At 69.5% G+C, this 56,514-nt stretch carries 54 protein-coding genes and 1 tRNA gene (2 of these 55 only partly in view); 40 read left to right on the top strand and 15 right to left on the bottom strand.

Translation table 11 applies throughout. The annotated features are described in order from the left end of the window. Together AB0D53_RS19840 and hutH are read left to right on the top strand one after the other, a co-directional pair. A protein-coding gene (locus tag AB0D53_RS19840) for a GGDEF domain-containing protein (protein ID WP_362448088.1) crosses the window boundary here: on the top strand, positions 1–709 show its 3' portion. Its footprint begins 461 nt before the window's first position; the window shows 709 of its 1,170 coding nt (coding positions 462–1,170); its start codon lies beyond the left edge, outside the window; it ends in the stop codon at positions 707–709. A gap of 77 nt (positions 710–786) precedes the next feature. After that, positions 787–2,337, top strand: coding sequence for a histidine ammonia-lyase (hutH, locus tag AB0D53_RS19835; RefSeq protein WP_362448085.1), 1,551 nt, complete (start codon positions 787–789; stop codon positions 2,335–2,337). A 40-nt stretch (positions 2,338–2,377) separates the two neighbouring features. Here the strand turns inward: hutH and AB0D53_RS19830 are convergent, their stop codons facing one another. Next, positions 2,378–2,677 (bottom strand): hypothetical protein, encoded by a 300-nt coding sequence (locus AB0D53_RS19830; protein ID WP_362448082.1) that lies wholly within the window; start codon positions 2,675–2,677, stop codon positions 2,378–2,380. A gap of 107 nt (positions 2,678–2,784) precedes the next feature. On the opposite strand from AB0D53_RS19830, the gene AB0D53_RS19825 reads away from it, so the two are divergent. The 5 genes from AB0D53_RS19825 to AB0D53_RS19805 all read left to right on the top strand — a co-directional run bounded on the left by AB0D53_RS19825 (position 2,785) and on the right by AB0D53_RS19805 (position 7,801). Beyond that, positions 2,785–3,198: a hypothetical protein gene (locus tag AB0D53_RS19825; RefSeq protein WP_362448079.1), complete on the top strand. Its 414-nt coding sequence runs from the start codon at positions 2,785–2,787 to the stop codon at positions 3,196–3,198. 277 nt (positions 3,199–3,475) lie between these two features. Further along, complete coding sequence (locus AB0D53_RS19820; protein WP_362448076.1) at positions 3,476–4,738, top strand: Ig-like domain-containing protein; 1,263 nt, start codon at positions 3,476–3,478, stop codon at positions 4,736–4,738. Positions 4,739–4,940: 202 nt separating this feature from the next. After that, positions 4,941–6,407 (top strand): ABC transporter permease, encoded by a 1,467-nt coding sequence (locus tag AB0D53_RS19815; protein WP_362448073.1) that lies wholly within the window; start codon positions 4,941–4,943, stop codon positions 6,405–6,407. A 45-nt stretch (positions 6,408–6,452) separates the two neighbouring features. Next, positions 6,453–7,136 (top strand): ABC transporter ATP-binding protein, encoded by a 684-nt coding sequence (locus AB0D53_RS19810; RefSeq protein WP_362448070.1) that lies wholly within the window; start codon positions 6,453–6,455, stop codon positions 7,134–7,136. Between the two features lie 152 nt (positions 7,137–7,288). Beyond that, entirely contained in the window at positions 7,289–7,801 is a 513-nt protein-coding gene (locus AB0D53_RS19805; protein ID WP_362448067.1) for a hypothetical protein, read from the top strand. A gap of 445 nt (positions 7,802–8,246) precedes the next feature. On the opposite strand, the gene AB0D53_RS19800 is transcribed toward AB0D53_RS19805, so the two are convergent. Beyond that, the gene (locus tag AB0D53_RS19800) at positions 8,247–9,845 is read right to left on the bottom strand and encodes a hypothetical protein (protein WP_362448254.1); all 1,599 of its coding nucleotides are present in this window, start codon (positions 9,843–9,845) and stop codon (positions 8,247–8,249) included. A 231-nt stretch (positions 9,846–10,076) separates the two neighbouring features. Between AB0D53_RS19800 and AB0D53_RS19795 the strand changes: the two genes are divergently transcribed. Together AB0D53_RS19795 and gdhA are read left to right on the top strand one after the other, a co-directional pair. Next, positions 10,077–10,247, top strand: coding sequence for a hypothetical protein (locus AB0D53_RS19795; protein WP_362448064.1), 171 nt, complete (start codon positions 10,077–10,079; stop codon positions 10,245–10,247). Between the two features lie 207 nt (positions 10,248–10,454). Beyond that, entirely contained in the window at positions 10,455–11,834 is a 1,380-nt protein-coding gene (gene gdhA / locus AB0D53_RS19790; RefSeq protein ID WP_329818838.1) for an NADP-specific glutamate dehydrogenase, read from the top strand. 89 nt (positions 11,835–11,923) lie between these two features. On the opposite strand, the gene AB0D53_RS19785 is transcribed toward gdhA, so the two are convergent. Together AB0D53_RS19785 and AB0D53_RS19780 are read right to left on the bottom strand one after the other, a co-directional pair. Continuing rightward, on the bottom strand, positions 11,924–12,628 hold the full coding sequence (locus tag AB0D53_RS19785) for a tectonin domain-containing protein (protein ID WP_362448059.1): 705 nt from the start codon (positions 12,626–12,628) through the stop codon (positions 11,924–11,926). 369 nt (positions 12,629–12,997) lie between these two features. Beyond that, positions 12,998–13,438 carry a peptidase inhibitor family I36 protein gene (locus AB0D53_RS19780; RefSeq protein ID WP_362448056.1) on the bottom strand — a complete coding sequence of 147 codons (441 nt, stop codon included), beginning with the start codon at positions 13,436–13,438 and terminating at the stop codon, positions 12,998–13,000. A 299-nt stretch (positions 13,439–13,737) separates the two neighbouring features. Here AB0D53_RS19780 and AB0D53_RS19775 point away from each other — a divergent pair, with 299 nt between their 5' ends. Continuing rightward, complete coding sequence (locus AB0D53_RS19775; protein WP_362448053.1) at positions 13,738–14,745, top strand: hypothetical protein; 1,008 nt, start codon at positions 13,738–13,740, stop codon at positions 14,743–14,745. Here the strand turns inward: AB0D53_RS19775 and AB0D53_RS19770 are convergent. Both AB0D53_RS19770 and AB0D53_RS19765 read right to left on the bottom strand, forming a co-directional pair. Continuing rightward, positions 14,728–14,967 carry a hypothetical protein gene (locus AB0D53_RS19770; RefSeq protein WP_362448050.1) on the bottom strand — a complete coding sequence of 80 codons (240 nt, stop codon included), beginning with the start codon at positions 14,965–14,967 and terminating at the stop codon, positions 14,728–14,730. The genes AB0D53_RS19775 and AB0D53_RS19770 overlap by 18 nt on opposite strands. A 74-nt stretch (positions 14,968–15,041) precedes the next feature. Beyond that, positions 15,042–15,272 carry a hypothetical protein gene (locus tag AB0D53_RS19765; RefSeq protein WP_362448047.1) on the bottom strand — a complete coding sequence of 77 codons (231 nt, stop codon included), beginning with the start codon at positions 15,270–15,272 and terminating at the stop codon, positions 15,042–15,044. 336 nt (positions 15,273–15,608) lie between these two features. Between AB0D53_RS19765 and AB0D53_RS19760 the strand changes: the two genes are divergently transcribed. Together AB0D53_RS19760 and AB0D53_RS19755 are read left to right on the top strand one after the other, a co-directional pair. Next, a complete protein-coding gene (locus tag AB0D53_RS19760; protein ID WP_362448044.1) occupies positions 15,609–16,361 on the top strand; it encodes a DUF6879 family protein in 753 nt (250 codons plus the stop codon). 16 nt (positions 16,362–16,377) lie between these two features. Continuing rightward, entirely contained in the window at positions 16,378–17,229 is an 852-nt protein-coding gene (locus tag AB0D53_RS19755) for a helix-turn-helix transcriptional regulator (protein ID WP_362448041.1), read from the top strand. Between the two features lie 99 nt (positions 17,230–17,328). Here the strand turns inward: AB0D53_RS19755 and AB0D53_RS19750 are convergent, their stop codons facing one another. Both AB0D53_RS19750 and AB0D53_RS19745 read right to left on the bottom strand, forming a co-directional pair. Then, on the bottom strand, positions 17,329–17,541 hold the full coding sequence (locus AB0D53_RS19750; protein ID WP_362448038.1) for a DUF397 domain-containing protein: 213 nt from the start codon (positions 17,539–17,541) through the stop codon (positions 17,329–17,331). Continuing rightward, positions 17,541–18,386, bottom strand: coding sequence for a helix-turn-helix transcriptional regulator (locus AB0D53_RS19745; protein ID WP_362448035.1), 846 nt, complete (start codon positions 18,384–18,386; stop codon positions 17,541–17,543). The genes AB0D53_RS19750 and AB0D53_RS19745 overlap by 1 nt, the downstream gene beginning before the upstream one ends. A 214-nt stretch (positions 18,387–18,600) precedes the next feature. On the opposite strand from AB0D53_RS19745, the gene AB0D53_RS19740 reads away from it, so the two are divergent. After that, the gene (locus AB0D53_RS19740) at positions 18,601–19,230 is read left to right on the top strand and encodes an ATP-binding protein (protein ID WP_362448032.1); all 630 of its coding nucleotides are present in this window, start codon (positions 18,601–18,603) and stop codon (positions 19,228–19,230) included. A 21-nt stretch (positions 19,231–19,251) separates the two neighbouring features. Here the strand turns inward: AB0D53_RS19740 and AB0D53_RS19735 are convergent, their stop codons facing one another. Further along, positions 19,252–20,052, bottom strand: coding sequence for a hypothetical protein (locus tag AB0D53_RS19735; protein WP_362448029.1), 801 nt, complete (start codon positions 20,050–20,052; stop codon positions 19,252–19,254). A 223-nt stretch (positions 20,053–20,275) separates the two neighbouring features. On the opposite strand from AB0D53_RS19735, the gene AB0D53_RS19730 reads away from it, so the two are divergent. The 5 genes from AB0D53_RS19730 (at position 20,276) to dcm (ending at position 26,827) form a co-directional block, all read left to right on the top strand. Further along, complete coding sequence (locus AB0D53_RS19730) at positions 20,276–20,959, top strand: hypothetical protein (RefSeq protein WP_362448026.1); 684 nt, start codon at positions 20,276–20,278, stop codon at positions 20,957–20,959. Between the two features lie 91 nt (positions 20,960–21,050). After that, positions 21,051–22,469, top strand: a complete 1,419-nt coding sequence (locus AB0D53_RS19725; RefSeq protein ID WP_362448251.1) for a transcriptional regulator — start codon at positions 21,051–21,053, stop codon at positions 22,467–22,469. Next, on the top strand, positions 22,466–24,298 hold the full coding sequence (locus tag AB0D53_RS19720; protein ID WP_362448023.1) for a DEAD/DEAH box helicase: 1,833 nt from the start codon (positions 22,466–22,468) through the stop codon (positions 24,296–24,298). Before AB0D53_RS19725 ends, AB0D53_RS19720 begins: the two co-directional genes overlap by 4 nt. Then, positions 24,273–25,049, top strand: a complete 777-nt coding sequence (locus AB0D53_RS19715; protein ID WP_362448020.1) for a DUF3883 domain-containing protein — start codon at positions 24,273–24,275, stop codon at positions 25,047–25,049. The genes AB0D53_RS19720 and AB0D53_RS19715 overlap by 26 nt, the downstream gene beginning before the upstream one ends. A gap of 476 nt (positions 25,050–25,525) precedes the next feature. Further along, positions 25,526–26,827 carry a DNA (cytosine-5-)-methyltransferase gene (gene dcm / locus AB0D53_RS19710; protein ID WP_362448017.1) on the top strand — a complete coding sequence of 434 codons (1,302 nt, stop codon included), beginning with the start codon at positions 25,526–25,528 and terminating at the stop codon, positions 26,825–26,827. On the opposite strand, the gene AB0D53_RS19705 is transcribed toward dcm, so the two are convergent. Both AB0D53_RS19705 and AB0D53_RS19700 read right to left on the bottom strand, forming a co-directional pair. Further along, complete coding sequence (locus AB0D53_RS19705; RefSeq protein WP_362448014.1) at positions 26,762–27,214, bottom strand: very short patch repair endonuclease; 453 nt, start codon at positions 27,212–27,214, stop codon at positions 26,762–26,764. The genes dcm and AB0D53_RS19705 overlap by 66 nt on opposite strands. A 562-nt stretch (positions 27,215–27,776) precedes the next feature. Beyond that, positions 27,777–28,271: a GNAT family N-acetyltransferase gene (locus AB0D53_RS19700; RefSeq protein WP_362448011.1), complete on the bottom strand. Its 495-nt coding sequence runs from the start codon at positions 28,269–28,271 to the stop codon at positions 27,777–27,779. Between the two features lie 263 nt (positions 28,272–28,534). Between AB0D53_RS19700 and AB0D53_RS19695 the strand changes: the two genes are divergently transcribed. Both AB0D53_RS19695 and AB0D53_RS19690 read left to right on the top strand, forming a co-directional pair. Next, the gene (locus AB0D53_RS19695) at positions 28,535–32,113 is read left to right on the top strand and encodes a hypothetical protein (RefSeq protein ID WP_362448248.1); all 3,579 of its coding nucleotides are present in this window, start codon (positions 28,535–28,537) and stop codon (positions 32,111–32,113) included. An 11-nt stretch (positions 32,114–32,124) separates the two neighbouring features. Beyond that, positions 32,125–32,502: a hypothetical protein gene (locus AB0D53_RS19690; RefSeq protein WP_362448008.1), complete on the top strand. Its 378-nt coding sequence runs from the start codon at positions 32,125–32,127 to the stop codon at positions 32,500–32,502. An 86-nt stretch (positions 32,503–32,588) separates the two neighbouring features. On the opposite strand, the gene AB0D53_RS19685 is transcribed toward AB0D53_RS19690, so the two are convergent. After that, a complete protein-coding gene (locus tag AB0D53_RS19685; RefSeq protein ID WP_362448005.1) occupies positions 32,589–33,590 on the bottom strand; it encodes an SEC-C domain-containing protein in 1,002 nt (333 codons plus the stop codon). 86 nt (positions 33,591–33,676) lie between these two features. On the opposite strand from AB0D53_RS19685, the gene AB0D53_RS19680 reads away from it, so the two are divergent. From AB0D53_RS19680 to AB0D53_RS19655, 6 genes are all read left to right on the top strand, one after another. Further along, the gene (locus AB0D53_RS19680) at positions 33,677–34,474 is read left to right on the top strand and encodes a class E sortase (RefSeq protein ID WP_362448002.1); all 798 of its coding nucleotides are present in this window, start codon (positions 33,677–33,679) and stop codon (positions 34,472–34,474) included. A 55-nt stretch (positions 34,475–34,529) separates the two neighbouring features. Next, positions 34,530–34,688 carry a DUF3311 domain-containing protein gene (locus AB0D53_RS19675; RefSeq protein ID WP_124723383.1) on the top strand — a complete coding sequence of 53 codons (159 nt, stop codon included), beginning with the start codon at positions 34,530–34,532 and terminating at the stop codon, positions 34,686–34,688. Next, entirely contained in the window at positions 34,685–36,220 is a 1,536-nt protein-coding gene (locus AB0D53_RS19670) for a sodium:solute symporter family protein (RefSeq protein WP_362447999.1), read from the top strand. The genes AB0D53_RS19675 and AB0D53_RS19670 overlap by 4 nt, the downstream gene beginning before the upstream one ends. Before the next feature lie 163 nt (positions 36,221–36,383). Continuing rightward, positions 36,384–36,716, top strand: a complete 333-nt coding sequence (locus AB0D53_RS19665; RefSeq protein WP_329820913.1) for a DUF6412 domain-containing protein — start codon at positions 36,384–36,386, stop codon at positions 36,714–36,716. Positions 36,717–36,830: 114 nt separating this feature from the next. Continuing rightward, the gene (locus tag AB0D53_RS19660; RefSeq protein ID WP_362447996.1) at positions 36,831–37,601 is read left to right on the top strand and encodes a YidC/Oxa1 family membrane protein insertase; all 771 of its coding nucleotides are present in this window, start codon (positions 36,831–36,833) and stop codon (positions 37,599–37,601) included. Positions 37,602–37,737: 136 nt separating this feature from the next. After that, positions 37,738–38,598: a fumarylacetoacetate hydrolase family protein gene (locus tag AB0D53_RS19655; protein ID WP_362447993.1), complete on the top strand. Its 861-nt coding sequence runs from the start codon at positions 37,738–37,740 to the stop codon at positions 38,596–38,598. A 67-nt stretch (positions 38,599–38,665) separates the two neighbouring features. Here the strand turns inward: AB0D53_RS19655 and AB0D53_RS19650 are convergent, their stop codons facing one another. Continuing rightward, the gene (locus AB0D53_RS19650) at positions 38,666–39,145 is read right to left on the bottom strand and encodes a heme-degrading domain-containing protein (protein WP_329820910.1); all 480 of its coding nucleotides are present in this window, start codon (positions 39,143–39,145) and stop codon (positions 38,666–38,668) included. Beyond that, positions 39,142–40,371, bottom strand: coding sequence for a Gfo/Idh/MocA family oxidoreductase (locus AB0D53_RS19645; RefSeq protein WP_362447989.1), 1,230 nt, complete (start codon positions 40,369–40,371; stop codon positions 39,142–39,144). The genes AB0D53_RS19650 and AB0D53_RS19645 overlap by 4 nt, the downstream gene beginning before the upstream one ends. A 56-nt stretch (positions 40,372–40,427) precedes the next feature. Between AB0D53_RS19645 and AB0D53_RS19640 the strand changes: the two genes are divergently transcribed. The 13 genes from AB0D53_RS19640 to AB0D53_RS19580 all read left to right on the top strand — a co-directional run bounded on the left by AB0D53_RS19640 (position 40,428) and on the right by AB0D53_RS19580 (position 53,869). Then, positions 40,428–41,543, top strand: a complete 1,116-nt coding sequence (locus tag AB0D53_RS19640; protein ID WP_362447986.1) for an ROK family transcriptional regulator — start codon at positions 40,428–40,430, stop codon at positions 41,541–41,543. Between the two features lie 409 nt (positions 41,544–41,952). Then, positions 41,953–43,167 (top strand): hypothetical protein, encoded by a 1,215-nt coding sequence (locus AB0D53_RS19635; RefSeq protein ID WP_362447983.1) that lies wholly within the window; start codon positions 41,953–41,955, stop codon positions 43,165–43,167. Positions 43,168–43,249: 82 nt separating this feature from the next. Further along, positions 43,250–44,020: a GntR family transcriptional regulator gene (locus AB0D53_RS19630; protein WP_362447980.1), complete on the top strand. Its 771-nt coding sequence runs from the start codon at positions 43,250–43,252 to the stop codon at positions 44,018–44,020. Between the two features lie 172 nt (positions 44,021–44,192). Next, positions 44,193–45,317 (top strand): TIGR03364 family FAD-dependent oxidoreductase, encoded by a 1,125-nt coding sequence (locus AB0D53_RS19625; protein WP_362447977.1) that lies wholly within the window; start codon positions 44,193–44,195, stop codon positions 45,315–45,317. Beyond that, on the top strand, positions 45,314–46,021 hold the full coding sequence (locus AB0D53_RS19620; RefSeq protein WP_362447974.1) for a phosphonatase-like hydrolase: 708 nt from the start codon (positions 45,314–45,316) through the stop codon (positions 46,019–46,021). The genes AB0D53_RS19625 and AB0D53_RS19620 overlap by 4 nt, the downstream gene beginning before the upstream one ends. Beyond that, positions 46,018–47,118 (top strand): ABC transporter ATP-binding protein, encoded by a 1,101-nt coding sequence (locus AB0D53_RS19615; protein WP_362447971.1) that lies wholly within the window; start codon positions 46,018–46,020, stop codon positions 47,116–47,118. Before AB0D53_RS19620 ends, AB0D53_RS19615 begins: the two co-directional genes overlap by 4 nt. Then, a complete protein-coding gene (locus AB0D53_RS19610) occupies positions 47,111–48,052 on the top strand; it encodes a 2-aminoethylphosphonate ABC transporter permease subunit (RefSeq protein WP_362447968.1) in 942 nt (313 codons plus the stop codon). The genes AB0D53_RS19615 and AB0D53_RS19610 overlap by 8 nt, the downstream gene beginning before the upstream one ends. After that, entirely contained in the window at positions 48,039–48,836 is a 798-nt protein-coding gene (locus tag AB0D53_RS19605; RefSeq protein WP_362447965.1) for an ABC transporter permease, read from the top strand. The genes AB0D53_RS19610 and AB0D53_RS19605 overlap by 14 nt, the downstream gene beginning before the upstream one ends. Positions 48,837–48,900: 64 nt before the next feature. Beyond that, positions 48,901–49,962 (top strand): 2-aminoethylphosphonate ABC transporter substrate-binding protein, encoded by a 1,062-nt coding sequence (locus tag AB0D53_RS19600; RefSeq protein WP_362447961.1) that lies wholly within the window; start codon positions 48,901–48,903, stop codon positions 49,960–49,962. A gap of 151 nt (positions 49,963–50,113) precedes the next feature. Beyond that, positions 50,114–51,601: an alkaline phosphatase family protein gene (locus tag AB0D53_RS19595; RefSeq protein WP_362448245.1), complete on the top strand. Its 1,488-nt coding sequence runs from the start codon at positions 50,114–50,116 to the stop codon at positions 51,599–51,601. A gap of 110 nt (positions 51,602–51,711) precedes the next feature. Next, a complete protein-coding gene (locus tag AB0D53_RS19590; protein ID WP_362447958.1) occupies positions 51,712–52,500 on the top strand; it encodes an HAD-IIA family hydrolase in 789 nt (262 codons plus the stop codon). A gap of 126 nt (positions 52,501–52,626) precedes the next feature. After that, positions 52,627–53,187, top strand: a complete 561-nt coding sequence (locus tag AB0D53_RS19585; protein WP_362447955.1) for a hypothetical protein — start codon at positions 52,627–52,629, stop codon at positions 53,185–53,187. 1 nt (position 53,188) lies between these two features. Beyond that, entirely contained in the window at positions 53,189–53,869 is a 681-nt protein-coding gene (locus AB0D53_RS19580; RefSeq protein ID WP_362447952.1) for a class F sortase, read from the top strand. 1,114 nt (positions 53,870–54,983) lie between these two features. Here AB0D53_RS19580 and AB0D53_RS19575 read toward each other — a convergent pair. Continuing rightward, positions 54,984–55,057 (bottom strand) — tRNA-Lys (locus AB0D53_RS19575). A gap of 183 nt (positions 55,058–55,240) precedes the next feature. On the opposite strand from AB0D53_RS19575, the gene AB0D53_RS19570 reads away from it, so the two are divergent. After that, positions 55,241–56,514: the 5' portion of a peptidoglycan-binding protein gene (locus AB0D53_RS19570; protein ID WP_362447949.1), read on the top strand. Its footprint extends 49 nt past the window's final position; only the first 1,274 of its 1,323 coding nucleotides appear in the window; the start codon lies at positions 55,241–55,243; the stop codon falls past the right edge of the window.

The raw sequence follows: 56,514 nt of genomic DNA, 5'->3' as shown, positions 1-56,514 counted from the left end.
GGCCTGGGGCGAGTTGTATGTGGCCCGCCCGGTGGGGGCGCCGGTGTTCGGGCGGTCGGACGCGGACTTCGCGACCGTGCTGGCCGCGGTTGTCGCCGCCGGGATCTCCCAGAGCGAGCGGCTCGAAGAGGTCCGCAAGCTCGCCTTCACCGATCCGCTCACCGGCCTGGCCAACCGTCGCGCCGTCGATGTGCGGCTGGACGAGGCGGTGGAGCGGCACCGGGCGGACGGGGCGGTGGTCAGCCTGGTCGTCTGCGATCTCAACGGCCTGAAGCAGGTCAACGACACCCAGGGCCACGCGGTGGGCGACCGGCTGCTGGAACGTTTCGGCTCGGTGTTGTCCCGCTGCGGCGCCATGCTGCCCGGCGCGCTCGCGGCCCGGCTCGGCGGTGATGAGTTCTGCCTGCTCGCGGTGGGGCCCGAGGTGGACGACGTGGTCCGGGTGGCCACCGAACTCTGCGAACGGGCGGCCGAGTTGGAGCAGGGCGACGGGGTGGCGTGCGGGATCGCTTCGACCGGTGATCCGATCGGTCCGGTGGTGTCGGCGCGGCGGCTGTTCCGGCTGGCGGACGCGGCCCAGTACCGGGCGAAGGCGGCCCGCTCGGTCAAGCCGGTGGTGGCGGGACGCGACGACGAGGTGCTCCGGCTGGCCGACGCGCCGCCCAAGCACGCGCACGACCGCCGTCACCTGCGCGGCAGTCGTCCCTGAGCGTCGCACCGGCCGGTAAGGGGTCAACCACGCGACCACTAGTGACATGAAGGGATTCAATCCGTACGCTTCTGAATATGGATATGCATACAGTCGTGGTGGGGACGTCCGGCACCACCGCTCAGGACGTCATCGCCGTGGCCCGCGGCAACGCCCGCGTCGAGCTCTCCGCAGCCGCCGTCGACGCGCTTGCCGCCGCCCGCGAGATCGTGGACGCACTCGCCGCCAAGCCCGAGCCGGTCTACGGCGTCTCCACCGGGTTCGGGGCGCTGGCCAGCCGGCACATCAGCCAGGATCTCCGCGCACAGCTCCAGCGCAACATCGTCCGCTCGCACGCCGCCGGCATGGGGCCGCGGGTCGAGCGCGAGGTCGTCCGCGCGCTGATGTTCCTGCGGCTGAAGACGGTGGCATCCGGACACACCGGCGTACGCCCCGAGGTCGCGCAGACCATGGCCGACGTCCTCAACGCGGGCATCACGCCCGTCGTCCACGAGTACGGCTCGCTCGGCTGCTCCGGCGACCTGGCCCCGCTCTCCCACTGCGCCCTGACGCTGATGGGCGAGGGCGACGCGGAGGGCCCCGACGGCACCGTGCGCCCGGCCGGTGAACTGCTCGCCGCCCACGGCATCACCCCGGTCGAGCTGCGCGAGAAGGAGGGTCTCGCCCTTCTCAACGGCACCGACGGCATGCTCGGCATGCTCGTGATGGCCCTGGCCGACCTCAAGAGCCTCTACACCTCCGCCGACATCACCGCCGCCCTCTCCCTGGAGGCGCTGCTCGGCACGGACAAGGTGCTCGCCCCGGAGCTGCACGCCATCCGCCCGCACCCGGGCCAGGGCGTCAGCGCCGACAACATGCTGCGGGTCCTCGCCGGGTCCGGCCTCACCGGCCACCACCAGGACGACGCGCCCCGCGTGCAGGACGCCTACTCGGTGCGCTGCGCCCCCCAGGTCAACGGCGCGGGCCGCGACACCCTCGACTACGCCGGGATCGTCGCGGACCGCGAGCTGGCCTCCGCCGTCGACAACCCCGTCGTCCTTCCCGACGGCCGGGTCGAGTCCAACGGCAACTTCCACGGCGCCCCCGTCGCGTACGTACTCGACTTCCTGGCGATCGTCGCGGCGGACCTCGGCTCCATCACCGAGCGCCGCACCGACCGGCTGCTGGACAAGAACCGCTCGCACGGGCTGCCGCCGTTCCTCGCCGACGACGCCGGGGTGGACTCGGGCCTGATGATCGCCCAGTACACCCAGGCCGCCCTGGTCAGCGAGATGAAGCGGCTCGCGGTGCCCGCCTCGGCCGACTCGATCCCGTCCTCCGCGATGCAGGAGGACCACGTCTCCATGGGCTGGTCGGCGGCGCGCAAGCTCCGTACCGCCGTCGACAACCTCGCCCGGATCGTCGCCGTCGAGCTCTACGCGGCGACCCGCGCCATCGAGCTGCGCGCCGCCGGGGGCCTCACCCCCGCACCCGCCTCGCAGGCCGCCATCGCGGCACTGCGCGCGGCGGGGGTCCAGGGCCCGGGGCCGGACCGCTTCCTGTCGCCGGACCTGGCCGCGGCGGACGCGTTCGTACGCGCCGGCAAGCTGGTCGCGGCGGTCGAGCCGGTGACCGGCCCGCTGGCCTAGGCCTCTTCCGGAGGCGTTCCGGACGTGCTCCGGGTGTGATCTAGACGGACAGGGCGTCGGTGCGGCGGGCCGAGTGGGAGACCAGCGCCGCACCGATGCCCAGGAACGCCACTCCGCCGATCAGATACGGAGTGGTGTCGATCCCGGTCCCGGTGTCGGCCAGCCTCGGACCGGCCGAGGTGTCACCGGCGGTGGTGGCGGTGGTGGTGGTCGGTCCGCTCCGGTTGCCCGACGGACCGGCCGGTTCGTCCGTCGCGTTGGCGGACGGGACGAACCAGAGGGCGGCCAGCAATGTGCCCGCGGCGGTGGCGGTCAGGAGCGGGCGGCGAGCGATGACCACGGAATCGATCCCCTTGTCACGGCCGTGAGTTAGTCATGTGCGCCGATGCTAGTGAAAGCAGCGGGTCGCGGGAAAGCCGGGAGTGCGGGGAGCTTACGCTCCGGCGCATGAGCACTTCTGAGACATCACGCTTTGTTCGGCTTCGAGTTGAAATGGTGCTGGAGATCACGGACCCCGACGCCCTCAGCGGCACCGCGCTGGAGTCGATCGCCGCCGAGTACGGGGAGCCGGGCGGCGAGTCCGCCGAGGAACGGGTGCGCGCCGAGGCCGCCGTACGCGAGGACGGCGCGGAGGCCCTCGCCTCCCTCGTCGACCCGTTCGACCTGGTCGGTGAGGTGCCCGGGGTCGAGCTCGCCCAGGCGTCCTGGAGCAGCGAGAGCATCGACTACGACCCGGACGACCCGGACTCCTGGGACCTCGACGACGAGGACGACGAGGACGACGAGGACGGTGTGCAGGACGAGGAGCACGAGACGGAGGACGGTGCTCAGGGCGGTGGTGGCGTCCCGCACAATGGGTGAGGACGACGACGGTCACGTCGCCGCGGGCTGCGGGACCAGCAACTGGTGAACACCGGCCCCGGACCGCTTCGTACGCGGACCGGGGCCGTGTCGTTCGCCGGTCGCCCCATTACGTGATCGGCGTCGGGAACCACCGCAGCCGCGGACGCGTCGATGAGTGTTGTTCCCCACATCTTTCTTGGATGGGGAACGGAGGACCCTTTACATGGGTTCTAGGACCATTGACGGGTTTCGCCGGACGGCGGCTCTGCTCGGGGTTTTTGGGGATTCGGCAACGATGGAGAAGCGTGTGATGACGGACAGCAATCGGCGCAGGGGCCTGATGGCCGCGTCCGCCCTGCTCGGTGGCGTACTGGTGCTCACCGCCTGCAACGACAGCGGTGACAGCAGTGCCGAGGGCTCGAAGAAGTCGCAGGCGGCCGAGGTCGACAAGGCGGCGGCCCAGGACGCGTCCGAAGCCCAGATAGCGATCTCGCCGAAGAACGGCGCGACCAACGCGAGCATCAACAACGACGCCAAGGTCACTGTCGCCAAGGGCACGCTCTCCGAGGTCACCATGACCACGACGGCCGGAGCCGCCGTCAAGGGCACCCTCTCCGCCGACGGCAAGAGCTGGAAGCCGGACGTCCAGCTGGAGCGCTCCACCACGTACAAGATCAGCGCGACGGCGAAGGACTCCAAGGGCCGCGAGGCCCACGAGAACTCCTCCTTCACCACCGTCTCGCCCGCCAACAGCTTCATCGGGAACTTCACCCCCGAGGACGGCTCCACGGTCGGCGTCGGCATGCCCGTCTCGATCAACTTCAACAAGGCGATCACGGACAAGAAGGCCGTCGAGGCCGGTATCACCGTGACGTCCAGCAGCGGCCAGCAGGTCGCCGGTCACTGGTTCAACTCGCAGCGTCTCGACCTGCGTCCCGAGAACTACTGGCAGGGCGGCTCCACCGTCACGCTGAAGCTGGCGCTGGACGGCGTCGAGGGCGCGGACGGCGTCTTCGGTGTGCAGCAGAAGACGGTCACCTTCAAGGTCGGCCGCAACCAGGTCTCGACGGTCGACGCCAAGACCAAGATGATGACCGTCACCCAGGACGGCAAGACGATCAGGACCATCCCGATCTCTTCCGGCTCCCCCGACAACCCCACGTACAACGGGCAGATGGTGATCTCCGAGAAGTTCAAGGAGACCCGGATGAACGGTGCGACGGTCGGCTTCACCGACGACGACGGCAAGGGCGAGTACGACATCAAGGACGTGCCGCACGCCATGCGGCTGTCCACCTCGGGCACCTTCATCCACGGCAACTACTGGGGCGCGCGGTCGATCTTCGGCAGCGCCAACACCAGCCACGGCTGCGTCGGCCTCGCCGATGTGAAGGGCGCGGGCGACGCCAACCAGCCCGCCGCCTGGTTCTACAACAACTCCATCGTCGGCGACGTGGTCATCGTCAAGAACTCCCCGGACAAGACCATCACCCCCGACAACGGCCTCAACGGCTGGAACATGAGCTGGGCGCAGTGGACGGCGGGCTCCCAGTCCTGACCCACCCCGCGCGCCGTCCCCGGCGCGAGCCTCCGGCCGTCGCCCCCCGGTGACGGCCGGTCCCCCGAATCCCGTACGGAGGCGGCGGCACCCGGATCCCCTCGGATCCGCGGTGCCGCCGCCTCCGGCGTTCGTATGCCTTCTCATCCGGCTCTCATCGCGGCCTTATCCCGCCATCACAAGCACTCCATAGCGTCGCGCCATGTTCTTCACCTACCTCCGGCGCGAGCTGCGCCGTCGCAGAAAGGCGGCGCTGGTCGTCGCCTCGGGGCTCGCGCTGGGCATCGCGCTGGTCATCGTCGTCAGCTCGGTCTCCACCGGCATGAGCCGGGCCCAGGACAAGGTCCTGGAATCGCTGTACGGCCTCGGCACGGACATGACGGTCACCAAGGCCGCCGCGGCTCCCGGATCGGGGGAGGGGCGCCCGAAGTTCGAGTTCGACGCCAAGGGCGACGACGACGCGACGCAGAGCAGCGACCGGGTCATGGTCCAGGGCTTCCAGACGCTGGCCTCGTCGACCGTCACCAGGATCGGCGGACAGAACGGCGTCGCCGGTGCCGTGGGCGGCCTCAGCCTCAATGTGATGAAGGTCGACGGCCAGTTCAAGCGCGGTGAGTTCAAGCAGCAGGAGGGCACGGGGCAGAGCGGCCGCAGCGGCCCCGGCGAGCAGGGCGGCACCGGGCAGCCGCAGGGCGAGGTCAGGGGCGGCGGCGCCTCCTTCGACGTCAACTCCTACTCGGTGTACGGCACCGACGTCACCGAGCAGAACCTCGGCCCGCTGACCTCGTCGAAGATCACCAAGGGGCGTACGTTCAAGACGTCCGAGACCGACGCGAAGGTGGCCGTCGTCGACTCCGCGTACGCCAAGGAGAAAAAGCTCGACACCGGCAAGACCGTCACCGTCCACGGGACGAAGTTCACCATCGTCGGGGTCTCGACCGCCGACAGCGGTGACGCGGCCGCCAACCTCTACATCCCGCTCAAGCAGGCACAGACCCTCGCCGACTCGAAGGACAAGGTCACCACGGTCTATGTGAAGGCCGCGGACTCGCAGCAGATCGACCAGGTCAAGTCCACCATCCAGAAGAACGTTTCGGGCACCACCGTCACCACCTCCGCGGACCTCGCCGACACCGTCTCCGGTTCGCTCTCCACCGCCTCCGACCTGGCCGCGGGCGTCGGCAAGTGGCTCTCGATCGTGGTGCTGGCCGCCGCGTTCCTGGTGGCCGGCCTGCTCACCTCCTCGGCGGTCAGCCGCCGGGTACGGGAGTTCGGCACGCTCAAGGCGCTCGGCTGGAAGAGCGGCCGGGTGACCCGCCAGGTCGTCGGCGAGGCCCTCGTCAACGGGCTGCTGGGCGGCGTACTCGGCATCGGCATCGGCCTGGCCGGGGCGTACCTCGTCACCGCGATCAGCCCGACGCTCACCGCACAGCTCGGTTCGTCCGGCGGCGGTATGGGCGGCGGTGCGGGCGGCGGCCGGTTCATGGGCGGACCGGGCCGGGCAGCCGCGTCCAAGACGCTCGACATCGCGCTGACCGCACCCGTCTCGCTCTCCGTCATCCTGACCGCCGTGGGACTGGCCGTGGCGGGCGGGCTGATCGCCGGGGGCTTCGGCGGCTGGCGGGCCTCCCGGCTGCGGCCGGCCGACGCCCTGCGCCGCGTCGAATAGCCCGCCCCGCTCCCCATCCCCCTCAGTCCCAGCAGGAGTTGACCCATGTACACGCTCAGAGACGTCACCAAGCGCTATGCGCGCGGCAAGTCCACCGTCGACGCGCTGGCCGGTGTCGATCTGACCATCGAGGACGGCGGCCGGCTGGTCATCCAGGGCCCCACCGGCGGCGGCAAGTCCACACTGCTGCAGATGCTCGGCGGCCTGGACCGCCCCACGAGCGGCAGCGTCGAACTCGACGGCGTGGACCTCGCGAAGCTCGGCGAGGCCAAGCTCACCAAGGTGCGCGCCGAGAACATCGGCTTCGTCTTCCAGAGCTTCAACCTCATCCCGACGCTCACCGCCCAGGAGAACGTCGAGACCGCGCTCGTACCGCTCGGCGGCCGGGCGGCCGAGCGTCGCAGGCGGGCCGCCGAGGCACTGGACTCCGTCGGCCTCGGCGAGCGGCTCGGGCACCTGCCCAGCGAGATGTCCGGGGGCCAGCAGCAGCGGGTGGCGATCGCCCGTGCCCTGGTCAAGCAGCCGAAGGTGCTGCTCGCCGACGAGCCCACCGGCAACCTCGACGAGTCGATGCGCGACGAGGTCATGGAGGTGCTGGAGACCATGTGGAAGGAGCACGGCCTGACCTTCGTCATGGTCACGCACGACAGCGCCATCGCCCGGCGGGCACCGCGACTGGCGACCATCCGCAAGGGCAAGGTCACGATCACGGAGAACGCGGCGGCCTGACACGGGGCCTGCGGGGTGCGGCAGGTGCGGGGTGCGGTGCGGCGGTACGGGCGGCGGGGCGGCCCGTGCGGCGGGCGGGGGCGGCGTGAGCCGGGAACGGGCAGGCCCCGGCCCACGCCGCCCCCGCCCCGCCCCGCACTACGCTCGCAGCCATGACCGCCGCCGTCACCGCCATGATCACCGCAGTAGTCGGAGTGCTCGGCACCCTCCTCGCCCCGGTGTTCACACAACGGCTGGCCGTACGCCAGCGCGCCGAGGAGGCCCGACTGGCGGACGAGCAGCGGAGGTTCGAGGAGCGGCGCGCCCAGTACACCGCCATGAACCGGGCCTCCCGGCAGTTCCACACCCTCCTCAAGGACGCCCTGCACCGCATCCGTGACGGCGTCTACACGGAGCAGGAGCGCACCCAGCTCGAAGAGGCCCGCCTCGACCACCGCGACCGCTACGCCGAGGCGCAGATGATCGTCCCGGAACGGATACTGCAGGCGTCCCGCGACCTCAACCGGGTGCTCGCCGCCGGTGACGCCACCGTCAAACGCCTCGACCGGGGCGTCGCCCGCGAGGGCGAGGGTGTCGAACAGGCCCTGGAGGACCTGAAGGCGGCCGACCCCCGACTCGACACGATGCGCGGGCTGATGCGCCGGGACCTGGGCGTCACGGACTGAGCGGCTGCCGGTCCGGGGCCGTCCGACAGCCTCCGGGCCCGGGTCCGTACCCGCCGAGCCGCGTCCGCCGCGCCTGCCGCGCCCGCCCCGCCAGTCCCATCAGCAGGCTCCGGACGGCCATCGCCGGAGCCGAGCCCTGCTCCCCGCGTCAGCCCCGCCCGTCCCGTCAGCCTTGCCAGTCCCCGCCCGTCCCCCCGCCCCGCCCGCCCCGCCAGTCCCGTCAGCAGGCTCCGGACGGCCATCGCCGGAGCCGAGCCCTGCTCGCCGCGTCAGCCCCGCCCGTCCCGTCAGCCTTGCCAGTCCCCGCCCGTCCCCCCGCCCCGCCAGGCTCGTCAGCAGGCTCCGGACGGCCACCGCCGGGGCCGAGCCCTGCTCGCCGCGTCAGCCCCGCCCGTCCCGCCTGCCCCGCCAGTCCCCCCTGCCCCGCCGAGCCCCGCCCGTCGCGTCAGCAGGATCCGGACGGCCACAGCCGGTAGCGCGAGTCCAGCCGGTACTCCCCGGCCCTCCCCACCGTCAGCCGGGTCCACTCGCCGTCCCGCCGCAGGCACCCGCCGCCGTCCGCCCGCAGCCACGGCGAGTACGCGATCCGTACCGTCACCGACCCGGACGCGGGCATCCGTACCACCAGGGAGGCGTCGTCCCCGCGTACGGCGGCGCCCGGCGCGGAGACCAGCGGTACGGCCCCGCGCACCCGGTAGATCCGCCACCGCGCGTCCTGCCACACCGGCTCCAGCCAGTCGGCGCCGCGCCGGACGAGTGCCGCCTCCGCCTCGGCCGGCCCGTCCGGTCTGCCGTCGTGCAGCACGACGAGGCCCACGGCCCACCGGTCCAGCCAGGCCCGGTACGCCGCCGGGGTCGGCTTCCCCTCGTAGAACAGCCGCCCGCGCTCCACGTCGAGCTGCCGGTTCCAGCCGCGCGCCATGTTCACGTACGGCGCGAGCACCGCCGCCTCGCGGTGGTTGCGGGCCGGTACGACCTCCACCCGGGTCCGCCCGGCACCGAGCCGGCGCAGCTCGGCGACCACCGCGTCGGTGTGTTCCGCCCAGGCGGGCACGGCGCTGGAGACGCGCAGATCGTCACCGGTCTTGTCGACCAGCCAGCCGGAGCTGTACGCCAGCATCCCGGCGAGCAGCACGGCCCGCACCCGTACCGCCGTGCCGCCCCGCTCCCACCCGGGGCCCTTCGTCAGGACGGCCGCCAGCGCCGCCAGCAGCACGGGCGGGCCGAACAGGCCCACCAGCCGCTCCACGTTCGTCCCGATGGGGGAGGGGATCAGGAACGTCAGGACGACGCCGACCGCGTACACCGGGCTCGCGAACCGGACCACCCGCCAGCCGCCCTCGCTCGGCGCCGCGAGCCACAGCGCCGCGCAGGCCGCCAACGGCATCCACAGCTTGCTCACCGCCATCGGCTGCTCACCCGTGAACGGGAACACCACCGTCGTCGCGGCCACCACCACGAACGGCGGCACGGAGAGCGCGGCCGCCCGCCGCCACTGCCGGTCCAGCCCGTACGCCGCGCCCGCCACCACCAGGAACAGCCCCGCCACCGGACTCGCCGCCGTCGCCAGCGCCGCGCATCCGGCCGCGGACCCGGCCGCGGACCCGGCCGCGGACCCGGCCGCGAGGCCCGTACCGCGCCGTACGTACAGCAGCGCGACCAGCCCGATCGCGACGCCCAGCGCGAACGTGGTGCGGCCGGACGCGACATTGCACCAGAGCGTGAGCGAACCCAGCACCGCGACCGCGAACGGCCATCGCACCCCGCCGCGCACACAGAGCCGCCCCAGCGCCCACGACCCGCAGAGCCCCGCCGCGACGGTCACCGTCCGCACCCCGAACACCGCCATGAGCGGCGGCGTCAGCAGGCTGTAGTTGGCGGTGTGCATCCCTCCGTACCAGGAGAGGTTGTACGCGGACCCCGGATGCCGGGAGGCGAAGCCGGCCCAGGCGAACTGCGCCGCCAGATCACCGCCGCCGGTGGCCAGTACCCGTGCCCACAGCACGTACAGCGGCACGACGACGAGCACGGCGACACCCGGCACCCACCACCGCGCCGAACCCGGGTCCGCCCCGGTGGGGCCCCGCACGCCCTGCCTGTCGCGTTCCCCGTCGCGCGTCCCGGTGCCCTCGGTGATCCACACCCGGCAAACCCTAGGGCCACCGGCACCGTGGTACAGCTGGCTACACCACGCATCCGGGGGACCAGCCCATCGTGGCGTCCGTCACTGCTCAGCAGGATGGAGACATCACCCGGCCAGGCCACGGAGGAACCCATGAAAGCACTGCTGTGGATCGTGCTCTGCGCGGCGGTCGTCGCGAACGTCTCGCTCAACCTGATGGAGAACAACGGTCTGCACATCGCGCTGAGCGTGGTCTCCGGAGCGGTCGTCCTCGCGTCCGGAACGGGGCTGTGGATGCTGCGCCGCGAGGCCGGGCCGCAGTGATCGGGCCGCATTGCACGGGTCCACTTGAAAGAACCTCCGGGGCGACTGGGAGAATGGGTATGCCACAACGGTTCTGTACGTCGCTTCCGTGAGCCGCAAGCGTGCGATGTCTGGGCGACGCCCTCAATGGGGAGGGGGGACCGCTGGCGCCCCCGGGACGGGGGCGTCTTCGCGCGCGATGCCCATCGACGGAAGGTCTTGACCCTGATGCAGGCCACCCCTGATTCCGTAACCCCGCACGCCACCGAGAGCCGCGTGATCGAGCCGCTGTATGCCGAGATCCTCCGGCGCAACCAGGGCGAGAAGGAATTCCACCAGGCGGTCCGGGAGGTCCTCGAAACCCTCGGCCCGGTCCTCGCGAAGCGGCCGGAGTTCGTGGACGCCAGGATCATCGAGCGGGTCTGCGAGCCCGAGCGCCAGCTCATCTTCCGGGTGCCGTGGTCCGACGACTCCGGCGACATCCACGTGAACCGCGGCTTCCGCGTCGAGTTCAGCAGCTCGCTGGGACCGTACAAGGGCGGGCTCCGCTTCCACCCCTCGGTCAACCTCGGCATCGTGAAGTTCCTCGGCTTCGAGCAGATCTTCAAGAACGCGCTCACCGGCATGCCCATCGGCGGCGGCAAGGGCGGCGCGGACTTCGACCCCAAGGGCCGCTCGGACGCCGAGATCATGCGGTTCTGCCAGTCGTTCATGACCGAACTCCACCGCCACCTCGGCGAGTACACCGATGTCCCCGCCGGTGACATCGGCGTCGGCGGGCGGGAGATCGGCTACCTGTTCGGCCAGTACAAGCGGATCACCAATCGCTACGAGTCCGGCGTACTCACCGGAAAGGGCCTCGGCTGGGGCGGCGCCCAGGCACGCACCGAGGCGACCGGCTACGGCTGCGTGATGTTCACCGCCGAGATGCTCCGCAGCCGGGGCGAGTCCCTCGACGGCCAGCGCATCGTCGTCTCGGGCTCGGGTAATGTCGCGATCTACGCGATCGAGAAGGCCCAGCAGCTCGGCGCGACCGTGGTGACCTGCTCCGACTCCAACGGCTACGTCGTGGACGAGAAGGGCATCGACCTCGCCCTCCTCAAGGAGATCAAGGAGGCCGGCCGCGGCCGCGTCTCCGAGTACGCGGAACGCCGCGGCGAGCACGTCAAGTACGTCCCCGGCACCGGCGTCTGGAACGTCCCCTGCGACGTGGCCCTGCCCTGCGCCACCCAGAACGAACTCCACGAGGCCGACGCCGTGGCCCTGGTGCGCAACGGCGTGAAGGCGGTCGCCGAGGGCGCCAACATGCCCACCACCCCGGAGGCCGTCCGCGTCCTCCAGGAGGCGGGCGTAGCCTTCGCCCCCGGCAAGGCGGCCAACGCGGGCGGCGTGGCCACCAGCGCCCTGGAGATGCAGCAGAACGCCTCGCGCGACTCCTGGACCTTCGCCCACACCGAGGAGCGCCTCGCGGAGATCATGCGCCACATCCACGACTCCTGCTACACCACCGCGGAGCGCTACGGCAGCCCCGGCAACTACGTGGTCGGCGCCAACATCGCCGGCTTCGAACTGGTCGCGGACGCGATGCTGGCACAGGGCCTGATCTGATCCGGCACGCTCGACGTGAACCGTGAACCGTGGCCCGGCCGCCCCGAGCGGCCGGGCCACGGTCATATCCGGCAGGCGACGGGGACGGATCAGCCCGGCTGGTCGCCGGTGTAGCGGTAGATGTCCCCGGCGGCGTTGACGCCCCATACGGTGCCGTCGGCTGCTGCGCCGATGTCGGTCAGTGCGCCGGGGATCTGGACCCAGGGGTTGGCGTCGTCTCCGGTGTAGCGGTAGATGTTGGCGTTGGCGTTGACGCCCCAGACGTTGGTTCTGGAGCCGGCGGAGATGCGGGTGAGGCCGCCGGGGATCTTCTTCCAGTGGTTGGCGTCGCCCTGGTCGCCGGTGTAGCGGTAGATGTTTCCGTTGGCGTTGACGCCCCATACGGTGCCGTCGGCTGCTGCGCCGATGTCGGTGAGGCCGCCGGGGATCTGGACCCAGGGGTTGGCGTCGTCTCCGGTGTAGCGGTAGATGTTGGCGTTGGCGTTGACGCCCCAGACGTTGGTTCTGGAGCCGGCGGAGATGCGGGTGAGGCCGCCGGGGATCTTCTTCCAGTGGTTGGCGTCGCCCTGGTCGCCGGTGTAGCGGTAGATGCTTGCGTTGGCGTTGACGCCCCATACGGTGCCGTCGGCTGCTGCGCCGATGTCGGTGAGGCCGCCGGGGATCTGGACCCAGGGGTTGGCGTCGTCTCCGGTGTAGCGGTAGATGTTGGCGTTGGCGTTGACGCCCCACACGTTGGTCCTGGAGCCGGCCGAGATCGCCGTGAGTCCCCCAGGGATCTTCTGCCATTGAGCCATGGTGCCTCGTTCCTTCCAACACGACTGTGTATCTGAGTGGTTGGTAGAACGAGGACCGGACAAACGGGCGGATACCCGGGCTGCCTGACGGCACGGTCCGAAAAGGTGCTGTTTCATCGCGCGGCACTGCCACGCCCGGCGGCGGCGGAGCGGTGGCGACGGGCCGCATGTGGCGCAAAGAGGCTCACACGTACGGGGAATCGTGGGCGTGGCTCGCTTGACTCGGACCCACGCGGTGATCTATGCACCCAGGCCGCCCGCGGGACTCCCGGCAGGGGTCGGGGACCGGAAGGGGAGCGACAGCTGTCACTTCGGTCCCCGACCCTGCTCAGTCATTCAGAACGCGGATCCGGCCGGTCGCGGCCGGTGCTACGCCCAGGCGATGAAGTCGACCGTGTCGTTCGTCGCCCGGGGCTCCTGGAGGGACTCGTGCGGGAACAGCGGGCGGAACTGCTCCTTGTCCCTGTCGATCAGAATGGTGACGTGGCTGGTGTTGTTCACCCAGGAGGAGACTTCGTTGGCCGCGGTGGGCCCGTTGGCGCCACCGCTCATGGGCAGCGCGCGCAGGTCGACGTCGTAGCCGGCGCCGACGCCGTAGGCCGGACCCCGGTTGTTGTAGTCGCGGTACAGGCACAGGGTGGCCGGCGGGCAGGGCTCGCCGTCCTGGAGCTTGATCACACCGGGCGGCAGGTGGCTGGCGTCGGCGGCGTCGGCCGTGCCGGTGCCGGGGAGCAGCGCGATGGCCGCAGCCGCGGCTGCCGTGGCGGCCACGCGGGCCAGTCTGCCGGGGCGCTGGAACCTGGTCGTCATCACTTCGTCTCTCCAAAGGGCTGACCGAGAACCGTGGATTCCACGGTGGGGAGGGGGGTCTCCACCCCGAGGAAAAGTTACGTTCCGTGTGTGCTATGTGACTGCACGTACTCGTGATGGTGCGTCAGCCACCCTCGATCGGACCATAGTTTTTCCGGCGGGCGGATCAAGCGAAGAGGATGCGGTACGGTGACGACGTCATCACGCTCTGTGTGTTCACGCGCACATGGGCGGCCCCCGGCGGTGCGCCAACACCATTCCGAGGGCCTACACCACCAGTGGAGAGAGACCCACCGGAAATGTTGCGTCATGCTATCGCGCCCTCTGCGCGCTATACGAAGGCATCGAACGATGTCATCCGCCACTCGCGCCTGAACAGCGACGCGAAGATCCTGCTCCTCTACGTCCAGAGCCTCCCTGACAGCACCACCTTCAAGCCCCTGGGCGAACTGGCCCAGAAGCTGGGCATCAAGGGCCGCGCGTACCAGAAGGCGAAGCGGCTGCTGGTCGAGAACGGCTACGTACACGAGTGGCGCAACCAGGCTCACGGCGGTCGCTGGATCACCGAGCAACTCATCGCGAACACCGCCCTGTCGAGCGAGCAGGCGGCCCACGTGCGAGGAACCCCACCGGCCCCCGCGCCCGCCGCCGTGCCACCGAGCAGGCACTTACCGACGGTCGGCGTACCGACTGCCCGGACGGCCGGTGGCTATGAACCGGTAGAAGACCACAGTGATAAAACCACTCCCCACCCACCCTCCGAACCTTCCGGCGCCCGCGAACCTTCCGGCGCCTCCGAACCGGATCGCCCGCCCTCGACAGCGGACCCCGCCCTGCTGGCTCGCGCCGAACGCGTCCTGCTCTCCCTGCGCCACTCCCGCCGCGAACTGCACCTGGGCGTACGCGAGGCCGCCGGGCTGGCCGTCGAAGCGGTCAAGTGGCTGGAGCGCGGCCAGAGCGAGTCCGACCTCCGCCAGGCCCTGCTCGCCGAACGCCCGAGAGAGGGCGTGCGCTCGGCCGTCGGCTTCCTCCGCTACCGCCTGGCCCAGAAACTCCCCGAACCCCGGACGACCCCCGAGTCCTACGACCCCACACGCCCCCGCGAACTGATCGAGTGCCAGGGCCCGGGCGACGCACACACCTTCCGCCCCCTGCTGGACGAGACGGAATGCACCCCGTGCCGCCTGATCGCAGCGAACGCCATGTACTCCGCGCCCCCCACCCCGGAGCCCGGCCACCTGCCGTGGCGAGAACGCTTCGCAAGGATCAACACCACACCGGCGACGCCGCTACCGGGCGAGGCCTGACGGCTGCCGCGCCTTCTCCAGGTAGTACGTGTTGCGGCTGTCGGGGTCACCGAAGAAGAAGTACAGGACCAGCCCCTTCCCGCGGCGCTCCAGCTCCAGGGTCCAGGCGTACGAACCAGGAGCGGACGCCCTGGACTCACTGCTGCCACCCGTCTCGCCCGCCGCCGCGTCCGCCGGCTTGCGCCACGTCGACGACGTGCGCCGGGTGACACGCAGGGCCACGTGCTGACCGTCGCTCCAGCCCATGGGTCGGTCGGTGGCCCTGCCCTCATGTGGATCAGGAACCACGAGTCGGCTCAGCTGCGCACAACCACGGCGAATGACGTGCGGATGCGACGAAAGCTCTTGTGCCCGCTGAGCCCGGTGTGGCCCATGCATTCCACATCGACGCTCGCGGAGTCCGTCGAAGGCGCCGCGACCCAGCTGCACCAAAGGCATTCGGCTTCGAACGTGGTGTCCGTGTCGGGGTGCTCGGTGATGCGATGCAGCACGTAGCGGTAGGCGGCACGCACCCGGAAGGCCGTCACGGATGCTCATCCTGGTGCCGTCGCAGTTCAACGTCGCAGTCGGTGACCGTTGACCAGTCACGCGATCCGGCAGCCTTCTTGCGTTCTCGTACGAGCGCTCCGCATACATCGCACCCAGCGTTGGGTCCGGGTGCTGCTGGAGGGTCCACCACGTGCACCGGCGCGGCCATTGTCGTCCTGGGTTCACTCACGAAGGAGACGCTAGACAGGCCCAGTTGGCGGAGCGAATCGATATTCTCGAATATTCTCGCGTCGGCCCCAGTCATGCATCGACATTCCCGGAGGGCAGCGGAGACCCTTCAACCGGGAGAGTTTCCGAACGAGAGGCCGGTCGGCATGGCACGCAGACTGTGGTTCAACGGCACGGGCAGCGGTGGCACGGGCTGTTCTTCGCTCCACGAGGATCTCGACAGCCGCGAAGTCATTGTTCATGGACCACCACTCAGCGATCCCGAGGACGTGGCCCAGCTGCAGCACCTGTCGGACGGTGAAGTAGCTGTCGTCGTGCCGAGGGAACTCCTGGTCGACTATGCGCCGAGAGACGCCACCCGGGCAGCGAGAATCATTGGCCTGGACGAGTTCGAGAACCTGTTCAGGACGTTCAAGCACACGGCATGGAGGCTGGAGACCCGGCGGCGCTACGCAAGCGACGAAGTCGCCGACACATACCGGCAGTTCGCTGAGACCGGTAGTGCCGACTGGGACTTCGAGGACCCGTACTGCGCCATGATCCGAGCCCAGACGGCGCAGGGCAAGCGGGTCGAGCGAGTCCGCATCGTCGACGCCCCGCCGACCCCCGGCCAGCTCTACCTCCTCGACAACGCCAAGCGAAACACCGTCATCGGCGAGGACATCAGGAATCTGCGGAGGAATGAAGCGGCACGGCTCGGCCTGCCGGAGGAGGACTTCTGGATCTTCGACTCGCGACTTGTGGCGCGGCTGAACTTCGACCCCGCCGATCAACTCGTGGACGTCGAACTCATCACCGAGCCGGCAGAAGTGGTGCGCTGCTCCCTGGCCCGTGACGCGGCATGGCATCACGCAGTCCCGCATGAGATGTTCGCGGCTGACATCGATCGGCTCGACTGAAAGCTGCGCTGAACCGGTGAGTACGGACTACCAACAGGCACGGGCAGCCCTGGGCACCAGGCTCCGGGAGCTCCGCATCACGTGCCCAGGCGGGCGGCTCACCGGTGCAGAACTGGCCGTGCGCCTGGGGTGGACCCAGTCCAAGATCAGCAAACTGGAGAACGGCCGCCAAACCGCGTCCTCCGAAGACCTACGGCTGTGGGCCGTGGCCACCGGCCACCCAGAGGTGCACGAGGAACTCGAAGCGCGACTGCGTGGATTCGAGTCACACGTTCGCTCATGGCGACGGCAGCTCGCCTCCGGCCACCGCCCGGTGCAGGACACCTGGAACGAACTGGTCGCCGGTGCCACCACCATCCACGAGTGGGAACCGGCCATGGTGTCGGGCATGCTTCAGACAGCCGACTACGCGCGCCACGTCTTCCTCAGGTACGCGGAGCTGCAGAACTCGGTCCGAGACACAGAAGAAGCCGTCCGCTCGCGAATGCAGCGGCAGGAGTGGCTGTACCGTCCGGGCAAACGACTCCACGTCCTCATCTGGGAACCCGCACTCCGCAGCTTGATCTGCCCTCCCCACGTACTCGCCGCCCAGCTGGACCGCCTGGCCGGCGTCATCGGCATGGACACCGTCCACCTCGGAATCGTCCCCCTCCACGCACCGGTGAAGGTCCCTCCGGCCAACGGCTTCTGGTGCTTCGACGGCCGCCTCGTGGTCACCGAGGACTGGCACGCGGAGCTGTGGCTGGACGACTCCGACACCATCACCACGTACCAGCGGGCGTGGCAGACCCTGAGTGAATCCGCTGTGTTCGGAGCGGAGGCCCAACACGTGATCGCCCAGGCACGTCGGAGCATCGACGGTCGCTGACGTGGGGCGCAGTGACCGGCCGGACGTCGGCTCACGAGCTACGGAGCGGAACGACGTACCTCACCCAGGTGCGGTGGAATACGGATGCGCAGGGCTCTGTCACGCATTGAACTGCTGGTGCCGTATGCCGGCAAGGAATCCCATCCACGACGCATTGCCGAACACAAGCACCGGACCGCCAGCGGCCTTCGAATCGCGGACCGCGGTGGACTGGGGGAGGCGGGCAGCCTCAACACACTCAGTCGTATTCGCTCCGCTGTGGGACGACTTGAACCAGTGGAGAGACTCGGGGGAGTGGGGTACCGGAAGCATTACATCTCCTTGCGGACGCGCTCGATCAAGGCCGACGACGCGGCCATGTCCAACGCTTGTGCACGCAGGTAGTCGAACGCAAGTCTGTATCGGTCGAGTTCCTCGTCCTTCTCCATGAACAGTGGGCCGACATGCAGGTCGACATACACAACGTCCAGGCTTGCTTCGGCCCCGCCGAGAATCACGAAACTGCCCAGGGCCGCGCCGTGAGCACCCTTGGAGAAGGGCAGTACCTGCAGGGTGATGTGCTGCGAGTTGTTGGCTTCGAGCAGGTGGCCCAGCTGATCGCGCATACTCTCGGCGGATCCGACTACGCGCCGGATCACGGACTCGTCGAGGATCGCCCACAGGTGGGGAGGCTTCGGACGGCTCAGGATCTCCTGGCGCTTCATGCGGATATCCACCAGACGCTGGATCTCCTCGGGTGCCAGCCGCATCTCGCTGGCGCCTTGAATCGCTGTGCTGTAGTTCCGCGTCTGCAGCAGCCCGGGTACGTAGGTGCTGGAGAAGTGATCCTCGCGAACAGCCTCGTCTTCGAGCGTCAGCAGGAGATTCATGTCAGCGGGGATGGAATCCGTGTACGGCCCCCACCAGCCCTGCTGTTTCGCGTCCTTCGCCAGGGCGACCACAGCATTCCGCTCTGCGTCGCTTGCGTTGTACTGCCGACAGAGCGCGTCGGCGATGGGCCACTTGACCGGTCCTTCCTGGGTCTCGTAGCGGCTGACCGTGGCCTTTGAGATGCCGACGAGCCGACCGGCCTCCTCCAGCGTCATGCCCTTCCGCGCGCGCAACTTGCGCATCATCGCGCCGAGCTGCCGGCGACGTGTCGTGGTCCTGACGGACATGAATGATGACCTTCCGTTCCGCATGTACTGAGGCTCGTCGGCACCAATCAGGCTATGTCTGCTCCTAGTTGCAGCCATCCGGATTCACCCGATCGATTCTCGTGAGAAGTTTCATGAAGAGACTTCTTGCTGCCATACTCGCAAGCCTGACCACTCAGCGCAGTCGGTTCGATACGGCGGGTGCAGGGCTGATGTGGCGCCGGAAGGAGAGTCCATGTCCGGATACGACAGCAGCTCGCAACTCCGCAGCGTTCTGCCGTTCGAGGCTGAGCCGACGCAGGTCCGTGGGCTGCGGAGAGCCGTCAGAAAGCAGCTCACGGAGTGGAGCTTGTCGGCCTTGACCGAAGAAGCCGAGCTTGTGGTGAGCGAGCTGGCCGCCAACGTGATCAAGCATGTGGGCAGGGGCGTCGCCGCGACCTTGGTGATGGAGACGGCAGGGGAACGACTGCGGATCGAACTCCATGACAAGAGTTACCAAGTGCCGGTGCTCGAACCGGTGACCGGTGACGATGAGGGTGGCAGGGGCCTGCACCTGCTGGCCGGCATGGCCCTGGACTGGGGAACGCTGCTGACAGCGACGGGTAAGTCTGTCTGGTGCGAGCTGACTGCCGGCGTGGAGACAGGCTCCCGCCGGGTGCGTCGCGCTGAGGCGGCACTGATGGAATACCGACGCGATGCTGGTGCGCCACCCTTGCTGCGGGGCCGCTCTGTCCAGATTCTTGAGGAATCTGCCACCGATCTCATCGCCGACCTCCTGCACTGGGCCACGGCCCGGGGCAGCGACCCGGACGGGCTGCTGGATCGCGCGCAGATGCACTTCGAGGCAGAAGCGAAGGCCTGCTGACTGTGGTGGTTGTGTAGGTAATCACGCGGATTCCCGCATGGCCGCAGTCAGCAGGAACCCGACATCGTCATGCCGGCCGGCGCTGCTGAACGCGGCCGTGATGTTCAAGACGGCTTGCCTGTCCGCGCGTTCGGCGGCATTGATCAGTATGGTCTCGGCTGCTTCCGTCAAGCCAGCAGACCGACACGAGGCGACAGCTCTGACGATCTCGTCGGCCGCGTACGACGTGCCTGCCTGCCAAAGCAGGAGATCCGCGTCGCGACTCTGGCCGTCAGCGAGGTAGCGGGCCACAAGTCCGGTCTCGCTCCAGGTGAGCTCGGCGGCTTCTGCAGGGTGCCGGTCCCCCTCAGGCAGGGGGACCGGCACCCTCATCCGTTCCTGCAGCATTGAAAGACTGCGCCGACGGGACCTGTGGCTAAGGCGTGGTACTCGCCTGGTCGGTGGTTTCTGAACAGCTCGGGAAGCCGGCTGCTCCTCATTCGCCGGTGCGTCAGCGGTCGGGTACCCGATGCTGCAGCAGTCGCAGTGCCGCTTCTGAGCGTGGACACGGAGATCCAGCAAGGCCCCTAGCGTGTGCGGCAGTGGCGCTGCGGTGTCCTTCTCGATGACCCCGTAGAAGTCCCGAAGAAGGGACTCCTCAGGGATTCTGCCCCCGTTGAGATGGTTGGACAGCGTTGTGGGCGCTTGGCGGGCATCCTTGGCGATCTCCGCCTGGGTTCTCGGACTGCACTCCCGGACCTCGCGCATCGCCGCCACCAGGACGCGGTGGGCTGCGCTGATGTCACTCGACAGCTCTTTCCACTTCTTCGGCTTGGGCGTCACGCGCGGCTTCCGTTCATCCGGTGGTTCGGTGATGAACAACCAATTGTGGAGGACACGGCCAGATTTCAGGCTGCTTGAATGTTTTCCATCTCCCCTCGAAACCCCGTACAGGCTGGCGTGATGGGGCGTCATGCGAGAAGACTTGTCACGTCTACAAGGGGTGCCAGCGGTCTTCGCGTGGCTCTCGTTCGGGCTGCCATATGCCTACATAAGGGGAATGCGAATGACTCTGCCGTCGTGGCAGGACGGAAAGTTCGGCACCATGAAGCGCGCCGCGCTGTGGCTCGTTACGGTCGTCGGGGAGGACAACGTTTTCACCAAGGAGGACGTCAAGAACGCCTTCCCTGGGATCAGCCAGGCGGATCGCCGGGTACGTGACCTGCGCGACTACGGGTGGAAGATCGACACGCACCGGGAAGACGCGCTGCTGGGCCAGCATGAGCAGCGGTTCGTTGCCCAGGGGCAGCCCGTCTGGGAGCCGGGCAAGGCCACCAAGGCCAGCTCGTCCATCACGGAGACTCAGCGGCGGAAGGTCCTCGCCGCGGACGGCAACCGTTGCCGGTCGTGTGGGATCACTCCCGGGCAGGTCTACGCCGGCTCGTTCGAGTCAGCTCAGATTGATATCGCCCGGCGGAAGGTGAAGCAGCCGGACGGCAGCAGCGCGGTTCAGTTCGTGGCGGAGTGCAATCGCTGTCGGGTGGGTGGCCGCGGACTGGAAGCAGACTTGGGCGCCGTGATCGAAGGAATCTCAAGGCTCGGCGGGTTGCAGCGTCAGATGCTGGCGGACTGGGTCGTCGCGGACGAGCGGGAGTTCGGGGCTGTGGAGCGGCTCTGGGCCGACTTCCGTACGCTGCCGGCGGAGTCCAGGGACAAGGTCCGTGAGGCTCTTGGACTGCCCCCCGCCTGAGCGGCTTCCCCATGACCGTGGTGGGGTCGTCCACAACGGCGGCCCCACCGATCTGCACCTTCCGCCAGCCAGAGGAGAACTTACTGTGAGCATGAACGTCGGAGAGATTGGCCTGCCTCCGCACGCGGCCAGAAACAAGGATGTCGTAGAGCAGCGCCTCAAAGACGTAGCCGCCGGCTCGGGACTTCAGGAAACCCTGACGATCGAGTGGCGTACGAAGCCTGAAGTTGTGCAGGTCATCGACATGCCTGTGGAGTCGCTCTACTACAACCCGGGCACCCACCGTATCCGGGCTCAGCGCAGTTTCGAACCTCAGCGGGATCGCAGGCTCGATGACGACCCGTGGAGCGACGAGAGCCAGGACTACCTCCAGTACCTGCTTCAGGCGGAGCCTTCCGATCCTTCGAAGAGGGACAAGGATTTCGACGAGCTGAAGCAGAGCCTCAAGGACTTCCGGCAGAACGAGCCAGGGCTCATTACCCGCGAGGGAATCCTGGTCAACGGCAACACCCGTGCTGCAGCGCTGCGGGAACTTGGTGTCCCGGACATCCGGGTGGCCGTGCTTCCCGACTCATGCACCTGGGCGGACATCAACAAGGTTGAGCTTTCGCTCCAGCTGCGGCACGACACTCGTCGGCCGTACTCGTACATCAACAGACTGCTGACCATCGATGAGCAGGTCGAGGCCGGCCGGCCTCTGAAGGAGGTCGCGCGGGACTTCCGGATCAGGGAGTCGACGGCGGAGCAGGACTTGTGGGTTCTTGCCTGTCTGCGGGATCTGAGGGACAGGTCTACGACCGAAGAGGCACAGCTTCGGCTGCTGGACTTTGAGGATGCTCAGGAGAAGCTCCGAGAGGTGCATCGTGCCTACGGAAAAGAATCCAAGGCTGATCCGAAGAGGGCGGAGCTGCTCAAAGAGAACCGCCTGGCTGCGATTGTGATGGACTTCTCCAAGACTGACGTCCGTCTCATCGAAGCTGACTTCCGTGCACGGTACTTGGAGCACCGGCTCCCGGATGAGCTGAAATCTGCGCCCGCAGCAGAGACCGCACGAGTCATCCCCGGACTCGGCCGGGCGGTGAAGGCTGAGGTTCCACAGGTGGTCTCAGCCCGCGCGTTTACCGACTCGGTCCTGCGGGCGAAGGCCGTGATCCGTGCAGGGGACAAGGTCTCCCTGGCCCAGGCCGAGAAGGCTGCTTCGGTCTTTGGCGAGGCGCACAAGGCGGTTGAGGATGCTCTTGAGCCGGCAGGCAAGGACGCTCGCGTACGCAAGCGGAAGCAGGCGGCACCCGACCGGCTCAACGATGCCTGCCAGGACATCGAGCAGTGCATCACGGACATGGTGCTGGCGAGCGCGTCCCGGAGTCTGGATGAGGAGGCTCTCGACGAGGCCGTTCTCAAGCTGAAAGCCACCCTGAGGAAACTGGCCCTGGCTACCACGCAGAGCATTGAAGTGCCTGGTGAGGGCGTTGAGTGGCTGCGCGAAGCAGTGCGACAGGAGCAGCAGTGACTGAGACCGCCGATGAATCGTCCCTGCAGATTGGCTTCGACGTATCGCGGACCAAGGCCATTCTGCGTACCACTGAGCTGTGCCGCAGTGACCTGAACCGGCTGGCAGCCCGCTTTCCTGGCGGCGGTCTGCGCGGCCGGCTCACTCTGGAACTGTCTCTGGACGACTTCCTGGTGGGTGTTGACGCTCTAGCTGACTGGCCGCACCCAGAGTCAGTTGTCTGGACGGATGAGCTCGGTGGGCTGGTTGGCGAGGTACTTGACGATGCTGACCGGGCAGAACAGAGGCTCCAGGCCCCCGGCCAGGCCCTGGTATCGGATGACGGTGCCGTGGAATCGATGCTGGGCTCCGCCTGGCATGGAGACCTGACGGAATTCCAGCAGCGTGACATCGCACGGCTCCTTTCGCTGCAGCACGGTGCCAACTTCAGCGTTCCCGGAGCGGGCAAGACCCGTGTGGGACTGGCTGTGTACGCGGCCATGCGGGAGCGCACCGAGGTGCGCCGCCTGCTGGTCGTGAGTCCCAAGTCCGCTTATGAAGCATGGCTTTCTGAGAGCGAGCTGTGCTTTAAGCAGCCTCCGCTTACCGCGATCATGGGGAAGAGCCCTGACCCTAGAGCCGAGATTCTGATTGTTAACTACGAGCGCCTCGACAAGTCGCTCGCAGCACTGGCTTCTTGGCTGCGCGGCGCACCATCAATGATCATTCTTGACGAAGCGCATCGCATGAAGCTGGGGGCGCAGGGGACGTATGGCAGTGCGTGCATGGCACTTGGACCACTCAGCCGTCGGCGGCTCATTCTGACTGGGACACCGGCTCCGAACGGGGCGCGGGATCTGGAGAACTTGCTGTCATTCGTCTGGCCAGGCCATGGGCGGAGGGTGGTGACGCAGGCCGTCGCGGGAGGCGATCTCGCGCACGCCAGCTCGGTGCTTCGGCCGCTCTTCACGCGGACGACGAAGAATGAGCTGGGCCTGCCTCCGTTCGAGACCCGCATCAGACGCCTGAAAATGCCAGAACTTCACCGAGAGGTGTATGACGCGCTGGTTGGGCGCTTTACGACGAGGGCTGAGGCATCCCGGGCCGACTTCGACGCCCTCGGCAAGGCGATGCTGCGCTTGCTCATGGCAGCCACCAGCCCTGCGCTGCTTGTAGAGGGCGAGAGTCGCTATGAACCGTTGACCTACCAGGTGCCGCCGCTGGAAGTTCCTCAGGACGAGTCGCTGTACTCGTTGATGCAGAACCTGCCGCGGCATGAGCTCTCCCCGAAATACAAGGAAGCACTGAACATCGTCGCGACCAATGCCGCGATGGGACGGAAGACCCTGGTCTGGACAACATTCGTGCGCAGCATCACGACGATGGAGCGTCTTTTCTCCGGGTACGGGCCGGCTGTCGTGCATGGTGGGACGCCTGACCGGGAGGCGCAGATCAGGCGTTTTCGTGAGGATCCCGACTGCCACGTTCTTCTCTCCAACCCGGCCACTCTCGGCGAAGGCATCAGCCTGCACCACGTCTGCCATGACGCCGTGTATGTCGACCGCGACTTCATGGCTGGACGATTCCTCCAGAGCCTGGACCGGATTCACCGGCTCGGCCTGGCTCCGGATACCGAGACGCGGGTCACTGTGCTCGCGGTTGAAGGAACCATCGATGAGGTGGTGGCTATGAGGCTCGAAGAGAAGCTCGAATTCATGGGGCGGATCTTGGACGATCCCTCCGTTCAGCAGCTGGCCGATCTTGAGGACGAACCGTCTGGAGCTGCGGGCATGGACATGGCCGATGTCCGGGCGTTGCTGAGGCATGTCGATGCCGTCGCTGCCCAGTGAGGCAACGCGCCGAGCGGCGCTTCGCTGGTTAACCGAGCTGCGCGGAGCTGGAGTGCCTCGGCTTCGCATGCTCTTCGCCAATCATCCCGCGTACGCAGACCTCACGCCGGCGCAATATGCCGAGGGCCTCGCCTGGCTGAGGCAGGCAGGGATGGTTACGGCGATGGGACGCCCTGTCGTGGAGGTTGATGGCAATGAGCTGAGGGATGCGGGGGCAGCGTCCGAAGTTCCCCGGGCTCAGTGGAGCCGTGCCGCCGAGGAAGCCAGGAGGGCTGTCGGCACAACTGGTGAAAAGGAGCTCCTGCGACTGCTCAGGAGGAGCGGCGTGCCGCAGGTCAGGCACGTGGCTGCGGAATCGGATGCTTACGGGTACGACATAGCTGCGGGATATTCCACGGGGCGCGCGCATCTGGAGGTCAAGTCAACGACCGACCCCACCCGCCTTGTGGTTCACCTGACACGGCATGAGTACGAAGTCATGGCTACGGACGCAGAGTGGCATATGGTCGCCGTTCTTGTCAGTAGGGACGGGGAAGCGGTGAATGTGGCCACGGTGAGCCGTGCATGGCTCCACTCGGCTGTCCCGATGGACCAGGACGAGGCCGGGCGCTGGGAGTCAGTTCGGCTTGAGGTCCCTGCTCATGCCATAGCCCCGGGGTTTGCTACGAAGGCGTGGCGGCTCGCAGAGAGCTGGCCGGCGGCTAGCCGGCCAGTCTGGGCCTTTCAGCCCTCAGCTCCACTGTCCGCTTGAGCGTGCGCGTCTGCGACTGTGGGCTGCAGAAGGCAGAAGCACACCCTCCAGCCGCAGGCGCAGGCCGCGACCTTGCCCCGTTGATCGTTCAGCCGGGCGGAAGCTCCTGAAGCGCTGCTTCTTCCAGGGTGGCCTGCGCCTCATGAAGGAGAGAGGAGTTCCGGGCGCACGGGGACGGGCCGCGCGCCAGGTGACCAAGCCGCTGTGGCTGAAGTCACGGGCAGGAATCTGACGCCCGTGACCATGGGCGCTTGGGGGCGCTGTGCGTGCGTAGGTCGGCGGAGTGGGCCTGGAACATGCACCAATAACTTTCAGCCTGGTTGCGGGCTGGGCATGGCGGTGCTGACCTCGTCTGGTGGGAGGCACTGGAACGATGAGATCCAAGGCCGTAGATGCGACACTTGCATGTCTGTATCAGCCATGCCAGGAGGAGTCCCATGGGGTCCCGGTCCCGTCAGCCACACCAGGATCAGCTGGTGAGCCCGAATGATCACACGCTGACCTCGATCGAGATCTGCGCAGGCGCTGGCGGACAGGCCATCGGGCTTCACCAGGCCGGTTTCAAGCATCTCGCTCTCGTTGAGATCGATCAGCACGCCGTGGCCACGCTTAGGGAGAATATTAAGCAGCTGAAAAAATGGAGCTGGGAGCGAGATTACTGTGACGTCATTTCTGGAGACGTCAATGAATTTCTGCCGCTGCCTATCGAGGGGAAACCTGGATCTGGTCTGAAGAAGCCGGTTGCTTTTTTGGGTGGCCCGCTTGGTGAACGTGACCTCGACCTTCTTGCTGGCGGAGTTCCCTGTCCGCCCTTCTCACATGCAGGAAAGCAGTTGGGGAAGGATGATGAGCGCGACCTCTTCCCGAGAATGCTTGAGCTCGTTGACGAGTTGCGCCCGAAGGCGGTGATGATCGAAAACGTTCGCGGGATTAAGGACGCGAAATTCGAAGACTATCGAACCTATATTGAAGCGCGTCTCCAGGGCGGGCGGGCCAAGCGGCCTGAGACGGGTATTGAAGAGGATTTTGAAGGTTTTGGCTACGAAGTGTGCGAGTGGGAGGTGCTTGAAGCCAGCGATTTCGGTGTCCCCCAGCTGCGGCCGAGAGCTGTTCTTGTGGCCATTCGCAGAGATGTGCTCGGCGATCTGAAATTTGTATGGCCTACTGCGACAGGTGAGCCGAAGAGTGTCTTCGACGCTCTGGAAGAGTCTATGGAGAGCCGCTACCAGCCTTATCTGAAAATGGGTGGCGACATTGGAAAGCTGGCGCAGAAGTGCCTCGATGGCTGGAAGGAAAAGGCGTCTAAGGCTGCCGTAGAGAAGAAGGATGGCGGTGTCGCGCCCACTCTGGTCGGCGGATCGAAGAAGCACGGTGGTGCTGACCTCGGGCCGAGCCGGGCGAAGGCAGCGTGGAGTCAGTTGGGGGTCTCTGGCATGGGCGTGGCCAATGACCACGACCTGGGCGTGGTGAAGAAGAGCCAGGGGCGTGACCTATTTGGGCCAGATGGCCCCATGCTGACAGTTGAGCAAGCCTCGATCATCCAGGGGTTTCCGGCCGACTGGAAATTTACTGGCGGTAAAACCGCACAATATCGGCAGGTAGGCAATGCCTTCCCCCCGCCTGTTGCCAAGGTGGTCGGGCAAGCGATCGCGGACGTGCTGCGTGCCGCGCATGAGCGTGACGAACAGGCCAAGAAAGAGTCGCTGGACTCGCTACCCGGGCAGAGCGCGGCGTCGTCTGCAGACCGCGCTGACGATCGACGCGGCGCAAGCGTCTGAATCCTGGTGCTCCCAGAACCGCAAGACCAGCCAGCCCGCTTCAGTCAGACGCTGGTCGGTATCGCGGTCGCGGGCCATGTTTCGGGCGACCTTGTCTGACCAGTAGCCGGGGTTGGTTTTGGGCGGAACGTAGTGCTCGGGACATCCATGCCAATAGCAGCCATCAATGAAGACCGCGACCTTCGCTGGACGGAAAACCAAGTCTGCCGTCCGGCGTAGGTCCGGGAGCGGCCGGGTCGCGACGCGATAACGCAGACCTTTGGCATGAACGAGCCGACGGATTAGTTGTTCTGGCTTTGTGTCGCGGCTACGGATGGCTTGCATGTTCCGCCGCCTCGCGGCCGAAGACGCCCACGACCCTTCTGGTGGTACCCAGTCGTCGCTCATTTTTCCCCAGGTCTATGCGAGGGGTAATTGCTAGGCATTACTTGCCCCTCTTGGGATTTTTGCGCCACTTCATCTCAATTGCGATCCCCGCCAGAGGATTGGGCTGGATTCTACACCTCCGCAGCAGGTGGAGCGATTCAATCTCACTTCTCGGCATGGGTGCTAATAATTGGCGACTCTGCTTCTCCAGAGTTGACCACGCGGAAATGCAGGCAGGGAGCTGACCTGGCTATGGGGCCAGCGGCCGGGATGAAGGCCATAGCCATGACGACCTTGGCCGGATCGATACTGCCGCGCATTACATGATCTGTCGCCTAGATGGGGGTCAGCCACCGGGTAAAGCAGCACCGCTCCACGCCGGGGCCGATGGAACTGGGTCGCGAAGGGGTCGTCGTCGCACAGCGGACGGCTACCGGCGATGCGTTCGGCGGACTGTCGGTGAGACACACCAGAGATGCGGTTGATGACGCCGCGGGCGTTTCGCTTGTATTGCAGAGGTGGGACAGGGGGAGTCCAGTTCGGCAAACGCGCTGCCGATGGTCGGTGGGACCTTCGCTCCGTGTCAGACCCGCGGCGCTGTGCCGCGTACGTAGACGAGCCCCGGCCGCCCGCTCAGCTGGACCTCTTCGCCCGTGGGGACGAAGCCCGTGCGGGTCAGGACCGTGCGGGAGGCCGTGTTGTCGAGGGCGGCTGCCGCGCGGAGGGTGGTCAGGGCGTACTCCGTGGCTGCCAGGGTGCAGAGGTGGAGGACGGTGGCCGTGGCCAGGCCTCGGCGGGCGGCCTTCTCGGCCATGCGGAAGCCCAGGTCGGCGGAGCCGTCCGCGACGTCCACCAGGTTGAAGCGGCCCAGGACCTCGCCCTCGGTGTCGACCAGGACGTGGAAGTGGCAGAGCCCGGTGGCCTGTTCGGTGAGCAGGGCGGTGAGGCGGGCGTCGAAGTCGGTGAAGTAGGCGTCGCCCCGGTCCGGTACGGATGCGGCGAAGAACGCGCGGTTCTCCTGCTCGAATGCGAGGAGGGCGGGCGCGTGGTCGGGGCGGAGGCGCTGGAGCTCGGGCATGACAGAACCTTACGGATGCCGGGCCGCTCAGTGGATTGCTTTTGTCCGTGAGGCTCCAGGGGGAGGCGGTGGCCGTGTGGTTCACGGGAACGGATGCCCGGCCGTCCGACCGTGCAGCGAACGTTGCCCGATCGGGCAACGTCCGCGTGCCATAGGTGCTGATGGGTCCTGCCCCCGAGCTCGGTGCGCCTGTCCTGCGTACCGCGCGGGTGCTGCGCACACCCTGGGACGGCGACAGGGCACAGGTGCGGCCGGGAGGGCGGATGAAGGCGGTTCCGGAGAAGGACCCCGCCTCCGCGTCCGGCCGTGGAGGTACACCCCGCCAGGAGGGCGTGGCAGTCACGCCCGAAGTGTCACGTTCACAAGCACCTCCACCCCGTCGGTCGTCCGGGGCGCGCCCTGTCCCGGACCCGCGCGGTCTTCAGCGTCTGCAGCGTGCGGCGGGGAACGCGGCCGTGTCCCGGCTGGTCGCGCAGCGGTATGCGGCGCCGGTGAAGCCGGCTGCGGCCCAGGCCCCCGGTTTCCGCAAGGTGAAGTCGGATGTGGCGGCGAAGAAGGTCCGGCTGGCCCATCACGCTCCCGCCGTCGCCGAGTCGAAGTCGGCGCAGGATGCGGCGGTCGCGCCGCCGGATGACAAGGAGGCGCAGGGCAAGGCGGCGAACGCGGAGAAGATGAATGCCGCGAAGCCCGGTGAGTTCAACAAGCAGGCGTTCATCGACGCGGTGAACAAGGCCATCGACGCGCAGGCCCCGAAAAACCTCGATGACGCCGACAAGTTCTCCAAGTCCGGCAAAGCGGACAAGATCAAGGGAGAGGTCGACGGGAAGGTCAAGGACGGGAAGGATTCCTCGGCCAAGGACATCGACACGGCGACGAAGGCCCCGCCCGACACGTCCGCGGCCAAGGACAAGCCCGTCACCCCGATGACCCCGGACCAACCGCCGGGCAATCCCGGTGCTCCGTCCGCGGCGGATGCCGTGCCTGCTCAACAGCCGGCCTCCGTGACGGACTTCTCCGAGGGCCCGGCGGCCAACAACCAGGCGATGGCGGACGCGGAGGTCACCGAGGACCAGCTGGCCAAGGGCAACGAGCCCGAGTTCGACCAGGCCCTCTCGGCGAAGAAGACAGCCGAGACCGATTCCGCGAAGGCTCCCGCCAAGGGCAGGGCGGCCGAGGCCCAGCAGCTGAGTACCGCGAAGGCGGGGGCGGCGGCCTCCGGGGCGCAGGCCATGAACGCGCTGACCGCGACCCGGGCTTCGGCGGGCAAGCAGGTCGACGGCGGCAAGGGCGAGACGAAGTCGAAGGACGAGAAGAAGCGCGCCGAGGTCACGGCGAAGCTCCAGAAGGTCTACGACGGCACGAAGAAGGACGTCGAGGAGACCTTGTCCGGGCTGGACAAGAAGGTCGACGACAAGTTCACCTCGGGCGAGAAGGCGGCCCGGGACGCGTTCACCGCCGACCACAAGCGCCGTATGAAGAAGTACAAGGACAAGCGCTACTCGGGGTGGACGGGCAAGGCCCGCTGGGTCAAGGACAAGTTCGCGGGCCTGCCCAAGGAGGCCAACAACCTCTACCAGGAGGCCCGCAAGCTCTACGTCTCCCAGATGCAGGGCGTCATCTCGTCCGTGGCGGACATCATCGGCACCGAGCTAGGCAAGGCGAAGGCCCGTATCGCCAAGGGGCGGGCGGAGCTGAAGGCCGAGGTCGACAAGCTCCCCGCGGACCTGCGTCAGTTCGGCGAGGACGCGGCGAAGGACTTCGCGGGGAAGTTCGACGACCTCGAAGCCACGGTCAACGAGAAGTCCGAGCAGCTGGTCCAGGACCTGGCCACGAAGTACACGGCGGCGCTGAACAAGGTCGACGAGGAGATCAAGAAGCTCCAGGAAGCCAACAAGGGGCTGATCGACAAGGCGAAGGACGCGATCGTCGGCGTCATCAAGACGATCAACGAACTGAAGAACCTCCTGCTCGGGATCCTGGCCAAGGCCGCCTCCGCGATCATGAAGATCATCAAGGACCCCATCGGGTTCCTCGGCAACCTCGTCAAGGCGGTCGGCGCCGGGCTCAACCTCTTCATCACCAACGTCGCCGAGCACCTCAAGACCGGCGTCGTGTCCTGGCTGCTGGGCACCGCGGTCAAGGCCGGCCTCGCACTCCCGCAGAGGTTCGACCTCAAGGGCATCATCCAGCTCATCGGCTCCCTCCTCGGCCTGACCTGGGCCAACATCCGCGCCCGCATCACCCGCAAGGGCATCCCCGACCAGGCCATGACCGCCGTCGAGTCCTCCGTCCCCGTCGCGAAGAAACTCGCCACCGAGGGCCCCGCCGGCGCCGTCAAAGAAATCGAGGCCGAAGCCGGCAACCTCAAGGCCACCATCCTCGAAAAACTCACCAGCTACCTGATCCCCACCGTCATCATCGCGGGGATCACCTGGATCATCTCCCTCCTCAACCCCGCCTCCGCCTTCGTCCGCGCGGTCAAGGGAATCATCGACATCGTCACGTTCATCGTGAACCAGGGCGCCCAGATAGTGGAGTTCGTCAACTCCGTCCTCGACGCCGTCATCGCCATCGCCAACGGCGGCGCAGCAGGCGTCCCGAAGATGGTTGAGGCCGCCCTCGCCGCCAGTGTGCCGCTGCTGATCGGCTTCCTCGCCTCACTCCTCGGCATCGGCTCCCTCGCCAACAAGGTCAAATCCGTCTTCCACGCCGTATCCAAACCCGTCAACCGCGCCATCGACAAGATCGTCAGTTTCATCGTCAGGAAGGGGAAGGCGCTGTGGAGCAAACTCCGGAGCAAGTTCCCCGGGAAGTCGAAGGACAAGGGCAAGAACAAGAACAAGGACAGGGGCAACGAAACGGGCAAGGGGAATGAGGGCGCATCCGGGAGGGCGGCAGATGACAAGAAGCGGCAGGCCATAGCAGCCGCCGACCGCCTCCTGTTGTCGAAACCGCATCTCGATTCCGTTCCTGCTCGCCTCGCGCCCATAGCGGGAAGTCACGGAGTTCCGCTCCGGCTGGTAAAGGAATCCACGAATGCCGACGGCGCTCGTGTCCACGTACAGGCCATCCAGACCGGTACGCACACCCTTCCGCCCGAGCCCGTGTACGACCCCGGCGTGTACTCCGATGTCGAGCTGTGGGAGCACGCGCAGAAGGGGATACGCCTCAAGGGGCAGAAAGGTCCGGAAGGCCGCGCGAACCGCGATGCGGCCAGGGCGGAGCTGGCCCGGCGTATAGGCGGCGCGGCGGACAAGGACCTCGTCGGCCATCTCGCCAAGAAGGATCCGCGCAGGACCAGAGGTGCCTCCGGAGAGGATGCCGCAGGTCACCAAAGCGGCCACATCGCAGGGCGGCATGTGCTGGGCCGGTCAAGGGACTTGAACGCCCTGGCTCCTGCGGTCCTCGGCTCCACCGTCAGTGAGGACTGGGTCGCCTATCGCGCGGCCACCAATATTCCTAAATGTGGCGGAATGGCAGGGGCATTCGCTGGAAATGGTGACGCGAGCACCTGCATCCAGAACGCGGTGTCGGAAGTCATGCAGGACTGGACGGCGTTCAGAGTCGAAATTCTTAAAAAGGGCAAAATTCAGACCATCGTTCCTGTGGTGGGTTCCGGGGTCTGTTTTTTGCGCATGGACAGCCATGCGGCTACCGCGAGCCAGCTTCCCGTGTGGCTGGGAGGTACGACCAACCGCAAACTCCACCCCCAGGACGCCCAGGCGTCCGGATCTCCGCCCCTCGCCGACAGGGGATCTCCGGGCGGCACCGAAGTGCGCATCTTGCTGGACAAGACGGCACCGCAGGGGTGGTTCGTCCACAGTGCCTGGCCGACGATCTGAGCAGGGGACCGATGAGCGACAACAACGAACTGGGCTGGCGCATTCTTCGCGAGATCGAGCAGGACCACGAGTGGCGTGAGCGGAATCCCGCACTCTTCTTTGCGGAGCTCTGCGACGACCTCTGGCGCACGACACCCGACGACGAAGCCCTGGAGGTCTTCAAGATCCGGGTCAGAAATGCCGGTTGGTGGGCTTCCGATGTCGTCGACTGTGTGGAGAGGGTCGTGGCCGACCGGCCCGACTGGGCCGCCCGCACGCTGGAGCACTCCGCCGACCTCTGGTTCGGCAGCCCGGCGGAGGAAACACCGGAGCCCTACCTCGACTGGCTGGCCGAACGAGCGGTTGAACTGCGCAGCGCGCTCGACGAGGTGCGCAGGGGGCCTGCGTGACACCTCCGCGGTTCGTGCCGCGTATCTGGAGCTGACGCGGTGCGGGGCCCGTGGCCCGGCCGGAACGGCCCCCGCACCGCCGTCGCTCACTCCGCCCCGTGGCACTCCCGATAAGCCCGCCCCGATCCGCACCAGCACGCCGCGCTGCGGGCCGGGGGCCAGGGGGTGGCCCGGCCGCGGGCGGCGAGGGTGGTGGCGTACTGGGGGAGGAGGTCCGGGTCGGTCGGGGACGTGGCCTCCGAGGCGGCGAAGGCCTCGTACGACGGGATCGTGCCGGTCACGATGCCGAGGTTCGGGGTGCCGGCCTGGTGGAGGTCGCGGAGGGCGGTTTCCAGGCGGGTCAGGTGCTCGGGGTGGGAGGGGTAGTCGGCGCGCAGGTCCGGGTAGGCCGTGAGGAGTTCGGCGAGTTCGGCGGCCGGCCAGTGCAGCACCGCGACCGGGAACGGCCGGGACAGCGCCGTGCGGTACGTGCCCAGCTCGGCGCGGAGGCGGGTGATCTCGGCCTGGAGCTCGCCCGGGTCCGAGGAGCCCAGGGACCACAGGCGCTTGGGGTCGTGGAGCTCGTCCAGCGGGACGGCGGCGGTGTGGAGGGTGTCGGCCAACTCGTCCCAGACGTCGTGGCCGACGCCCATCAGCCTCCGGACCCGGTGGCGGCCGAACAGCAGCGACTGGGTGGCGTACGGAACCTCCTCGCCCGGCGCCAGGAGCAGCGTCAGCGCGGTCGAGAAGCAGTCGTGGGCGGCTTCGAGCTCGTCGTGGGCTTCGAGGGTCTCGGCCACGATCTCCCAGGGACCGGGGTCGAGCGGTCCCGCGGCACGGATGCCTTCGATGATCGCGCGGGCCTCCGCCTCGTGGCCGTACTCCCACAGATTGGCCGCGTTCAGGGCCTTGACCAGGTGGGGGTGGTCGAGGTCGGGGAAGCCGAGGAGTTCGTCGTAGAGGGTGGTGGCGCGGGCGCGGTCGCCGGCGAGTTCCAGATGGGCCGCGGCCTGGAGGAGCAGCGGCTCACGGTCCTCGGGGTACCGCGCCGCGGCGCGCAGCAGGCGCTCGGCTTCGGTGGTGTGGTCGGCAGGCGTGTCGGGGCGCATGAACCACACCGTACTGCTGTGCGGCTGCGCGGCGGAGGGTGTTCCAGGCCTGGAGAGTTACGGGCCATGGGCCTATCGTGCGGGCCGTGCGGGAGCGGATACCGGTGGTGACGCAGCGGAATGCGCGGGGGCGGAGCGCCGTCGCGCGCGGGCTCTGGACGGGTGCCGAACTGGTGGTGACCCTAGGTGTCGTCCTGTTGTTGCTCGTTGTTCATCAACTGTGGTGGACCAACCGGCAGGCCCGCGCCGGGGCCGAGCACCAGGTGCGGTCCCTTCAGCGGGAGTGGGCGCAGGAGCGCGGGGGAGAGGGGGCGGCGCCCGGGGACGACGATGATCCGGGGGCCGGTTCCCACGAGTCCGGCGAGCCCGGCGAACCCCGCGAGCCCGGTGGCCGGCCGGCCCAGGGCGGCGCCGCCCGCTCCGCGCCCCGCTGGGACCAGGCGTACGCCGTCATCCGCATCCCCCGGATCGGGCTCACCGCCCCCGTGGCCCAGGGCGTCGGCAAGACCGGCGTCCTCGACAAGGGGTACGTCGGGCACTACCCGCGCACCGCGCAGCCCGGCCAAGCCGGGAACTTCGCGCTCGCCGGACACCGCAACACCCACGGCGAGCCCTTCAGATACATCAACCGGCTGCGGCGCGGGGACCGCATCGACATCGAGACCCGGGACGCCGTGTACACGTACACCGTGGACCGTACGCTGGCGCGGACCAGCCCGCGCGACAGCGGTGTCATCGCCGCCGTCCCGCGCAGCAATCTGAAGCCGTACCCCGGCTACGAGCGGGCCGGTTCCTATGTGACGCTCACTACCTGCACGCCCGAATTCACCTCCCGCTACCGGCTTGTCGTATGGGGAAGACTCATGGATGTCCGGTCGCGGTAGCGGCATCGCACTAAGGTTCCCTGACGTGCTCAGACGACGTCCGCAGTTGTTGTGGTTGCTGGTCCCCTACGTGCTGTACCTGGGGGTGCTGCCGCTCGTGAACCGGGTCCACCCGGTGATTCTCGGGCTGCCGTTCCTCTTCGTGTGGCTGCTCGGCGCGACCCTGCTGACCCCCGTCGCCGTATGGCTGACCCGCCGGGGGGACCGCCGGTGAACGCCACGGTCGCCACCTCCGTCTTCGCGGTCTTCATGGTCGCCACCGTCGCCCTCGGGCTGCTCGCGACGCGCGGGCGGCGGAAGGGCGACGGCGAGGGCGGCGGGCTCGCCGAATGGTCCGTGGGCGGACGCAGCCTCGGGACGGTGTTCATCTGGGTGCTGATGGCCGGCGAGGGCTACACCAGCTTCAGCTACCTGGGCGCCGCGGGATGGGGCTACAACTACGGGGCGCCGGTGCTCTACGTGGTGGCGTACATGTCCTGCGGATACGCCATCGGCTACGTCGTCGGACCGATGCTCTGGGCGTACGCGCGCAAGCACGGGCTCGTCGGGATCACCGACATGGTGGCGCACCGCTTCGGGCGGCCCTGGCTCGGCGCGCTCGTCGCCGTCCTCGCGACCGTCTTCCTGCTGCCGTACATCCAGCTCCAGATCACCGGCATGGGCGTCGTCGTCTCGACCATCTCCTACGGTGCCATCAGCCTGAACCAGGCCTATTTCATAGCCTTCGCCGTCACCACCGGATTCGTCGTCGTGAGCGGGCTGCGGGGCAGCGCGTGGGTGTCCGTGCTCAAGGACGTCCTCGTGATCGCCACACTCGGCTTCCTCGCCCTCTACGTACCGATGCACTACTTCGACGGGTACGGGCCCTTCCTCGACCGGCTCGTCACCGAGAAGAGCGAGTGGCTGACCTTCCCCGGGCACGGGAACAGCGGGCTCGGACAGGCCTGGTTCATCACCACCTCGTTCCTCAACTCGCTCACCGTGGTGATCTTCCCGACGACCGTCGCGGGCTACCTCGGCGCGAAGAACGCCGACGTGCTGCGCCGCAACGCGATGCTGCTGCCCGCCTACAACGTGCTGCTCTTCGTGCCGATGCTGCTCGGCATGGCGGCCCTCTTCGTCGTGCCCGGGCTCGTCGGCGCCGAGTCCAACCTGGCGCTCTTCCAGCTCGTCGTGGACTCGCTGCCGGCCTGGGCGGTCGGTGTCATCGGCGTCGCGGCGGCACTCTCCTCGATCGTGCCGATGGCCGTCTTCATGCTGGTGATCGGCACGATGTGGGGACGCAGCGTGCTCTCGCTCGTACCGCGCTGGGAACGGCGGCAGAAGGGCGCGGCGCAGGTGGTCGTGGTGGCCGCGGGCGTGATCGCGCTGGTGCTCACGTACACCGCGCCGAACACCCTGGTGCGGCTCTCCCTCATTTCGTACGAGGGAATGGCGCAGCTGCTCCCCATGGTGCTGCTGGGGCTGCTGTGGCGGCGGCTGACCCTGCTCGGGGCGATGAGCGGTCTGGTCGTCGGCGTGGGGGTGGTGTGCGGGTTCGTGTTCACGGAGAACGACCCGGTGTGGGGGGTGAACGCGGGCATCGTGGCGCTCGGCGCCAACCTCGCCGTCGCCCTGGCGGTGACGTACGCGGGGCCGCGCGAGCGCGACGACCGGCCGGACGACGAGGTGCTCGCCCGGGACGAGATCGGGGCCCCGCGGCAGGAGGCGGAACCCGGCGGCGCTCCCGCGGGAGCCGGGCACTGAACGGCATCGGAGGGCCGGTGCTCCGGGACCGGCCGGCATCGGACGGGCCGGTGCGCCGGCCCCATCGTGTATAACGGCTGGAGAGCATAAGGCGCGCGTCTGTGCGAACGGCACGGGCGCGCTCGGCCGACCGGCCGCGAAGCGGGGAAGAGGGGAGGGGCCGATGCACGGCGACACGAGCCGTCTGCGCGGCGGCCTCGCCCGGCTGCTCCGCCCCGCCGGACTGCTGCTCTTCCTCGTCACCGAAGTCCTCCTCGCCGAGGGCGGCAGTCTCTCCGCCGCGGTCGCGCTCGCCGCGACCGCCGCCGCCGGCTCCGCGCTCGCCGTCGCCTCGGTCATCAGCGCCCGCTGTGCCGTCCCGGTGCCCCGCACCCGGGTCCGCACCGCCATCCGCGACCGGGAGAAACGCACCGCGTTCCTGCCCCAACGGGACCCGGACGCCAAGGGGCGCAGGCGCCCCCGAGCGCCCGGCCGTGCCCTTCCGACGGCCGCGTAGGGGCTCGCAGCAGCAGTAGCCACCCCCGGTAGGTGCGCCATGGGCGCCCCGCGCGGTTCGTCATGCCGAGTCCGTTCTTCTCCCGGCACGACGAGACCCCCGGAGGGCTCACCCATGTCCGTCTTCATGTCCGCGTTCGCAGGCCTGGTCGGCGCGCTGGCCGACGCGCTGCACCCGCTCTTCCAGACCGCGTCCACCGCAGCCGCCATCGTGCTGTTCACCGCACTCGTACGGCTCGCCGTGCACCCCCTGTCGCGGGCCGCGGCGCGGGGACAGAAGGCCCGCACCAGGCTCCAGCCGCAGATCGCCGAACTGCGCAAGAAGCACGGCAAGAACCCCGAGCGCATGCAGAAGGCGCTCATGGAGCTGCACAAGGAGGAGAAGGTCTCGCCGCTCTCGGGCTGCCTGCCCAGCCTGTTGCAGATGCCCGCCTTCTTCCTGCTGTACCACCTCTTCTCCAGCCAGAAGATCGGCGGCGACCCCAACGCGCTCCTGGGCCACCAGCTCTTCGACGCCCCGCTCGGCGAGCGCTGGCACGACGCCCTCGCGCACGGCGGGCTGTTCGGCGCGCAGGGCATGGTCTACCTCGGCCTGTTCGCGATCGTCGCCGCCGTGGCCACGTTCAACTACCGGCGGACGAAGCGACAGATGGCCGCCAACCCCGTCACCCCGGCCGCGGGCCCCGACGGACAGCCGGTGCCCGGCATGGGCGCGATGACCAAGCTGATGCCGCTGATGTCCTTCGCCACCCTCTTCACCGTGTCCGTCGTACCGCTCGCCGCCGCTCTGTACGTCGTCACCAGCACCACCTGGACCGCGGTCGAGCGGGCCGTGCTCTACCGCGACATGCCGGCCGCCGGGACCGCCATGGCCGCCGCGGCGTGATCGGAGCGGCGAGTGCGCCGGTCCAGTGTGTGAACAGGGTCTTGCGGAGTGATCGGACGTCTTGGACGATCGGACAAGCCTGCGATGGCCGCCACCCATCCGACGGGCCCGATCACGACCAAGGGGAGACAGACCGTTGAAGCTGCTTCGTGTGGGTACGGCAGGTGCGGAACGACCGGCGCTGCTGGACGAGAACGGAACCCTGCGCGACCTGTCGGGAGTCGTCCCCGACATCGACAGCGCCCTGCTCGCCGACGAGTCGGCGCTCGCCCGGGTACGGGCCGCCGCGGCCGCGCCCGGCGAGCTGCCCGAGCTCGACGCCGAGGGGCTGAGGGTCGGGCCGCCGCTCGCCCGGATCGGCAAGATCGTGTGCATCGGGCTGAACTACCACGACCACGCCACCGAGACCGGCGCGGCGATACCGACCGAGCCGATCCTCTTCTTCAAGGCGCCGGACACCGTCGTCGGACCCGACGACACGGTGCTGGTGCCGCGCGGCAGCGTCAAGACCGACTGGGAGGTCGAGCTCGCCGTCGTCATCGGGCGCACCGCCCGCTACCTGGAATCCGCCGAGGAGGGGCTCGCGCACGTCGCCGGATACGCGACCGCGCACGACGTCTCCGAGCGCGAGTTCCAGATCGAGCGCGGGGGCACCTGGGACAAGGGCAAGAACTGCGAGACGTTCAACCCGCTGGGGCCGTGGCTGGTGACGGCGGACGAGATCGCCGACCCGCAGGCGCTGCCGCTGAAGCTCTGGGTCAACGGTGAGCTGAAGCAGGACGGTACGACGGCAGACCAGATCTTCCCGGTGGGCGAAGTGGTCCGGTACCTGAGCCACTTCATGACGCTGTACCCGGGCGATGTGATCAACACCGGGACGCCGGCCGGGGTCGCCCTGGGGCAGCCCGAGCCCAAGCCGTATCTGCGGGCGGGTGACGTCGTGGAGCTGGAGATCGCCGGGCTGGGGCGGCAGCGGCAGGAGCTCAAGGACGCGTAGCGGGCTGCGCGGGGCGGGGCGGTTGCCGGGTGTCCTCGGTGGCCCGCCCCGCCCCGCGTGTCTTTCCCTACGCGTCGAGCGTCGTCGCGAACTGCTCCAGCGCCTCGACCACCATGGCGTGGTCCTCCGCCTGGGGCAGGCCCGAGACCGTGACCGAGCCGATGACGCCCGCGCCCTCGACCGCGATGGGGAACGAGCCGCCGTGCGCGGCGTAGTCGCCCGGGTTCAGGCGCGAGGAGGCGTCGAAGGTCGTCCCTTTCGCCCGGAAGCGCGTTCCGACCAGGTACGAGCTCTCGCCGTACCGTTCCACGACCTTGCGCTTGCGGTCGATCCAGGCGTCGTTGTCCGCGCTCGATCCGGGCAGCGCGGCATGGAACATCTGCTGTGCGCCGCGGCGGATGTCGATCGAGACCGGGGCGTGCCGTTTCCGGGCCATCGAGACCAGCAGGTCGCCGAGCGCGTACGCGTCGTCGTAGCTGAAGTGCGGCAGCGTCAGCCGGCGTTCCTGGGCGATGAGCTCGGAAATGGTCGGAGCGTTGGGGCTCATTCGGGCTGCTCCTCTGTATCGGCGGAGGCGGGGGAGGGGGCAGAGACGGAGTCGGAGGCAGGGCCGGAGTCGGAGTCGGGGTCGGAGTCGGATTCTGGATCGGCGGGGTCGGAGAGCTTCACGGTGACGCCCTCGCGGGCCGAGCGGCGGGCCGCTTCCAGGACATCCAGGGCCGCGGCCGCCTGAAGCGCGTTCACCGGATTTTCACCCTTTCCGCGCAGCGCGTCGGCGACCGCCGCGTAGTACGCGGGATAGTCGCCCGGCAGCGTCCGGACCGGGATGCCGCCCCCGGTCAGCGGGGACTCGCCCGAGCCGATCCGGCCCCACAGCTCCTCGGGCTCCTCGCCCCACGGCCGGTCCGCAGCCGGGCGCACGCCCGCGCGGAGGTCGGCCTCCTGCGGGTCGAGGCCGTACTTCACATAGCCGGCGGTCTGCCCGAGCACCCGGAAGCGCGGGCCGCGCTGGGCCGTCGTGGCACTGACGTACAGATGCGAACGTACCCCGTTCACATGGGTGATCGCGAGGAACGTGTCGTCGTCGGCGGCGGCCCCGGGGCGGCGCACATCGGACTCCGCGTACACCAGCGCCGCCGGCCCGAACAGGGTGAGCGCCTGGTCGACGACATGACTGCCCAGGTCGTACAGCAGCCCGCCGATCTCCTGCGGGTCGCCCGACTCGCGCCAGCCGCCCTTCGGCTGCGGGCGCCACCGCTCGAAGCGGGACTCGAAGCGCTGTACCTCGCCCAGTTCGCCGTCCGCGAGCAGACGGGCGAGAGTACGGAAGTCGTTGTCCCAGCGGCGGTTCTGGAAGACCGAGAGCAGCAGACCGCGCTCCTCGGCCAGGGCCGCGAGCCCACGCGCCTCGGCCGCCGTACCGGCGATCGGCTTGTCCACCACGACCGGCAGACCGGCCTCCAGCGCGGCGGTCGCGATCGGGACATGGGTCCTGTTCGGCGAGGCGATCACGATCAGATCGAGGGCGTCGGGGCCGTCCGCACGCTCCCACAGCTCCTGCGGCGACGCGGCGAACCGCACGTCGGGGAACTCGGCGCGGGCCTGCGCCCGCCGCTCCTCGTCCGAGGTGACGACCGTGTCGAGGACGAGACCGTCGGTCGCCGCGATCAGCGGGGCATGGAAGACGGAACCCGCCAGGCCGTAGCCGACGAGTCCGACGCGCAGGGGGGCCTCGGACGGTCCGGGCGTCTCGTGAGTCGCGTTGCCAGTCATGCCTGCCACTTAAGCAACGCTGTTGCCATAGTGCAAGCGACAGGGACAATGGGACGGTGAACAGGAGCAACAGCGGCGCGAACCTGCCGACGCTGCGCAGCCACAACGCCGCGCTGGTGCTGGATCTGCTGCGGGCGGCGGGCGGGGCCGGCATCAGCAGGCTCGAACTCGCCGAGCGCACGGGGCTCACGCCCCAGGCCGTCAGCAAGATCACCGCCCGGCTGCGGGCCGAGGGCCTGGTCGCCGAGGCGGGCCACCGGGCGTCCACCGGGGGCAAGCCGCGCACCGTGCTGCGGCTGGTTCCGGACGCCGGGTACGCGGTCGGCCTGCATCTGGACCGCGACGAGCTGACGGTGGTGCTCGTCGACCTGTCCGGCGCGGTCGCCGCGAGCCGCACCGCCCCGCTGGACCTCGGCGCCCCGGCGGACGAGGTGCTGGCGGCGGCCGCGGACGCGGTGACGGCGGTACGGGGCGGGGGCGCGGGGCCGGGGGGCCGGCAGGTGCTCGGGGTCGGCGTCGCGGTGCCGGGCCCGCTCGACCACCGGGGCGGGGTGCTGCACCGCGTCACCGGGTTTCCGCAGTGGGACGGCTATCCGTTGCGCGACGCGCTCGCCGTGCGGACCGGGCTGCCCGTCGTCGTCGACAAGGACACCAACGCCGCCGCCCTCGGGCTCGCCCTGCGGGAGGCGGGCGGCGGCGACTTCGCGTATCTGCACCTCGGGACCGGGCTCGGTGCCGGGCTGGTCCTCGGCGGGGCGCTGCACCGCGGGGCCCGTACCGGGGCCGGTGAGTTCGGGCACCAGACGGTCCAGCTGGACGGGCCGGTCTGCGGCTGCGGGGCGCGCGGCTGCATCGAGGCGCTCTGTCTGGCCGCGGTCGCCCGGGGGGATGCCGCGGAGGCCGCCCGGGTGCTGGGGACCGGCGCCGCCAATCTCGTCGGGCTGCTCGACATCGACCGGGTGGTGCTCGGCGGCCGTACGGTGGCGGCCGATCCCGAGGCCTACGTACGGGGTGTCCGCGCCGTGATCGACGAGCGCGCCGGGCGGGGCGGTGCCGACGCGCCGGTGCCGGTCGTCGTCGCGGGGGGCGGGGACCGGCCGGTCGCGGAGGGGGCCGCCCAGCTGGTCCTGGCCCCGCTGTTCGGGCGGGCCGGCGACACGGGCGGGCGCTGAGCCGGAGGCGCCGGCGCCGGACCGGGCGAACGGAGGGCCGGGGCCCGTCCGGCGGACCGGGGCCGGACAGCCCCTGGGCCGGACGGGCGGAATCCGGCGGCCGGCCGGGCGGCCCCCCGGCATGTCGGCGCCGGCCGCCTCGCGCGTGCGTGGCAGGGTCGCGGCCCAGAAACCGGTGAACTCCGGCGTACGGGGTGAGCCGGCCGTCTCGCGAGCAGCGAAGGTGATCCCCCCGATGCCCCCCGTCCCCGGCGCCACTCCTGCCCCGCCCCCGCCCGGCACGCCTTCCGGTTCCGCCCCATCGGCCGGGCCCACCGCACCGGCCGACTCCGGGCCGGGCCGCGCTCTCGGTTCGATGCCCGGCAGCACCGGCGTCCCCGTCCCCGTCTCCGGACCCACCGCGAGGCCCATGACCACGTCGGGCCCGGCATTCTTCCCCGACGCCAGCCCCACCTCCGTCCCCGTGACCGTGGCCGCGTCCATCCCGGTCCTCACCGCCCCCGCGCATCCTCCTTCGTCCTCGCCCTCGTCCTCGTCCTCGCCGCCCCCCGGGCGGACCCGGCACGGACTGGCGCTCGGGCTGGTCGCGGCGAGCGTGGTCCTCGGCGGCACATCCGTCGCACCCGCCTCCGCCGCGTCCTCGGCCACCCCGCTCTCTTCGCCCGGCTCCACGACCGCCGACCAGCCGCCCGCCTGCGGTGATCCGGCGGCGAAGGACTTCCCGATCAGCACCCGCATCCACGGCGGCCCGGACACCTACGCGTCCGGCGGCGGCTACGGAACCTGGTACCTGGACCTGACCAACACCACCACCGAGCCGTGCCGGGCCGTCCACCCGGTGCTCGTCCTCCTCGACGAGGACCACAAGCTGACCTCCGACCAGATCCAGCTGAAGTTCTCCGAGCAGGCAAGCCCCGGTACGGAGCACCGCGTCACCTGGGAGACCACCGACCAGGACGAGCACATCGGCGTCTTCGGCGGCGAGGACGGCGACTCCTTCGGTGGTTTCACCGTCCCGGCGGGCCGCACCGTCACCGTCCAGGTCCGGATGGCGTTCACCTCCGACACCAGCCCCGGCCGGATCACCGCCAACGCCGCCATCGTCCAGCGGCAGCACGTGGCGGGCGGCACGGCCGGCAAGGCGGGCAGGGATGACGGGGCCTGGGTCGGGGAGTCCGACGAGTACCCCTTCACCGTCGTCGATGCGAGCGACGGAGACGGGACCGAGACCGACGAGATCACAGGGATCGACGGGATCGACGGGACCGACGGGATCACAGGGATCGACGGGACCGACGGGACCGACGGGACCGACGGGATCACAGGGATCGACGAGACCGACGGGACCGACGAGACGGCCGGGACCGGTGAAGCCGCCGGGACCGATGAAACCGCTGAGACCGGTGGGACGGCCGGCACCGGGGAGGTCGGCGGAACCGGAGACGCCCCGCGCGAGGACCATCCGGTCGTACCCGGCCGGACCCCGGCACCGAGCGATCGCCCGGAGCTGGCCGCGACCGGCTCGGGCAGCGCCCCCGCGGCCGGTCTCACCGTCGCCGGGTTCCTGATCGGCGGCGGGGCGATGGTGATCACGGCACGGCGGTCGCGCCGCGCACGCCCCTGAACCTCCCCCGACCGTGCCCCGAACCGCCCTTTCCCCGCCCGGACGTTCACAGCTGTTCATGTCCGTCTGCCACCATCGGGCCGTGGACTACCCGCACGACCAGGCACCTGGCGCACCCATCCGTTCCGGCATCCCGGAGCACGGCCGTATTCCCAAGTACTACGCCGTCAAGGCTCATGTCTCGGTGCTCATAGAGGAGTTGGGCGAGGGCGGCATGCTGCCCACCGAACGCGATCTCGCCGAGCGCTACGAGGTCTCGCGCGAGACGGTGCGCCAGGCGCTGCGCGAACTCCTGCTGGAGGGGCGGCTCGCCCGCCAGGGGCGCGGCACCGTCGTGGCGGGCCCCAAACTGGAGCAGCCGCTCTCGCTGGCGAGCTATACCGAAGGCGTACGCCGCCAGGGCCGCACCCCGGGCCGTCACCTCATCGGCCTGGAGCGGTTCCCCTGCCCCGGGGCGCTCGCCGCGGACATCGGGGTGGAGCGCGGCGAGCCGGTCTGGCACCTGGAGCGTGTGCTGCTCGCCGACGACGACCGGGTCGGGCTGGAGAGCACGTACGTCTCCGTCGCCCGCGTACCGGACCTGGACACCGGGTTCGACCCCGACTCGTCCTTCTACGCCTACCTCCGCGACCGGCTCGGGATCCCCTTCGGTGACGCCGACGAGCGGATCGAGACGGTGCTCGCGACACCGCGCGAGGCACTGCTCATCGGTACGCCGCCCGCGCTGCCCATGCTGCTGATCCACCGCATCTCGCGCGACACGGCCGGAAAGCCGCTGGAGCGCGTACGGACCCTCTACCGCGGCGACCGCTTCTCCTTCACCGCGCACCTGGGCCCGCAGGACGGCCGCTGAACAACGGTCCCGCACGCACGACCACCCCGCACGCACGACGACGACCGCCCCGCGGATCGACTCATCACGATAACGAGAACGTAACGGGTCTAGGCCAAGTTTGAGGCCCAGTTCACCTTCCCGTTGCCGTACCGATCCGTCCGGGTCACCCGCCCCGAGGAGCGTAGCCGTCGTGAGAGTCATCGTCGTAGGAGCCGGCGTGGTGGGAACCATGCACGCCTGGCACGCAGTCAACCGCGGCCACGAGGTCGTACAGATCGAGCGCGAGAGCGAGGCGCGCGGGGCATCGCTCCGCAATTTCGGACAGATATGGGTCAGCGGCCGGGCCGGTGGCGAGGAGCTGGAGACGGCGCTGCGCGCCCGTGAGCTGTGGGAGGGCATCGGGGCGCAGGTCCCGGGCCTCGGCTTCCGGGCCTGCGGCTCGCTCACCCCGCTCCGTACCGAGCTGGAGACCGCCGTCGCCGAGGCGGCCGTCGCCCGGCCCGACGCGGCGGCCCGCGGCTACAAGCTGCTCACCGCGGGCGAGGCCCGCGCGGTCAACCCCGCGCTGCGCGGGGAGTTCACCGCCGCCCTGTGGTGCGAGCGGGACGCAGCGGTCGAGCCGCGCACCGCGCAGCTCGTGCTGAAGCAGGAGCTGTTGAAGTCCGGCCGGTACACCTTCCTCGGCGGACGCGAGGTCCGCGAAGTGGTGGGCACCGCCTCCGTCCGCGACGACCACGGCGATGTGCACACCGGTGACGCCGTGATCCTGGCCACCGGTGCCTGGCTCGGCGGTCTCGTCCGCGAACTGGCCGGGCCCGATCTGCCGGTGCGCCGCGTCCGCCTCCAGATGATGCAGACCGACCCGCTCGGCGAGCCGCTCACCACCTCCGTCGCCGACGCGGACAGCTTCCGCTACTACCCGGCGTACCGGAGCCAGGCGCTGGACGCCCTCAACGACGGTCAGGCCCAGGCGCCCACCGCGGCGGCTCACAGGATGCAGCTGCTGATGGTGCAGCGCCGGGACGGCGGACTGACCATCGGCGACACCCACGAGTACGAGCACCCCTTCTCCTTCGACACCGTCGAGGAGCCGTACGAGCACCTCGCCGGGGTCGTCGAGTCCTTCCTCGGCCGCCCGCTGCCGAGGATCCGCCACCGCTGGGCCGGGGTCTACGCCCAGTGCACCGACACCGGCCGGGTCGTCCACCGCCAGCAGGTACGGGACGGCGTCTGGCTGGTCACCGGACCGGGCGGCCGGGGCATGACCTGCTCGCCCGCCATCGCCGAAACGACCGCCAACGAACTGGGCTGGTGAAGAAGTTGAGCAACACCGACAAGCTGAACCTGATCGTCCTCGACATGGCCGGCACCACCGTCGCCGACGGCGGCCTCGTCGAGCAGGCGTTCTCCGCCGCCGCCGACCGCCTCGGCGTCGAGCCCGGCTCCGCCGACCACGCCGAGAAGCTCGGCTATGTGCGCGCCACCATGGGCGAGTCCAAGATCTCCGTCTTCCGGCACCTCTTCGGTGACGAGGACCGGGCCCAGCAGGCCAACACCGCCTTCGAGCAGGCGTACGGGGAACTGGTCGACGGCGGCCGCATCGCCCCGGTCCCCGGCGCCCGCGAGGCCATCGAGCGGCTCAAGGGCGAGGGCCGGACCGTGGTCCTGTCCACCGGCTTCGCCCGGACCACCCAGGACGCGATCCTGGCCGCGCTCGGCTGGCAGGACCTGGTCGCCCTGACCCTCTGCCCGGCCGACGCGGGCGGCCGCGGCCGCCCCTATCCGGACATGGTCCTCGCCGCCTTCCTGCGCACCGGCGCCGTCGACGGCGTCCAGCAGACCGTGGTCGCGGGCGACACCTCGTACGACATGCTCAGCGGCGTGCGCTCCGGCGCCGGGATCGTCGCGGGCGTGCTCACCGGCGCCCACGACAAGGACCAGCTGACCCGCAACGGCGCCACGCATGTGCTCGGCTCGGTCGCCGAGCTCCCGGACCTGATCGCGCGGGCCGAGGCATGACCGGCGGGGAGCGGTCCGTCCGCAGCGGAATCAGGTTCGACCGGGTCAGCGTCGAGTACGGCGGCAACACCGTCCTCGACCGGCTCGATCTGACGGTCGAACCCGGCGAGGTCATGGCCCTGCTCGGCCCCTCGGGCTCGGGCAAGACCACCGCCCTGCGCGCCGTCGCCGGATTCGTCCGGCCCGCCTCGGGCCGGGTGTACCTCGGTGACCGCGACGTCACCGGGCTGCCGCCGCACAAGCGCGGCATCGGCATGGTCGTCCAGCAGTACGCCCTCTTCCCGCACATGCGGGTCCAGGACAACGTCGCCTTCGGGCTCAAGGCCCGCAAGGCCGCGAAGGACGGGATTCCCGAACGGGTCGCCGAGGCCCTCGACATGGTCGGCATGGCCACCTATGCCAAGCGCTACCCGCGCGAGCTCTCCGGCGGCCAGCAGCAGCGCGTCGCCATCGCCCGCGCGCTCGCCATCCGGCCCGGCGTCCTGCTGCTCGACGAACCGCTCTCCGCCCTCGACGCCCAGCTCCGCTCCGGAATGCTCGCCGAACTGGCGCGGCTGCACCGGGAGTTGCCGGACGTCTCCATCCTGTACGTCACCCACGACCAGGTCGAGGCGCTCACCCTCGCCGACCGGATCGCGGTCATGGACCGGGCGAGGCTCCAGGACTGCGGCACCCCGCAGGACCTGTACCGCCGCCCGCGCACCGAGTTCACCGCCTCGTTCGTCGGCAACGCGAACCTGCTGCCGGTCACCGTCGCCGACGGCGCCGACACCGTCGACTTCGCCGGCCGGGCACTCGGCGTACCGACCGGCGAGGTCTCCCGGGGCGCCACCGCCACCCTGTGCGTCCGGCCCCACCTGGTCGGGCTCGGCGACGGACCCAACGCGCTCAGCGGCACCATCGCCGAGGTCCAGTGGCGCGGCTCCACCCACCGGCTGTACGTCGACGTCGACGGCCACCGGGTCAAGGCGGACCTGCGGGAGCTGCGCGAGACCCCGGCGCTCGGCGACCGGGTCACGCTGCACTTCGCGGCCGAGGACGCGGTGCTGCTGCCCGCGGGCGCGGCGCCGGGAGCAGGGGGAGGAGCCGATGGCTAGCACCGCACAGCCCGTCGCACCGGTCATCGGCGGCTCGACGGCCCCGCGCCGGCACATCGGCGGGGGCGAGCAGCCGGACCAGACCGGACCGCGGACCCCGGCCCGCGAGGCCCGCCGCGTGCCCGCCTTCGTCTGGGCGCTGCCGCCCGTCGCCGTCCTCGCGCTCGTCTTCCTCTACCCGCTGGCCCTCGTCGTCCAGCAGTCCTTCAGCCCGGACGAGGGCGGCACCTCGATCGCCCCGTACGGCGAGGTGTTCGCCTCGGAGTCGTTCCGCTCGGCGCTGACCACCACGGTCTGGCTGGCGGTCGGCGCCACGGTGGGATGCCTGGTGCTGGGCTTCGTCCTGGCCATGATCATCGCGTTCGTACCGTTCCCCGGCGGCCGGGCGGTCGCCAAGTTCATCGACGTCTTCCTCTCCTTCCCGTCGTTCCTGATCACGCTCGCCCTGCTGTTCATCTACGGCAACGTCGGCATGGCCAACGGCGTCTGGACGGACCTCACGGGGGCGTCCAGTGGCCCCTTCGACTTCCTCACCACCCCGTGGGGCGTGCTGCTCGCCGAGATCACCTACTTCACCCCCTTCGTGATGCGCCCGCTGCTCGCCGCGTTCTCGCAGCTCGACAGCGCACAGCTGGAGGTGGCGTCCTCGCTGGGCGCGGGGCCGGCCCGGATCGTGCGGCGGGTGATCCTCCCCGAGGCGCTTCCCGCGCTCGCCGCGGGCGGCAGCCTCGTCCTCGTGATGTGCCTCAACGAGTTCGGCATCGTGCTGTTCACCGGCGCGAAGGGCGTCACGACCCTGCCGATGCTCGTCTACAGCAAGGCGATCCTGGAGTCCGACTACCCGGCGGCCTGTGTCGTCGCCGTCGTCAACATCGCGATCTCCGTCGGCCTCTACACCCTGTATCGGATGGTGAGCCGCCGTGTTGGTGCATAGCCGTACGGGGAAATGGGCCACCTGGGCCGTGTTCTTCGTGCTCTTCGTCCCGCTGTTCGCGGTGCCGCTGCTGGTCGTCCTCGCCGCCTCGTTCACCACCAACTGGTCCGGCGCCTTCCCCTCCGGGCCGACCGCCGAGCACTACGCGGCGGCGACCGGCGGCGACTCGCTCCAGGCGCTGACCACCAGCCTGATCACGGCCGTCAGCGCCAGCCTGCTCGCCCTGACCATCGGGTCCTGGGCCGCGCTGGCCGCCGCCTCGATGCGCAGGCGCGGCAGGAGATTCCTCGACGCGCTGTTCATGCTGCCGGTCGCCGTGCCGTCGGTGGTCGTCGGGCTCGCCGTGCTCGTCGCGTTCAGCAAGCCGCCGATGCTGCTGAACGGGACGCGCTGGATCGTGATCCTGGCGCACACCATTCTTGTCACGGCGTTCGCCTATTCGTCGGTTTCGGCGGCAATAGTGCGTCTCGACCCGATGTACGAGCAGGCGGCGGCCAGCCTGGGCGCCCGCCCCGGTTACGTCCTGTGGCGCATCAAGCTGCCGCTCCTGCTGCCGTCCCTCACGGCGGCCGCAGGGCTCTGCTTCGCGCTGTCCATGGGCGAGCTGAGCGCCACGATGATGCTCTACCCGCCGGACTGGACACCGCTCCCGGTGCAGATCTTCGCGGCCACCGACCGTGGCTCGCTCTTCACCGGAGCGGCCGTCGCCGTGGTCCTGATGGGAACGACGCTGCTCGTGCTGCTCGGCGTCTCCCGGATCCGCACCAGGGCCTCGTACCGCTGATCCGCCGACATCCCCGCAACGACTCCGGCCGGCTTCCGGCCGACATCCAGGAGATACGACTGCCATGCGCAAGAACCACCTCAAGCCCATAGCCGCCGTCACCGGCTGCCTCGCCCTCGCCGCCACCCTCTCCGCCTGCGGCGGCTCCTCGGCCGCCTCCGACGAGAAGGTCGTCACCGTCTACAGCGCCGACGGCCTCAAGGGCGAGAACGGCGACGGCTGGTACGACAAGGTGTTCAAGGACTTCGAGAAAAAGACCGGCATCAAGGTCAAGTACGTGGAGGGCGGCTCCGGCGAGATGGTGCAGCGCGCCGTCCGCGAGAAGTCCAACACCCAGGCGGACGTCCTGGTCACCCTGCCGCCGTTCATCCAGCAGGCCGACAGCAAGGGCCTCCTCGCCGCGTACGCCCCGGCCGGCTCCGACCAGGTCGACGGCGCGGACAAGGCCGCCGACTCCAAGTGGACCTCGGTCGTCAACAACTACTTCGGCTTCATCTACAACAAGAAGGAACTGAAGTCGGCGCCCACCACCTGGGAGGAGCTGCTCGACGGGAAGTTCAAGAACAAGATCCAGTACTCCACCCCCGGAGTCGCCGGTGACGGCACGGCCGTACTCATCAAGGCCATGCACGACTTCGGCGGCAAGGAGCCGGCGATGGCGTACCTGAAGAAGCTCCAGGCCAACAACGTCGGCCCGTCCGCCTCCACCGGCAAGCTGGCCCCCAAGGTCGACAAGGGCGAGCTGCTCGCCGCCAACGGCGACGTCCAGATGAACTTCGCCCAGTCCAAGGACATGCCGAACCTCGGCATCTGGTTCCCCGCGAAGCAGGGCGGCAAGTCCACCACCTTCGCCCTGCCGTACGCGGCCGGCCTGGTGAACAAGGCCCCGCACAGCGCCAACGGCAAGAAGCTGCTCGACTTCATGCTCTCCGAGCAGGCCCAGAAGGACGTCAGCGCGGTCGGCGGCGGCTTCTCCGCCCGCAAGGACGTCAAGGGCACCGACGCCAACGCCATCGAGCTCTCCAAGCTGATGGACGGGGTTGAGGTCTTCGCACCCGACTGGTCGGACATCGGCACCAACCTGGACGACTACGTCGGCGCCTGGAAGTCGGCCACCGGCAGCTGAGCGTTGCCGGGGGATTCACGGCAGGGGTATGGACCTCCGGCGGATCATCGCGAAAAGATAACGGGTCTAGTCCCGCGTTCAACTCCTCGCCCCCGGGCGGGGAGTTGAACGCGTGCCCCCACGCCTCGACGGAGGACCCGTGACCACAGGCATGTCCCGCCGCGCTCTCCTCATGAGCGCCGCCGCCCTCGCCACCGCCGCAGGACCGCTCGCCGCGGCCACCACCGCCCGGGCCGCGGCCCGTACCCCCAAGGTCCTGGTCATCGGCCTGGACGGTGCCCTGCTGAACCGGATCAAGGACGCGGACGCGCCGCATCTCGACGCCCTGATGTCCGCCGGACTCACCTCGGTCAGCCCGCTCTACGCCGACCCGATGGCGCCGACCCTCTCCGGCCCCGGCTGGTCCACGATCATCACCGGCGTCTGGCCCGACAAGCACCGCGTCAAGGACAACGCCTTCACCGGCAACGCCTTCGCGCAGTACCCCGACTTCCTCACCCGGATCGAGACCGCGAAGCCGGGGCTGTCCACGTACGCCGTCGCCTCCTGGAACCCCGTCACCGACACGATCTTCTCCGCGAAGGTCGACACCCGGGTCTCCACCCCGGACGCCGAGTACGACACCGGCACCACCAGCAGGGCCGTCGCCGAACTGGCCGGCGGCGACCGGGACGCGGTCTTCGTCCACCTCGACAACGTCGACCACGCCGGACACAGCCACGGCGCCGCGAGCAAGGAGTACCTGGACGCCATCCACGGCGTGGACGCCCAGGTCGGGCAACTGGTCGCCGCGGTACGGGGCCGGGCCACCCACGGCTCCGAGGACTGGCTCATCATGATCACCGCCGACCACGGGCACACCGACGCGGGCGGCCACGGCGGCTCCAGCGCGGCCGAACGGCAGACCTTCCTCATCGCGAGCGGCGGCTCCGCCACCCCGGGCTCCACCCGCCACGACATCAGGATGCCGGACGTCGCCGCCTCCGCCCTCGCCCACCTCGGCATAGCCGTCGACCCGGCCTGGGGCCTCGACGGCCGGCCGTTCCAGCAGCCCGTTCCCGACGCCTTCGACGCGCTCCGCCCGCAGCTGGCGACCCGCGTCGACGAGACGGGAACCGGCGCCGCCGTCATCGGCTTCACCCACACCCCGCCGCCCGGCTGGTCGATCGACAACAGCGCGATGGGTACCGGCGGGGTCACCGAATGGCGCGGCTGGACCTTCACCACCGACGAGTTCTGGACATCCGCCGAGCGCGGCCAGTGGCGCGAGACCAACGTCCGGGCCCGGAACGTCTTCGCGGTCGCCGACGGCGACGAATGGAGCGACAAGAGCTTCACCGGCACCTTCGACTCCACCCTGATCGGCCCCGCCCGGCCGGTCACCGGCGGCCGCACCGCCACCCTCGCCTACACCACCCACTACCGCCAGGAAGCCCCGCAGAAGGGCGAGGTGCTCGTCTCCTACGACGGGGGCACCCCGGCCGTCGTGAAGACGTACACCTCCGACACCGTCGCGAAGACCGAATCACTCACCCTCCAGGTCCCCGCCGGAGCCACCACCGCACAGGTCCGCTTCCGCTACACCGGCGGAAACAACTGGTTCTGGGTGATCGACGGAGTGACACTCACGCCCGCCTGATCCAGCCGTTCCGGCAGGTCGAACGGACGGCCTAAAATCGGGGGCGTCGGCGCTGCACAACGCGGTGCCGCCGGCGTCCCCGCACACGGCGTACGGCAGGAGTCCCGCACATGGCAGAGCGCAAGCCGATCTCATCCTGGCTCACCGACATGGACGGAGTCCTGATCCACGAGGGGACACCGATCCCCGGGGCGGACGCCTTCATCAAGCGGTTGCGTGACTCGGGACTGCCCTTCCTGGTCCTCACCAACAACTCCATCTACACCGCCCGCGACCTGCACGCCCGGCTGAAGCGCATGGGCCTGGACGTGCCCGTGGAGAACATCTGGACCTCCGCCCTGGCCACCGCCCAGTTCCTGGACGACCAGCGGCCCGGCGGCACGGCGTACGTCATCGGTGAGGCCGGCCTCACCACCGCCCTGCACGACATCGGCTACGTCCTCACCGACCACGAGCCCGACTACGTGGTCCTCGGCGAGACCCGGACCTACAGCTTCGAGGCGCTCACCAAGGCGATCCGGCTGATCAACGGCGGCGCCCGCTTCATCTGCACCAACCCCGACGAGACCGGCCCGTCCGCCGAGGGCCCGCTGCCCGCCACCGGTTCCGTCGCCGCCCTCATCACCAAGGCCACCGGCAAGGCCCCGTACTTCGCGGGCAAGCCCAACCCGCTGATGATGCGCACCGGGCTCAACGCGATCGGCGCCCACTCCGAGTCCAGCGCTATGATCGGCGACCGGATGGACACCGATGTGCTGGCCGGTCTTGAGGCGGGAATGCAGACCTTCCTGGTCCTCACCGGGCTCACCACGGTCGCCGACATCGACAAGTACCCCTTCCGGCCGTCCACGGTCGTCGACTCGATCGCCGATCTGGTCGGTCTCGTCGACGCGGGCTGAGCCGGGCGGGACACGGTTCCCGCAGGGCGGGGGAGGGCCCCGGGCGGATGCCCGGGGCCCTTTCTCCGCGCTCCTGCGGATGCGAAAACCGCCCGGAGGCGTGAACCTTCACTGAGGAGGTTCACGATGCGTTCCACAACCCTCACGTTCTGTGCCGCCGCGGTCGTCGTGGCGACCCTGGTGCCGGCCTCGGCCGCACTGGCCGAATCCGACCCCGGGTCCGCCCAGGAGAAAGGCAGTGCCTCCCTCACGGCGTCCCCCTCCTCGGTCACCCCGGGCGGTGAGATGGATCTGCGGCTGGAGGGCTGCAAGGGCCGCGAGGCCACCGGTGCGTCCGATGCCTTCGTGTCCGAGGCGCGCTTCTCGCCAGCCGCGGACGGGGGCCTCTTCGCCGAGGCCACGATCAGCTCGGACGCCTCCCCGGGCGACCACGACGTCCGGATCGACTGCAAGGACGGCAAGGGCGCCGGGGCCGCCGGCAAGGTCACCGTCATCGACCGCGGCCGGGCCACCCCGCTCGCCCCGGTCGCCGCGGGCGGCGGCGGCACAGCCCTGTTCGCCGGCCGGGACGCCCGGCAGGAGGGACCCGGCACCGTGCACGCGGTGATCGGACTGGCCCTGGCGGCCGTCGCGGCCGTCTCCGTGGCGTTCCGCAGCGCGCGCCGCCGCCGTCCGGCCTCGGACTGACGTGTCCGCCCCGGACAGCCCCGCGGGGCACGGCAGGCTGCTCGCCGGAGTGGTCTGGGCCGTCCTGCTGCTGGGCCTGTGGCTCTGGGGTCGCGGGATCACCGACGGCTCCGGCGCCAGCTCCGCCCCGACCACCGGCGACGTCGCAGCGGTGGGCCGCCCCGTCGGTGTACCGCTGCCCCCGCCGCACGCCCCGATCAAGGGGGCTGTGCCGGAGCGGGTCGAGATCCCGTCGATCGGCGTCGAGGCCCCCGTGGTCTCCCGCGGCCTGGACAAGGACGGGGCGATCGAGCCGCCCCCGTTCGACACGCCGCAGACCGTCGGCTGGTACGGCGGCGGCACCGAGCCCGGCGCGAAGGGCCCCGCCCTTCTCGTCGGCCACGTCGACACCGAGACCAGGCAGGCCGTCTTCTACGGGCTGAGCGCGGCCCGCCCCGGCGCCAAGGTCGAGATCACCCGCGTCGACGGCACCGTCGCCGAGTTCACCGTCGACGACGTCCAGGTCTTCACCCGGGCCCGCTTCGACGCCCACAAGGCGTACGGCCCCCGCAAGGACGGCCGGGCGGAACTCCGCCTGATCACCTGTGGCGGCACCTTCGACCGGGCGTCGCAGTCGTACGAGGCGAATGTGGTCGTCTCCGCCTATCTGACCGGTGAGAAGCCCGCGGGTGGCCGCGTCTGAGATGTCACGACGGTAAGGGTGCGGCAGCGCACCGGCGCCCGCACCGGGGTGGACGTACGGCGGTCACGACGGCCGCGGCGAGCATGCGGACGAGCGCGGGGTGGACGGCCGCAGTGACCGCGGCGGGGGCGGCTGCGCCGCCCGCGGGCAGCGCCTCGGACCCTGACATCGGCCCCGTCCCTGCGGCGACGGCAAGGACACGGCGAGCAGCCCGCACCGGGCCGGCCCGGACGGCAACGAGTCCGGACGGCAACGCGTCCGGACGGACCGCCGCATGCACCCGGAGACGGCGACATCTTCGGCTTCGGGACCACGCGGGCCGGTACGGACCTCGGCGGGCGGCTCTCCGCGAAGATCGGCGGCAAGCCGTTCGTCGATGTGCCGACCCGAGGACACCGGCGCCCGGTTGCCCGGTGCCGCGACCGCGATCCCGCTCGTCGGCCCGCCGTCCGCTTCGGGCCCGGCGCCACCGGCCACCGGCCGTCGGCCGGCGTCCGTGGCACGGGTGACCGCACGGGGCCGGACCGGCTTCGCGGAGACGGCCACCGTCCCCCGCGCGGAGCGCCGATCCGCCTGAGGGCCGATACCGGCACCGGGTCGCCGGTGCCGACGCACGTCGGGGCGCCGTGGCGGTCGTCCGCTCCGATGCGGAACGTCGCCCCTCCGGCTGCCCGCTGCCCTTCGGCGCCAGTTCCCGAGCGGGGCCCATCCCCCGTCGCGGACAACCGGAGTTCCCCGCCGTAGCCCCAACTGCACGGTCCGTCAGCCTGGTTGGAGCTGGTGATCCCCGGACGGGCTGTCCGGCCCGGACCCGATCACGAGGGCGGAGGGAGTGGGGCACCGGTCGTACGTGCGATGTGCTGCCCCCTTGTGGAGGCGGCGCGTGGAGGCGTATGAGAACGGCCCTTGCGTCGCTGAGTGACCGGTTGGTGACTGTATGGCAGCTCTGCGACGACTGTGCGACGTCTGTGCGGGTAGTGGTTCAAGGTGGCGCCGTGGAGGGCGTCGAGGGGCGCAGGCCCGGCGCGGGGCTTCGGTGCGGGAGGCTCCTGCGTGGAAGGTTCGCGAACGAGCAAAGCCCCCTCACGCGTGGTGAGGGGGCTTTGACTCTGCGTGCGCCGCCAGGGACTCGAACCCCGGACCCGCTGATTAAGAGTCAGCTGCTCTAACCAACTGAGCTAGCGGCGCCTGCTGACCTGGAGAACTCTACCCGAAGCCGGGGGTGCTCCTGACCATTTACCGTCCATCGCGGCCTGTCGGATGGTCGTTTTTTCTCTTCTGTCCGTCAAAATGCGATATGTCAGGAGAGTTGAGACACTGACGCCCGTGCAGATGCGCCCAAAGATCTTGACGAGTGCGGAGGGGAATCGCATGACTGTGCCGGCTTTCGAGGAGTACGTGCCCGCCATCGACTGCATCTGTGCGGGGTGCGCCGCGCAGCGGCGCACCGCCGCCGGCGCACCGCCCGTGCGCCACGGAGGTCATCCGGCCGCACACGGCGCGCGCCGCGCCCTGGTGCTGGCCACCGCGGCCGGAGTGGTGCTGGGCTCCGGCGTCACCGAGGCGGTGGGTGCGACGGGCGACCAGGCGGCCCGGGCGGCCGGAGCCGCCCGGACGGACCCGGACGGGGACAGTCCGCAGGGCGGGCCCGGACCGCTGCGCGGCGGCGGCGCCGCGGGGCCGCCGTCGTCCACGACGACCACGCCGAAACTGCGCAGGAGCAGCCGGGCCGACATCATCAACCGCGCGAAGAAGTGGGTGTCGGCCGAGGTCCCGTACAGCATGGTCAAGTACTGGTCCGACGGATACCGGCAGGACTGCTCCGGCTTCGTGTCGATGGCCTGGAACCTTCCCGGCAACGAGTGGACCGGCAGCCTCGCCGCGTTCGGGACGCGGATCGCACGGGATGAGCTCCAGCCCGGCGACATCCTGCTCTTCCACAACCCGGCCAACCCCTCGAAGGGCTCGCACGTCACGATCTTCGGTGGCTGGACCGACTACACGCACACCCACTACACGGCGTACGAGCAGACGAAGCCGCACACCCGCAAGAAGAAGACGCCCATGGCGTACTGGACCAACTCCGGCAACTACGTCGCCTACCGCTACAAGGGCCTGAGCGGCGGCAGCGCCGGCAGCGGTTCCTCGGCGGCGGGGTTCCCGGGCACCGCGAAGTTCGGCCCCGGCGCCAGCAACAAGTACGTCACCCAGCTCGGCACGATGCTCATGGACCGGGGCGGCAAGCGCTTCTACACGGTCGGCCCCGGTCCGGGCTGGGGCGACGCCGACCGGCGCGCGACCCAGGCCTTCCAGAAGGCCCAGGGCTGGAAGGGCAAGGAGGCGGACGGCATCCCCGGCCCCGACACCTGGCGACTGCTGGCCGACGGAACCGGCCGCGACATCCCCGGCGCCGGGGGCGGGGGAACGGGGGCCGGCCACGGCGACTCGAACCCGGATGCGAAGTTCCCCGGGCGGGGCCATTTCCGGCCCGGACAGTCCAACAGCCATGTCGACAGGCTCGGCAAGCAGTTGGTGAAGAAGGGATTCGGCACGTACTACACGTCGGGACCCGGGCCCCGGTGGACCGAGGCGGACCGGCGCAATGTCGAGGCCTTCCAACGGGCTCAGGGCTGGCGGGGCGGAGC

The organism is Streptomyces sp. NPDC048295, from assembly GCF_040652135.1.
In the GTDB taxonomy this organism is placed as follows: Bacteria; Actinomycetota; Actinomycetes; order Streptomycetales; family Streptomycetaceae; genus Streptomyces.
This window is presented reverse-complemented; position numbering and strand designations above follow the sequence as displayed.

Bases quoted from the DNA above. Each gene is read 5' to 3' on its own strand.
- AB0D53_RS19690 (WP_362448008.1), top strand. From the start codon at position 32,125: ATGAGCGACAACAACGAACTGGGCTGGCGCATTCTTCGCGAGATCGAG.
- AB0D53_RS19660 (WP_362447996.1), top strand. From the start codon at position 36,831: ATGTCCGTCTTCATGTCCGCGTTCGCAGGCCTGGTCGGCGCGCTGGCC.
- AB0D53_RS19665 (WP_329820913.1), top strand. From the start codon at position 36,384: ATGCACGGCGACACGAGCCGTCTGCGCGGCGGCCTCGCCCGGCTGCTC.
- AB0D53_RS19745 (WP_362448035.1), bottom strand. From the start codon at position 18,386: ATGTCCGTCAGGACCACGACACGTCGCCGGCAGCTCGGCGCGATGATG.
- AB0D53_RS19635 (WP_362447983.1), top strand. From the start codon at position 41,953: ATGACCACGTCGGGCCCGGCATTCTTCCCCGACGCCAGCCCCACCTCC.
- AB0D53_RS19725 (WP_362448251.1), top strand. From the start codon at position 21,051: ATGAACGTCGGAGAGATTGGCCTGCCTCCGCACGCGGCCAGAAACAAG.
- AB0D53_RS19805 (WP_362448067.1), top strand. From the start codon at position 7,289: ATGACCGCCGCCGTCACCGCCATGATCACCGCAGTAGTCGGAGTGCTC.
- AB0D53_RS19785 (WP_362448059.1), bottom strand. From the start codon at position 12,628: ATGGCTCAATGGCAGAAGATCCCTGGGGGACTCACGGCGATCTCGGCC.
- AB0D53_RS19645 (WP_362447989.1), bottom strand. From the start codon at position 40,371: ATGACTGGCAACGCGACTCACGAGACGCCCGGACCGTCCGAGGCCCCC.
- AB0D53_RS19715 (WP_362448020.1), top strand. From the start codon at position 24,273: ATGTCGATGCCGTCGCTGCCCAGTGAGGCAACGCGCCGAGCGGCGCTT.
- AB0D53_RS19760 (WP_362448044.1), top strand. From the start codon at position 15,609: ATGGCACGCAGACTGTGGTTCAACGGCACGGGCAGCGGTGGCACGGGC.
- AB0D53_RS19820 (WP_362448076.1), top strand. From the start codon at position 3,476: ATGGAGAAGCGTGTGATGACGGACAGCAATCGGCGCAGGGGCCTGATG.
- AB0D53_RS19700 (WP_362448011.1), bottom strand. From the start codon at position 28,271: ATGCCCGAGCTCCAGCGCCTCCGCCCCGACCACGCGCCCGCCCTCCTC.
- hutH (WP_362448085.1), top strand. From the start codon at position 787: ATGGATATGCATACAGTCGTGGTGGGGACGTCCGGCACCACCGCTCAG.
- AB0D53_RS19600 (WP_362447961.1), top strand. From the start codon at position 48,901: ATGCGCAAGAACCACCTCAAGCCCATAGCCGCCGTCACCGGCTGCCTC.
- AB0D53_RS19825 (WP_362448079.1), top strand. From the start codon at position 2,785: ATGAGCACTTCTGAGACATCACGCTTTGTTCGGCTTCGAGTTGAAATG.
- AB0D53_RS19775 (WP_362448053.1), top strand. From the start codon at position 13,738: ATGTTGCGTCATGCTATCGCGCCCTCTGCGCGCTATACGAAGGCATCG.
- AB0D53_RS19780 (WP_362448056.1), bottom strand. From the start codon at position 13,438: ATGACGACCAGGTTCCAGCGCCCCGGCAGACTGGCCCGCGTGGCCGCC.
- AB0D53_RS19815 (WP_362448073.1), top strand. From the start codon at position 4,941: ATGTTCTTCACCTACCTCCGGCGCGAGCTGCGCCGTCGCAGAAAGGCG.
- AB0D53_RS19595 (WP_362448245.1), top strand. From the start codon at position 50,114: ATGTCCCGCCGCGCTCTCCTCATGAGCGCCGCCGCCCTCGCCACCGCC.
- gdhA (WP_329818838.1), top strand. From the start codon at position 10,455: ATGCAGGCCACCCCTGATTCCGTAACCCCGCACGCCACCGAGAGCCGC.
- AB0D53_RS19615 (WP_362447971.1), top strand. From the start codon at position 46,018: ATGACCGGCGGGGAGCGGTCCGTCCGCAGCGGAATCAGGTTCGACCGG.
- AB0D53_RS19695 (WP_362448248.1), top strand. From the start codon at position 28,535: ATGAAGGCGGTTCCGGAGAAGGACCCCGCCTCCGCGTCCGGCCGTGGA.
- AB0D53_RS19730 (WP_362448026.1), top strand. From the start codon at position 20,276: ATGACTCTGCCGTCGTGGCAGGACGGAAAGTTCGGCACCATGAAGCGC.
- AB0D53_RS19750 (WP_362448038.1), bottom strand. From the start codon at position 17,541: ATGCTTCCGGTACCCCACTCCCCCGAGTCTCTCCACTGGTTCAAGTCG.
- AB0D53_RS19740 (WP_362448032.1), top strand. From the start codon at position 18,601: ATGTCCGGATACGACAGCAGCTCGCAACTCCGCAGCGTTCTGCCGTTC.
- AB0D53_RS19685 (WP_362448005.1), bottom strand. From the start codon at position 33,590: ATGCGCCCCGACACGCCTGCCGACCACACCACCGAAGCCGAGCGCCTG.
- AB0D53_RS19585 (WP_362447955.1), top strand. From the start codon at position 52,627: ATGCGTTCCACAACCCTCACGTTCTGTGCCGCCGCGGTCGTCGTGGCG.
- AB0D53_RS19705 (WP_362448014.1), bottom strand. From the start codon at position 27,214: ATGAGCGACGACTGGGTACCACCAGAAGGGTCGTGGGCGTCTTCGGCC.
- AB0D53_RS19590 (WP_362447958.1), top strand. From the start codon at position 51,712: ATGGCAGAGCGCAAGCCGATCTCATCCTGGCTCACCGACATGGACGGA.
- AB0D53_RS19610 (WP_362447968.1), top strand. From the start codon at position 47,111: ATGGCTAGCACCGCACAGCCCGTCGCACCGGTCATCGGCGGCTCGACG.
- AB0D53_RS19810 (WP_362448070.1), top strand. From the start codon at position 6,453: ATGTACACGCTCAGAGACGTCACCAAGCGCTATGCGCGCGGCAAGTCC.
- AB0D53_RS19650 (WP_329820910.1), bottom strand. From the start codon at position 39,145: ATGAGCCCCAACGCTCCGACCATTTCCGAGCTCATCGCCCAGGAACGC.
- AB0D53_RS19795 (WP_362448064.1), top strand. From the start codon at position 10,077: ATGAAAGCACTGCTGTGGATCGTGCTCTGCGCGGCGGTCGTCGCGAAC.